The 53,336-nt window shown below is 60.7% G+C and carries 63 protein-coding genes (2 of these 63 only partly in view); 40 read left to right on the top strand and 23 right to left on the bottom strand.

What is annotated here, in order from left to right; translation table 11 throughout:
* The 3 genes in view from DSM14862_RS09355 to DSM14862_RS09345 are tightly spaced (at most 1 nt apart) and all read right to left on the bottom strand, a layout consistent with a single transcriptional unit that may run on beyond the window.
* A protein-coding gene (locus DSM14862_RS09355) for a metal ABC transporter permease (RefSeq protein WP_007120019.1) crosses the window boundary here: on the bottom strand, positions 1 to 727 show its 5' portion. 68 nt of this gene lie to the left of the window's left edge; the window shows 727 of its 795 coding nt (coding positions 1-727); the start codon lies at positions 725 to 727; the stop codon falls past the left edge of the window.
* A gap of 1 nt (position 728) precedes the next feature.
* Positions 729 to 1,490 (bottom strand): metal ABC transporter ATP-binding protein, encoded by a 762-nt coding sequence (locus DSM14862_RS09350; RefSeq protein ID WP_007120018.1) that lies wholly within the window; start codon positions 1,488 to 1,490, stop codon positions 729 to 731.
* A complete protein-coding gene (locus DSM14862_RS09345; RefSeq protein WP_007120017.1) occupies positions 1,487 to 1,966 on the bottom strand; it encodes a Fur family transcriptional regulator in 480 nt (159 codons plus the stop codon). The genes DSM14862_RS09350 and DSM14862_RS09345 overlap by 4 nt, the downstream gene beginning before the upstream one ends.
* An 84-nt stretch (positions 1,967 to 2,050) precedes the next feature.
* Between DSM14862_RS09345 and DSM14862_RS09340 the strand changes: the two genes are divergently transcribed.
* Positions 2,051 to 3,121, top strand: a complete 1,071-nt coding sequence (locus DSM14862_RS09340) for a zinc ABC transporter substrate-binding protein (protein WP_007120016.1) — start codon at positions 2,051 to 2,053, stop codon at positions 3,119 to 3,121.
* A gap of 257 nt (positions 3,122 to 3,378) precedes the next feature.
* Here DSM14862_RS09340 and DSM14862_RS09335 read toward each other — a convergent pair whose 3' ends face one another.
* The 3 genes from DSM14862_RS09335 to DSM14862_RS09325 are packed head-to-tail and all read right to left on the bottom strand — an operon-like array spanning position 3,379 to position 5,127.
* Complete coding sequence (locus tag DSM14862_RS09335) at positions 3,379 to 4,437, bottom strand: YeeE/YedE family protein (protein ID WP_007120015.1); 1,059 nt, start codon at positions 4,435 to 4,437, stop codon at positions 3,379 to 3,381.
* Positions 4,430 to 4,768: an ArsR/SmtB family transcription factor gene (locus DSM14862_RS09330; RefSeq protein ID WP_040701314.1), complete on the bottom strand. Its 339-nt coding sequence runs from the start codon at positions 4,766 to 4,768 to the stop codon at positions 4,430 to 4,432. The genes DSM14862_RS09335 and DSM14862_RS09330 overlap by 8 nt, the downstream gene beginning before the upstream one ends.
* Entirely contained in the window at positions 4,765 to 5,127 is a 363-nt protein-coding gene (locus tag DSM14862_RS09325) for a thioredoxin domain-containing protein (RefSeq protein ID WP_007120013.1), read from the bottom strand. The genes DSM14862_RS09330 and DSM14862_RS09325 overlap by 4 nt, the downstream gene beginning before the upstream one ends.
* 97 nt (positions 5,128 to 5,224) lie before the next feature.
* On the opposite strand from DSM14862_RS09325, the gene DSM14862_RS09320 reads away from it, so the two are divergent.
* From DSM14862_RS09320 to DSM14862_RS09265, 12 genes are all read left to right on the top strand, one after another.
* Positions 5,225 to 5,962 (top strand): cytochrome c biogenesis CcdA family protein, encoded by a 738-nt coding sequence (locus DSM14862_RS09320; protein ID WP_007120012.1) that lies wholly within the window; start codon positions 5,225 to 5,227, stop codon positions 5,960 to 5,962.
* Between the two features lie 22 nt (positions 5,963 to 5,984).
* Positions 5,985 to 6,569, top strand: coding sequence for a thioredoxin family protein (locus tag DSM14862_RS09315; protein WP_113075717.1), 585 nt, complete (start codon positions 5,985 to 5,987; stop codon positions 6,567 to 6,569).
* A 139-nt stretch (positions 6,570 to 6,708) separates the two neighbouring features.
* On the top strand, positions 6,709 to 7,179 hold the full coding sequence (gene soxX, locus DSM14862_RS09310; RefSeq protein ID WP_040701372.1) for a sulfur oxidation c-type cytochrome SoxX: 471 nt from the start codon (positions 6,709 to 6,711) through the stop codon (positions 7,177 to 7,179).
* Between the two features lie 112 nt (positions 7,180 to 7,291).
* A complete protein-coding gene (gene soxY, locus DSM14862_RS09305; protein ID WP_007120008.1) occupies positions 7,292 to 7,711 on the top strand; it encodes a thiosulfate oxidation carrier protein SoxY in 420 nt (139 codons plus the stop codon).
* 33 nt (positions 7,712 to 7,744) lie between these two features.
* On the top strand, positions 7,745 to 8,074 hold the full coding sequence (gene soxZ / locus DSM14862_RS09300) for a thiosulfate oxidation carrier complex protein SoxZ (RefSeq protein ID WP_007120007.1): 330 nt from the start codon (positions 7,745 to 7,747) through the stop codon (positions 8,072 to 8,074).
* A 43-nt stretch (positions 8,075 to 8,117) separates the two neighbouring features.
* Entirely contained in the window at positions 8,118 to 8,966 is an 849-nt protein-coding gene (soxA, locus tag DSM14862_RS09295; RefSeq protein ID WP_007120006.1) for a sulfur oxidation c-type cytochrome SoxA, read from the top strand.
* Between the two features lie 87 nt (positions 8,967 to 9,053).
* Positions 9,054 to 10,754, top strand: a complete 1,701-nt coding sequence (gene soxB, locus DSM14862_RS09290; protein WP_007120005.1) for a thiosulfohydrolase SoxB — start codon at positions 9,054 to 9,056, stop codon at positions 10,752 to 10,754.
* A 73-nt stretch (positions 10,755 to 10,827) separates the two neighbouring features.
* The gene (soxC, locus tag DSM14862_RS09285; RefSeq protein ID WP_007120004.1) at positions 10,828 to 12,087 is read left to right on the top strand and encodes a sulfite dehydrogenase; all 1,260 of its coding nucleotides are present in this window, start codon (positions 10,828 to 10,830) and stop codon (positions 12,085 to 12,087) included.
* The gene (locus tag DSM14862_RS09280) at positions 12,071 to 13,171 is read left to right on the top strand and encodes a c-type cytochrome (protein WP_007120003.1); all 1,101 of its coding nucleotides are present in this window, start codon (positions 12,071 to 12,073) and stop codon (positions 13,169 to 13,171) included. Before soxC ends, DSM14862_RS09280 begins: the two co-directional genes overlap by 17 nt.
* 121 nt (positions 13,172 to 13,292) lie before the next feature.
* On the top strand, positions 13,293 to 13,949 hold the full coding sequence (locus DSM14862_RS09275) for an ATP-dependent Clp protease proteolytic subunit (RefSeq protein WP_007120002.1): 657 nt from the start codon (positions 13,293 to 13,295) through the stop codon (positions 13,947 to 13,949).
* 124 nt (positions 13,950 to 14,073) lie between these two features.
* Positions 14,074 to 15,342 carry an ATP-dependent Clp protease ATP-binding subunit ClpX gene (gene clpX / locus DSM14862_RS09270; protein WP_007120001.1) on the top strand — a complete coding sequence of 423 codons (1,269 nt, stop codon included), beginning with the start codon at positions 14,074 to 14,076 and terminating at the stop codon, positions 15,340 to 15,342.
* Positions 15,343 to 15,411: 69 nt separating this feature from the next.
* Positions 15,412 to 15,780 carry a Rid family hydrolase gene (locus DSM14862_RS09265; RefSeq protein ID WP_007120000.1) on the top strand — a complete coding sequence of 123 codons (369 nt, stop codon included), beginning with the start codon at positions 15,412 to 15,414 and terminating at the stop codon, positions 15,778 to 15,780.
* Here the strand turns inward: DSM14862_RS09265 and DSM14862_RS09260 are convergent.
* Entirely contained in the window at positions 15,777 to 17,552 is a 1,776-nt protein-coding gene (locus tag DSM14862_RS09260) for an FkbM family methyltransferase (RefSeq protein WP_007119999.1), read from the bottom strand. The genes DSM14862_RS09265 and DSM14862_RS09260 overlap by 4 nt on opposite strands.
* Before the next feature lie 124 nt (positions 17,553 to 17,676).
* Here DSM14862_RS09260 and DSM14862_RS09255 point away from each other — a divergent pair, with 124 nt between their 5' ends.
* On the top strand, positions 17,677 to 18,060 hold the full coding sequence (locus tag DSM14862_RS09255) for an NADH:ubiquinone oxidoreductase subunit NDUFA12 (RefSeq protein ID WP_007119998.1): 384 nt from the start codon (positions 17,677 to 17,679) through the stop codon (positions 18,058 to 18,060).
* 55 nt (positions 18,061 to 18,115) lie between these two features.
* Positions 18,116 to 18,478, top strand: a complete 363-nt coding sequence (locus DSM14862_RS09250) for a DUF2155 domain-containing protein (protein ID WP_040701368.1) — start codon at positions 18,116 to 18,118, stop codon at positions 18,476 to 18,478.
* On the opposite strand, the gene aat is transcribed toward DSM14862_RS09250, so the two are convergent.
* The 8 genes from aat to DSM14862_RS09210 form a co-directional block, all read right to left on the bottom strand.
* Positions 18,442 to 19,077, bottom strand: a complete 636-nt coding sequence (gene aat / locus DSM14862_RS09245) for a leucyl/phenylalanyl-tRNA--protein transferase (RefSeq protein WP_007119996.1) — start codon at positions 19,075 to 19,077, stop codon at positions 18,442 to 18,444. The two genes, DSM14862_RS09250 and aat, sit on opposite strands and share 37 nt — an antisense overlap.
* Before the next feature lie 6 nt (positions 19,078 to 19,083).
* Positions 19,084 to 20,436: an acetyl-CoA carboxylase biotin carboxylase subunit gene (gene accC / locus DSM14862_RS09240; protein WP_007119995.1), complete on the bottom strand. Its 1,353-nt coding sequence runs from the start codon at positions 20,434 to 20,436 to the stop codon at positions 19,084 to 19,086.
* A 9-nt stretch (positions 20,437 to 20,445) separates the two neighbouring features.
* A complete protein-coding gene (gene accB, locus DSM14862_RS09235; RefSeq protein ID WP_007119994.1) occupies positions 20,446 to 20,949 on the bottom strand; it encodes an acetyl-CoA carboxylase biotin carboxyl carrier protein in 504 nt (167 codons plus the stop codon).
* Between the two features lie 197 nt (positions 20,950 to 21,146).
* Entirely contained in the window at positions 21,147 to 21,899 is a 753-nt protein-coding gene (locus DSM14862_RS09230; protein WP_007119993.1) for an ABC transporter ATP-binding protein, read from the bottom strand.
* Between the two features lie 33 nt (positions 21,900 to 21,932).
* Positions 21,933 to 22,697, bottom strand: a complete 765-nt coding sequence (locus DSM14862_RS09225; RefSeq protein WP_007119992.1) for an ABC transporter ATP-binding protein — start codon at positions 22,695 to 22,697, stop codon at positions 21,933 to 21,935.
* A 9-nt stretch (positions 22,698 to 22,706) separates the two neighbouring features.
* On the bottom strand, positions 22,707 to 23,912 hold the full coding sequence (locus tag DSM14862_RS09220; protein WP_007119991.1) for a branched-chain amino acid ABC transporter permease: 1,206 nt from the start codon (positions 23,910 to 23,912) through the stop codon (positions 22,707 to 22,709).
* Between the two features lie 3 nt (positions 23,913 to 23,915).
* Positions 23,916 to 24,944 carry a branched-chain amino acid ABC transporter permease gene (locus tag DSM14862_RS09215; RefSeq protein WP_007119990.1) on the bottom strand — a complete coding sequence of 343 codons (1,029 nt, stop codon included), beginning with the start codon at positions 24,942 to 24,944 and terminating at the stop codon, positions 23,916 to 23,918.
* 93 nt (positions 24,945 to 25,037) lie between these two features.
* Positions 25,038 to 26,384, bottom strand: a complete 1,347-nt coding sequence (locus tag DSM14862_RS09210; RefSeq protein ID WP_007119989.1) for a substrate-binding protein — start codon at positions 26,382 to 26,384, stop codon at positions 25,038 to 25,040.
* 236 nt (positions 26,385 to 26,620) lie between these two features.
* Here DSM14862_RS09210 and DSM14862_RS09205 point away from each other — a divergent pair, with 236 nt between their 5' ends.
* The 4 genes from DSM14862_RS09205 to DSM14862_RS09190 all read left to right on the top strand — a co-directional run bounded on the left by DSM14862_RS09205 (position 26,621) and on the right by DSM14862_RS09190 (position 31,408).
* Positions 26,621 to 27,913 carry a helix-turn-helix domain-containing protein gene (locus DSM14862_RS09205; RefSeq protein WP_007119988.1) on the top strand — a complete coding sequence of 431 codons (1,293 nt, stop codon included), beginning with the start codon at positions 26,621 to 26,623 and terminating at the stop codon, positions 27,911 to 27,913.
* 118 nt (positions 27,914 to 28,031) lie between these two features.
* Positions 28,032 to 28,400, top strand: coding sequence for a response regulator transcription factor (locus DSM14862_RS09200; RefSeq protein ID WP_007119987.1), 369 nt, complete (start codon positions 28,032 to 28,034; stop codon positions 28,398 to 28,400).
* Between the two features lie 6 nt (positions 28,401 to 28,406).
* Positions 28,407 to 28,709 (top strand): hypothetical protein, encoded by a 303-nt coding sequence (locus DSM14862_RS09195; RefSeq protein ID WP_007119986.1) that lies wholly within the window; start codon positions 28,407 to 28,409, stop codon positions 28,707 to 28,709.
* Positions 28,709 to 31,408 carry an ATP-binding protein gene (locus DSM14862_RS09190; RefSeq protein WP_007119985.1) on the top strand — a complete coding sequence of 900 codons (2,700 nt, stop codon included), beginning with the start codon at positions 28,709 to 28,711 and terminating at the stop codon, positions 31,406 to 31,408. Before DSM14862_RS09195 ends, DSM14862_RS09190 begins: the two co-directional genes overlap by 1 nt.
* Positions 31,409 to 31,444: 36 nt before the next feature.
* Here the strand turns inward: DSM14862_RS09190 and DSM14862_RS09185 are convergent, their stop codons facing one another.
* Together DSM14862_RS09185 and DSM14862_RS09180 are read right to left on the bottom strand one after the other, a co-directional pair.
* Positions 31,445 to 31,867, bottom strand: coding sequence for a TIGR01244 family sulfur transferase (locus DSM14862_RS09185; RefSeq protein WP_007119984.1), 423 nt, complete (start codon positions 31,865 to 31,867; stop codon positions 31,445 to 31,447).
* A gap of 67 nt (positions 31,868 to 31,934) precedes the next feature.
* Positions 31,935 to 32,174, bottom strand: coding sequence for a hypothetical protein (locus tag DSM14862_RS09180; protein WP_007119983.1), 240 nt, complete (start codon positions 32,172 to 32,174; stop codon positions 31,935 to 31,937).
* Positions 32,175 to 32,282: 108 nt separating this feature from the next.
* On the opposite strand from DSM14862_RS09180, the gene DSM14862_RS09175 reads away from it, so the two are divergent.
* From DSM14862_RS09175 to tig, 3 genes are all read left to right on the top strand, one after another.
* Positions 32,283 to 32,567, top strand: a complete 285-nt coding sequence (locus tag DSM14862_RS09175; RefSeq protein WP_007119982.1) for a DUF2312 domain-containing protein — start codon at positions 32,283 to 32,285, stop codon at positions 32,565 to 32,567.
* 127 nt (positions 32,568 to 32,694) lie between these two features.
* On the top strand, positions 32,695 to 33,618 hold the full coding sequence (locus DSM14862_RS09170; protein WP_007119981.1) for a calcium/sodium antiporter: 924 nt from the start codon (positions 32,695 to 32,697) through the stop codon (positions 33,616 to 33,618).
* A 153-nt stretch (positions 33,619 to 33,771) separates the two neighbouring features.
* The gene (gene tig / locus DSM14862_RS09165) at positions 33,772 to 35,103 is read left to right on the top strand and encodes a trigger factor (RefSeq protein WP_007119980.1); all 1,332 of its coding nucleotides are present in this window, start codon (positions 33,772 to 33,774) and stop codon (positions 35,101 to 35,103) included.
* Positions 35,104 to 35,478: 375 nt separating this feature from the next.
* Here tig and DSM14862_RS09160 read toward each other — a convergent pair whose 3' ends face one another.
* From DSM14862_RS09160 to rpsF, 6 genes are all read right to left on the bottom strand, one after another.
* Positions 35,479 to 37,437: a bifunctional 2',3'-cyclic-nucleotide 2'-phosphodiesterase/3'-nucleotidase gene (locus DSM14862_RS09160; RefSeq protein ID WP_007119979.1), complete on the bottom strand. Its 1,959-nt coding sequence runs from the start codon at positions 37,435 to 37,437 to the stop codon at positions 35,479 to 35,481.
* Positions 37,438 to 37,510: 73 nt separating this feature from the next.
* Entirely contained in the window at positions 37,511 to 37,996 is a 486-nt protein-coding gene (locus DSM14862_RS09155; protein WP_208855118.1) for a lytic transglycosylase domain-containing protein, read from the bottom strand.
* A gap of 127 nt (positions 37,997 to 38,123) precedes the next feature.
* The gene (locus DSM14862_RS09150; RefSeq protein WP_007119977.1) at positions 38,124 to 38,414 is read right to left on the bottom strand and encodes a hypothetical protein; all 291 of its coding nucleotides are present in this window, start codon (positions 38,412 to 38,414) and stop codon (positions 38,124 to 38,126) included.
* Positions 38,415 to 38,573: 159 nt separating this feature from the next.
* A complete protein-coding gene (gene rplI, locus DSM14862_RS09145; protein ID WP_007119976.1) occupies positions 38,574 to 39,200 on the bottom strand; it encodes a 50S ribosomal protein L9 in 627 nt (208 codons plus the stop codon).
* 11 nt (positions 39,201 to 39,211) lie between these two features.
* Complete coding sequence (rpsR, locus tag DSM14862_RS09140) at positions 39,212 to 39,439, bottom strand: 30S ribosomal protein S18 (RefSeq protein ID WP_005852865.1); 228 nt, start codon at positions 39,437 to 39,439, stop codon at positions 39,212 to 39,214.
* A 28-nt stretch (positions 39,440 to 39,467) separates the two neighbouring features.
* Positions 39,468 to 39,821: a 30S ribosomal protein S6 gene (rpsF, locus tag DSM14862_RS09135; protein WP_007119975.1), complete on the bottom strand. Its 354-nt coding sequence runs from the start codon at positions 39,819 to 39,821 to the stop codon at positions 39,468 to 39,470.
* 239 nt (positions 39,822 to 40,060) lie between these two features.
* Here rpsF and fabD point away from each other — a divergent pair, with 239 nt between their 5' ends.
* The 18 genes from fabD to DSM14862_RS09045 all read left to right on the top strand — a co-directional run.
* Positions 40,061 to 40,993, top strand: coding sequence for an ACP S-malonyltransferase (fabD, locus tag DSM14862_RS09130; RefSeq protein ID WP_007119974.1), 933 nt, complete (start codon positions 40,061 to 40,063; stop codon positions 40,991 to 40,993).
* Between the two features lie 16 nt (positions 40,994 to 41,009).
* Positions 41,010 to 41,414 (top strand): hypothetical protein, encoded by a 405-nt coding sequence (locus DSM14862_RS09125; protein ID WP_007119973.1) that lies wholly within the window; start codon positions 41,010 to 41,012, stop codon positions 41,412 to 41,414.
* Positions 41,411 to 41,980: a COG3904 family protein gene (locus DSM14862_RS09120; RefSeq protein ID WP_131541678.1), complete on the top strand. Its 570-nt coding sequence runs from the start codon at positions 41,411 to 41,413 to the stop codon at positions 41,978 to 41,980. Before DSM14862_RS09125 ends, DSM14862_RS09120 begins: the two co-directional genes overlap by 4 nt.
* A 23-nt stretch (positions 41,981 to 42,003) precedes the next feature.
* Positions 42,004 to 42,741 carry a 3-oxoacyl-[acyl-carrier-protein] reductase gene (gene fabG, locus DSM14862_RS09115; protein ID WP_007119971.1) on the top strand — a complete coding sequence of 246 codons (738 nt, stop codon included), beginning with the start codon at positions 42,004 to 42,006 and terminating at the stop codon, positions 42,739 to 42,741.
* A 204-nt stretch (positions 42,742 to 42,945) separates the two neighbouring features.
* Positions 42,946 to 43,179, top strand: a complete 234-nt coding sequence (locus tag DSM14862_RS09110; RefSeq protein WP_007119970.1) for an acyl carrier protein — start codon at positions 42,946 to 42,948, stop codon at positions 43,177 to 43,179.
* Positions 43,180 to 43,339: 160 nt separating this feature from the next.
* A complete protein-coding gene (locus DSM14862_RS09105; RefSeq protein WP_007119968.1) occupies positions 43,340 to 43,873 on the top strand; it encodes a GNAT family N-acetyltransferase in 534 nt (177 codons plus the stop codon).
* Between the two features lie 155 nt (positions 43,874 to 44,028).
* On the top strand, positions 44,029 to 45,288 hold the full coding sequence (gene fabF, locus DSM14862_RS09100) for a beta-ketoacyl-ACP synthase II (protein WP_007119967.1): 1,260 nt from the start codon (positions 44,029 to 44,031) through the stop codon (positions 45,286 to 45,288).
* Entirely contained in the window at positions 45,289 to 46,473 is a 1,185-nt protein-coding gene (gene mltG, locus DSM14862_RS09095) for an endolytic transglycosylase MltG (protein ID WP_007119966.1), read from the top strand. It abuts the gene before it with no gap.
* Positions 46,474 to 46,695: 222 nt separating this feature from the next.
* Positions 46,696 to 47,040 carry a hypothetical protein gene (locus DSM14862_RS09090; RefSeq protein WP_007119965.1) on the top strand — a complete coding sequence of 115 codons (345 nt, stop codon included), beginning with the start codon at positions 46,696 to 46,698 and terminating at the stop codon, positions 47,038 to 47,040.
* Positions 46,949 to 48,319: a DNA-packaging protein gene (locus tag DSM14862_RS09085; protein WP_083804565.1), complete on the top strand. Its 1,371-nt coding sequence runs from the start codon at positions 46,949 to 46,951 to the stop codon at positions 48,317 to 48,319. Before DSM14862_RS09090 ends, DSM14862_RS09085 begins: the two co-directional genes overlap by 92 nt.
* A 141-nt stretch (positions 48,320 to 48,460) precedes the next feature.
* Entirely contained in the window at positions 48,461 to 49,639 is a 1,179-nt protein-coding gene (locus DSM14862_RS09080; RefSeq protein WP_007119963.1) for a phage portal protein, read from the top strand.
* Positions 49,629 to 49,856, top strand: a complete 228-nt coding sequence (locus tag DSM14862_RS09075) for a GTA head formation protein, RCAP_rcc01685 family (protein ID WP_007119962.1) — start codon at positions 49,629 to 49,631, stop codon at positions 49,854 to 49,856. Before DSM14862_RS09080 ends, DSM14862_RS09075 begins: the two co-directional genes overlap by 11 nt.
* Before the next feature lie 35 nt (positions 49,857 to 49,891).
* Entirely contained in the window at positions 49,892 to 50,491 is a 600-nt protein-coding gene (locus DSM14862_RS09070; RefSeq protein ID WP_050770406.1) for an HK97 family phage prohead protease, read from the top strand.
* A gap of 43 nt (positions 50,492 to 50,534) precedes the next feature.
* Positions 50,535 to 51,713, top strand: coding sequence for a phage major capsid protein (locus DSM14862_RS09065; protein WP_007119960.1), 1,179 nt, complete (start codon positions 50,535 to 50,537; stop codon positions 51,711 to 51,713).
* Between the two features lie 166 nt (positions 51,714 to 51,879).
* Positions 51,880 to 52,479 (top strand): head-tail connector protein, encoded by a 600-nt coding sequence (locus tag DSM14862_RS09060; protein ID WP_007119959.1) that lies wholly within the window; start codon positions 51,880 to 51,882, stop codon positions 52,477 to 52,479.
* Positions 52,476 to 52,814: a head-tail adaptor protein gene (locus tag DSM14862_RS09055; RefSeq protein WP_007119958.1), complete on the top strand. Its 339-nt coding sequence runs from the start codon at positions 52,476 to 52,478 to the stop codon at positions 52,812 to 52,814. Before DSM14862_RS09060 ends, DSM14862_RS09055 begins: the two co-directional genes overlap by 4 nt.
* Positions 52,811 to 53,221, top strand: coding sequence for a DUF3168 domain-containing protein (locus DSM14862_RS09050; RefSeq protein ID WP_007119957.1), 411 nt, complete (start codon positions 52,811 to 52,813; stop codon positions 53,219 to 53,221). Before DSM14862_RS09055 ends, DSM14862_RS09050 begins: the two co-directional genes overlap by 4 nt.
* A 37-nt stretch (positions 53,222 to 53,258) precedes the next feature.
* On the top strand, positions 53,259 to 53,336 hold the beginning of the coding sequence (locus DSM14862_RS09045) for a phage major tail protein, TP901-1 family (protein ID WP_007119956.1). The gene runs 345 nt beyond the window's last position; 78 of the gene's 423 nt are visible here — the first part of the coding sequence; its start codon is at positions 53,259 to 53,261; its stop codon lies beyond the right edge, outside the window.

Genomic DNA, 53,336 nt, shown 5'->3' with positions numbered 1-53,336 from the left:
TGCTGGGCCCCGTCGGCGTGTCGAACTCCAGCGAGGCCATCAGCCCACCTAGGGCTGCCAAAGCGCCCAGTCCCATCGCCCAAATTGCCATAGTCTCAGGCGTGCGGGCAAAGGGGCGCGCGGTGGCGGCGGGGATGATCAGCATGGCGGCGATCAGCAGCGCCCCCACCACTTTGATCGCCACAGCCACCATGATCGCCAGCGCCAACGTCAGGATCAACTGCTCGCGTTTTGGGTTGCCGCCAGAGGCCTGCGCGAGGTCGGGGTTCAACGTGGCGGCGAGCAACGCCGACCAGCGCCATGCCAACAGCAACGCCACGGCCACGGCCCCGCCCCAGATCACGGCAAGATCAAAGCGGGTGACGGCAAGGATTTCCCCAAAAAGGTAAGACGACAGATCAACCCGCTGCCCCGGCAGCAGCGACACGGCCACCAAGCCAAGCGCCAGCGCAGAATGGGCCATAACCCCCAGTAGCGCATCGGCACTGACATTGCGGCCCGACAGCGTGCTGATCACCAGCGCCATCACCAAGGCGACCAACAGAACGCCTGCGGTGATCGGCAGATCGGTCGCCAACGCCAGCGCAACGCCCAAAAGGGCGGCGTGGCTTGTGGCATCGCCGAAATAGGCCATGCGCCGCCAGATCACGAAACAGCCCAGCGGTGCGGCAGCCAGCGCCACGCCTAGCCCGGCAAGTGCGGCGCGCAGAATAAAGTCGTCAAGCATTCTAGGTCTCTTCGTGCTGTCCATCACAGGCGTCGCCGTGGTGGTGCGTGTGATGGTGGTGATGGTGGTCGTGATCGTGACGGTAAAGCGCAAGCGCCCCTTGGGTGCCGCTGCCAAACAGCGCGCGGTATTCGGGCGCATCGGCCACGGCTTCTGGCGTGCCTTCGCAGCAGACATGACCATTGAGGCACAGCACCCGGTCACTGGCGGCCATCACCACATGCAAATCGTGGCTGACCATCAGCACGGCACAACCGAGGTCTTGGCGAACTGCTTCGATCTGGCGGTAAAACGCGGCAGAACCGGGCTGGTCGAGCCCTTGGGTCGCCTCATCAAGGATCAGCAGGTCAGGCTTCTCCAGCAGGGCGCGGGCCAGCAGCACGCGCTGGAACTGTCCGCCAGAGAGGTCGACCATCTGCCGCTCGGCCAATTCCGGCACTCCGGCAGTCGCAAGGGCATCGCGGATCGCTTCAGGCTTTTGACGGCGTGGCAGGTTGACGAAGCGGCGCACGGTCAGCGGTAGGGTGGCGTCGATCTGCAATTTCTGCGGCACATAGCCGATGCGCAGCCCCGGTTTGCGGGTGATTTTGCCTGAGGCTGGCTTCAGCGCCCCAATCAGCGCGCGCAGCAGGCTGGATTTACCCGATCCATTGGGGCCGACGATGGTGACGATCTCACCTGCTTCGATGTTGAAATTCACATCGCGCAACGCGACTTGCCCGTCGTGGCGCAGGGTCAGGTCATGGGTCTCAATCAGGCTCATGCGCCGGTCTCTTGGCAGGCGGGGCAAAGACCTTCGGCTTCGACGACGCTACGCTCGATGCGGAAACCTGCGGCGCGGGCGGCATCGCCAAGGCGGCTTTTGGTGGGCGAGGTTTCGGCCTCTGCCACGGAACGGCAGCTGCGGCAGATTAAGAAGGCCGGCGCGTGGTCTTCGCCCGGATGCACGCAGCCGACATAGGCGTTGAGCGCTTCGATCTTATGGGCCAGCCCGGCTTTCACCAAAAAATCCAGCGCGCGGTAGGCCACAGGGGGCTGGGCGCCCAACCCTTCGGCCGAGAGATGCGCCAAGAGGTCATAGGCGCCCAAGGCGCGGTGTTCGGCCAGCAGGATTTCCAACGCGCGGCGGCGCACGGGGGTCAGCCGCAGCCCGCGCGCCGTGCATTGCGCTTCGGCGGCTTGCATGGTGCTGCGCATACAGGCGGCATGGTCGTGATCGCGAAACTCGATGGCGCTCATGGGGGGACCTCAATTCGTTTGGGCATTGATATGTTATAACAACGATGCTAGCAAGGTGATACTATAACATTTTGAAGGTCTGCCATGTATCGTTCTTCTCTTTCCGCTGCTCTTATTGCCGGTATCTCATCGCCGCTTTGGGCTGATGTGCCTGCCGTCGCCACGGATATCGCGCCGGTTCATGCGCTGGTGTCTCAGGTGATGGAAGGTGTTGGCACGCCTGAGCTGATCGTGCCGCCGCGCAGCTCGCCCCATGGCTATGCAATGCGCCCCTCAGAGGCACGCGCGCTGAGCGGGGCTGATTTGGTTGTTTGGGTAGGGCCGTTGCTGACCCCGTGGTTGGCCGACCCGCTGAATTCGCTGGCAGGAAGCGCGAGCCATATTGCCTTGATGGAACAGCCCGGCACCCATGTCTTGCCCTTTCGCGAAGGCGCTATGTTTGAGGCACATGACCATAGGGATGAGGGGCAAGAAACGCACGGTGATCATGATCACGCGGAGCAGCACGATGATAACGACGTGCAGAAGCACGATGACAACGACGCGCATGAGAGCAAGGTACACGACGATCACGGCCATGATGAGGAGGTATTGAGCGATCACGCTGATGATGACGACGGGCACGGTCACGTTGATAGCGGCAAGGATCCGCATGTTTGGCTTGATCCGCGCAACGGTCAGCTTTGGCTGGGTCAAATCGCCGAAGCCCTGATCAAGCTAGACCCCGAAAATGCCGCGCAGTACCGCGAGAATGCCGAGGCCGCGCAGGCCGCGCTTGCCGCGTTGGAAGACGACATCGCAGAAACCCTCGCGCCGGTTAAAGATCGCCCCTTTATCGTCTTCCACGATGCTTACCATTACTTCGAAGCGCGTTTTGACATTGAGGCGCTTGGCGCCATCAGCGAGAATGACGCCCGTGCGCCGGGGGCGGCCCGTGTATCCGAACTGCGGGGCGTGGTGGCCGATAGCGGTGCGAAATGCGTTTTTGCCGAGCCGCAGTTCAATCCCGGCCTAATTGCCGCTGTGACCGAGGGGCAGGGCACCGGGACCGGAACGCTTGACCCGCTGGGCGCGGATCTGGTTCCGGGCGCCGCTCTCTATGCTGATCTGCTGCGGGGGATGGCGCAGAACATGGCCGATTGTCTGTCAGATTGATTGGGGAATGTCCCGACAAAGAAAAATGGTGCAGCCGGAAAGCTGCACCACATCCTATGTGCTAAAACTTTATCGAATGTCGATCAGACCGCAATCTTGCCGCCGCCCGTATTGGCGGGGAAGCCGTCTGTTTCGAAAGCTTGGGCTGTGTGACTGAACGGCAGGGACGATGAGAATGCCGCGCCGGGTCATCATGCCTCCTTTGGGGTCTTAGGTGCTCCGCATATGCATTAGAACTGTCACTGTTTTATGACGTGCTACACCGGATTGCTGCGAAATCCGACGATCAGCTGGCGCAGACCGATCGCTGCTCCGGCAATGATTGAGGCCAAGGTAATCGGCCCGCTGAAGGCCAAGACCGATATGGCCGAAAGACCTTGCCCAATGGTGCAGCCCATGGCGATCACCGCGCCTGCGCCCATGAGCCCGGCACCAAATATCTGACGCCGCAGCTCGCGCGGGTCTTCGCAGGCTTCCCAGCGGAAATGCCCCTGCCAGAGAGAGCCGAGGAAAGCGCCGACCCAAACGCCCGAGACGGAGCCGATACCAAAGCTCAGCGGGCGGACGGAGCCTTGCATGGCGTAAAGCAGTGTCTCTCCCACGGGGGCGGCATAGCTGTGAGACATGAGCGTCTGTGCGCCAAAGCCGGTTTGTGCCAGCCACGCCGTGCCCGCCCAGCCCGAGACGATGGCGAGGCCGGCGATCACGCTCCAAAAGACCATACGGAAGTCACGGCGAAAGGCGCGGGCGCTTAGCATGAAGGCACAGATCACCAACCCCAAAGCCACCCCAATCATCGCCACCGATCCGCCTGTGAGCGCAGAAAGCGCATGGGCGATGCCATCGGGCGGGCCCACGTTCATCTGCCGGGGGAAGAGAAACACGCGCGCCGGGGCGAGGGGGCCAGAGAGCACAGCAAAGGCCGCAAGCCCCATCACTAAGACGATCACAAAGGCCCGCAGATCACCGCCACCAAGCCGCGCGAGCGCGCCAAAGCCGCAGGTGCCCGCCAACGCCATGCCATAGCCAAAGATCAGCCCGCCAAAGATCGCAGGTGCCCAAGAGAAAGCGATGGTCAGGTGAAAGGCGCGGTCGATGTTGATTAGGCCAAACCCGCCAAGGGTGAAGCTGCCCACTATGGCAACGCCGATCGCCAAGCCCCACATGCGCATTCGGTGGCTGGAGCCGCCATAGAGCATGTCTTCGATCGCGCCCAAGGTGCAGAACCGCCCCAAACGTGCGGCAAGGCCCAGCAATACGCCGCCCAATCCGCCCAAGAGGGCGGCGGTCAGCGGCTGGCCCAGTAGCTCAATCATCCTTGCAGAACAATTCGTAGACCAGCTCCAGCATCTTGCGCGGGCGGTCATCGGCCAACCGGTAGTAAATCGTCTTACCATCGCGCCGGGGGGTCACCAGCCCTTCGAGCCTGAGCCGTGAGAGTTGCTGAGACACAGCGGCCTGTCGCGTGGCGAGCAGCGCTTCCAACTCGCTCACCGATTTCTCACCCGAAACGAGGTGACACAGGATCATCAACCGCCCCTCATGGCTGATGGCTTTGAGAAAATTCGACGCGGTCACGGCATTGGTCAGCATCCGGTCCATGTCCTCTTCAGACATGTCGTCGGTGATCACGGGTAGAGTTGTCATTCGGCAAGCTCTCCGAAGTCGGTTTTGTCGCGTAAAAGCATATCGAGCATAGGCCAGAAAAATTCCGCACCCGGGTAGCCTTCGAGGCGGCCCAGTTCATGATCGTCTTCAACCAATAGGAAGGTTGGGGTAAAGACCACCGCGCGCTCGGGGGTGACGCTGTCTTCAACCTCAGAGATATCGACGCGGCGCAGCGGGGCAAATTCCCCCTCGTCGGTCTTGGGGTAGGCGGGGGCGATCTCTTTGTTCCAGCGTTCGCAATAGATGCAGCCGGGTTGTTCGACCATGACCAATTCGACCGCCCAAACGGGCAGGGCGGTAAGGGCCGCGAGGCTCAAGGCGGTCAGTATGCGGATCATCGGCTTGCCTGATTGACGTTTGGATGACACTCAACGTAATTTGAATATGTGAATTGTTCAAGCGCAGCGGCTTTCGTCGGCGCGGGCAGGGGGTAACATGTTCGACATCACCTATGCAGGCGCGCTTCTGGCGGGACTGCTCAGCTTCTTCACGCCCTGTATTTTGCCAATGGTGCCTTTTTACCTTAGCTATATGGCAGGGCTCAGCGTGACCGAGTTGCGCGGCGATGGCGCGATTGCGCCGGGGGCGCAGCGGCGGCTGGTGCTGTCTTCGGTGCTCTTTGCGCTTGGGGTGTCGACGATCTTTGTGCTGCTGGGCATGGGGGCCACGGCCTTGGGGCAGGTGTTTACTCAATACCTTGAGCCGCTTAGCTGGGTGGCGGCGGCGATCCTGCTGGTCTTTGGTCTGCATTTTCTGGGCGTCATCAAAGTGCCGCTGCTCTACCGCGAAGCGCGGTTGGAGGGGGGCGGCAAGCCCACGTCGATCTGGGGCGCCTATGTGATGGGGCTGGCCTTTGGCTTTGGCTGGACCCCCTGCGTAGGCCCGGCGCTGGCGGCGATCTTGATGATTGCCTCGGGCATGGGCGATATTACGCGGGGAGGGCTGCTGTTGTTCGCCTATGGTGCCGGGATGACCGCGCCTTTCGTGGTGGCGGCACTCTTTGCCAAGCCGTTCCTCAACTGGGCGGCGCGGCATATGGCGCTGGTGCAAAAGGTCGAAAAGGCGATGGGGGTCATGCTGATCCTCTTTGCCGTGTTGATCGTGACGGGCGGGGTGCAAATGATCGCGGATGCAATGATCCGTTGGTTCCCCAGCTTCACGACGCTAGGATAGGCGCAACAGGGAGGACGCCAAAATGATTATCTCAAGGATAGGAGCTGCAGCCGCCGCAGTGCTGCTCGCCTGGCCATTGGCCGCAGCGGAACTGGGCGACGACGGTCTGCACAAGACGCCGTGGATGCGCGACACCTTCAAAGACCTGCGCGAGGATTTGGAGGAGGCCAACGCCGAGGACAAACGCCTGATGCTGATGTTTGAACAGCGCGGCTGTGTCTATTGCACCAAGATGCACGAAGAGGTTTATCCGGCCTCTGAGATCAGCGAGTACATCGAAGAGAATTACTTTGTCGTGCAGTTGAACCTGCATGGGGACATCGAAGTCACCGATTTCGATGGGGAGACCCTGTCGGAAAAGCAGATGGCGCGGAAATGGGGGATGCTCTTTACCCCGACGCTGATGTTCCTGCCCCAAGAGGTGGCCCAAGACGCAACAGCACCGCAGGCGGCAGTGGCGATGATGCCGGGGGCCTTTGGCAAAGGCACAACCTTGGATATGCTGACATGGGTCAACGAAGAACGCTACGCCCTTGAAGGCGTCGAGGATTTTCAGCGCTACCACGCGCGAATGATCCAAGAGCGCAACAACGGCAGCACGGATTAAGCCGTGAAAAACAGCGGCGCGGATGTAAAGCTATTCAAAAGTTTGAATTTGTTGTTGCGCCGCGCCGCATCCCTGCCTTAGGGTCAGGATAACCGGATCACACATCAACGTGATCGGCACTGGGAGGAAGATTTCGATGATGAAATGGATTGTCGCCGCAGTTGTGTCGGGCGTACCTGTTCTGGCCGCCGCCGAACCTGTGACGCCGACTGATGTCAGCTTTGACGATTATGGGTCGGTTGAGGAATCGCTGACTGGAACGCCGGGCGATGCTGCCAATGGCGCTGCCATCGTCGGCAATAAAAAGGCGGGCAACTGCGTGGCCTGTCATCAGGTCAGCGCATTGAGCGATGTGCCCTTCCAAGGCGAGATTGGCCCGATGCTAGACGGGGCAGGCGACCGTTGGAATGAGGCAGAGCTGCGCGGCATCGTCGCCAACAGCAAGATGACCTTTGAAGGGTCGATGATGCCCTCCTACTACAAAACCAGCGGCTATGTGCGCCCCGGCGACGGCTTCACCGGCAAGGCCGGGTCAGAGCCGCTGCCGCCCCTGCTGGATGCCCAGCAAATCGAAGATGTCGTCGCCTTCTTGGCGACGCTGAAAGAGTAATTCAACACCGCTGCCGCCGATGGCGGTGCGCGGTTTGACAGATCATCGCGGTCAACGCATCGCGGAAATGAATGACGGCGCAACGCGCCGCTGACGCATAAGGAGATGAGAGATGAACTTCTCAAGACGTGAAACTTTCGGCCTCGGCCTTGGTGCCGTGGCGCTGACCATGCTGCCCGTGGGTGCTTCTGCCGCCACGGTCGACGAGCTGATCGCGGAATTCACCGGCGGGGCCGATATGGCCGACACCGGCGTGACCCTGACAGCACCTGAGATTGCCGAAAACGGCAACACCGTGCCGATCTCGGTCGAAGCCCCCGGCGCATCCGCCATCATGGTGTTGGCCACCGGCAACCCGACACCGCCCGTGGGCACGTTCAACTTCGGCCCGCTGGCCGGTTCGCGTAGCGCATCGACCCGCATTCGTTTGGCCACGACCCAAGACGTCGTTGCCATCGCCAAGCTGGAAGACGGCACATTTGCCCGCGCCAGTGCAGAAATCAAAGTCACAATCGGCGGCTGCGGCGGTTAAGTCCGCGCGCCCCAAATACAGGAGTTCTAAAAAATGGCAGAAGGTGTAACCCCTCGCGTCAAAGTGCCGAAAAAAGCCGAGGCAGGTGAGGTCATCACGATCAAGACCCTGATCAGCCACCCGATGGAATCGGGCCAGCGCAAAGACGGCGACGGCAATGTCATCCCGCGTTCGATCATCAACCGCTTCACAGCTGAGTTTAACGGTGAGAGCGTGATCGACGTGAAGATGGAACCGGCAATGTCGACCAACCCCTATTTCGAGTTTGACGCCACCGTGCCCGAGGCCGGCGACTTCAAATTCACATGGTACGATGATGACGGTTCGGTCTACGAAGAAGTCAAATCCATCGCGATCGGCTGATCCGGCGTCAGCCGACACCGCGCGTGGAACAGGGAGGAAAGACATGAAATTTAAGGCAATGACCGCTGTTGCGGCGCTTTTGGTGGCCGCCCCCATGTTGGGGATGGCCGATGAGGAGGCCGAACTTGTCGTCAACGGCGAGATCGAGATGGTGACCAAAACCGATGCGCCTGCACATCTTGAGGGGGCTTTGCCGGAAATCATGTCTGGCTGGCGCTTCCGCTCGGACGAGACACAGCAAACGCAGATGGACGATTTCGACAACCCCGGCATGATCTTTGTCGACCAAGCCCAAGCGGCTTGGGACACGGCAGAGGGCAGCGAGGGCAAATCCTGTGCGTCTTGTCACAATGACGTGGAATCGATGGAAGGCGTCCGCGCCGTCTATCCCAAATGGAACGAAGAGGCGGGCGAAGTTCGCACGCTGGCGATGCAGATCAACGACTGCCGCGAAAACCAGATGGGTGCCGAGCCCTACAAATACACTGGCAATGAGATGACCGCGATGGAAGCGCTGATCTCGGTCCAGTCGCGCGGCATGCCTGTCAACGTCGCCATCGACGGCCCCGCCCAAAGCACGTGGGAGCAGGGCAAGGAGATGTACTACACCCGTTACGGTCAGCTTGAGCTGAGCTGTGCCAATTGTCACGAAGACAATTACGGGAACATGATCCGGGCCGACCACCTGAGCCAAGGCCAGATCAACGGCTTCCCGGTGTACCGTCTGAAAAACACCAAGCTCAACGGCAGCCACGCGCGTTTCAAGGGCTGCATCCGCGACACGCGGGCCGAGACTTTCAGCCCTGGCAGCCCCGAGTTTGTGGCGCTGGAGCTTTATGTCGCCAGCCGTGGCAACGGTCTGTCGGTCGAAGCGCCTTCGGTGCGCAACTAAACACATTGCCGGGCTTTTTAGCCTGACCTGATCCCGCCCCTCAAAAGGGGCGGGGCCTTTCCTTGTTTCTAATAGACGGAGCCTGACATGCTGTCTCGCCGTGATTTTCTGCAAATGTCCATGGCCGCGGCCTCCATCTATGGTGGGTCGGGCTTTGGGAGCTGGGCGCGGCTGGCCGCGCAGGACAAATTTGACCAAGACACACTGCTGGAGTTCGAGAAGTTCGGCAATGTCACCTTGATGCATGTCACCGACATCCATGCGCAGCTGAAACCGATCTATTTCCGCGAACCTTCGGTCAACATCGGTGTCGGCGAGAACCGCGGCAAGGTGCCCCATATCACCGGTGAAGATTTCCGCCGCGCCTATGGCATCGGCGGCGGCACGCCGCTGGATTACGCGCTGACCTATGATGATTTCGTTGCTCAGGCGCAGGCTTACGGCAAAGTCGGCGGGCTGGACCGTGTGGCCACCGTGCTGAACGCCATCCGCGCCGATCGCCCCGATGCGCTGCTCCTGGACGGCGGCGACACTTGGCATGGCTCCATGACCTGTCTCAAGACTGAAGGTCAGGACATGGTCAACGTGATGAACGCGCTGAAGCCTGATGCGATGACCTTCCACTGGGAGTTCACGCTGGGCTCTGAGCGGGTGCAGGAGATCGTGCAGGGGTTGCCCTTCGCGGCCCTTGGCCAAAACATCTTTGACGCGGAGTGGGATGAGCCTGCAGAGCTGTTCAAACCCTACGAATTCTTTGAACGCGGCGGCGTGAAGATCGCTGTGATCGGTCAGGCTTTCCCCTACATGCCGATTGCCAACCCCGGTTGGATGTTCCCGGAATACTCCTTCGGTATCCGCGACGAGCATATGCAAGAGATGGTCGATGAGGTCCGCGCCAAAGGGGCCGAACTGGTCGTCTGCCTGAGCCATAATGGTTTTGACGTCGACAAAAAGATGGCCGGGATCGTCAAAGGGATCGACGTGATCCTGTCGGGTCACACCCATGACGCGCTGCCCGAGCCGGTGCTGATCGGCGAGACCCATATCATCGCCTCTGGCTCCAACGGGAAATTCGTTTCCCGCGTCGATCTGGATGTGCGCGATGGCAAAATGATGGGCATCCGTCACAAATTGATCCCAATTTTCTCGGATCTGATCACGCCCGATGCTGAGATCACCAAGCTGATCGACGCACAGCGCGCGCCTTATCTGGATGATTTGACCCATGTGGTCGGCAAGTCCGACGCGCTGCTCTACCGTCGCGGCAATTTCAACGGCACATGGGACGACCTGATCTGCGACGCGCTGCTGAGTGAGCGCGACGCCGAGATCGCGCTGAGCCCCGGTGTACGTTGGGGGCCGTCGATCCTGCCGGGCCAAGACATCACGCGCGAGGATATCTTTAACGTCACCTCCATGACCTATCCCAATGCCTACCGCACTGAAATGACAGGCGAATTCCTGAAAGTCGTGCTGGAAGACGTGGGCGATAACCTCTTCAACCCCGATCCATACTATCAGCAAGGCGGTGACATGGTGCGCGTCGGCGGCATGGGCTTCAAAATGGACATCGCCAAACCGCAGGGCGAGCGGATCAGCGACATGACCCTGCTCAGTTCCGGTGAGCCGATTGATCCGTCGCGGAACTATGTGGTCGCCGGATGGGCCTCGGTCAACGAGGGCACCGAGGGGCCGCCGATTTGGGATGTGGTGGAAAGCCATATCTCGAAACTGGGAACGGTTTCCGATGGTGCGCGCACGCCGGTGGAAATCGTTCTGCCGGACTGAGAAAAAGCAGAATAGGGGTTCTCACGCGCAAACAAATTCAATAAAATGAATTTGAATATGTGAGGGCCACGACATGACTGACGACAACCACAATGGGCCATCGCGCCGTGCCTTTCTGACAGGGGCAGGGGCGGTGGCCGCAGGGACGCTGGCGGGACGCGCTGGCGCTGAAACAGACCCTGCGATTGCGATCAAACCTTGGATGCAGGAGCTGGGGGACGGCGTTGATGTTGCGCCCTACGGCATGCCATCGCCCTATGAGGCCGATGTAAAGCGCCGTACCGTGGAATGGCTGACCGCCGATCCGGTGAGCTCGATCAACTTCACCCCGATCCACGCGCTTGACGGGACAATCACCCCCAACGGTGTGTGTTTCGAGCGGCACCACTCGGGCGTGGCCAAAGTTGATCCGGCGGAACATCGTTTAATGATCAACGGCTTGGTTGATCGCGAGCTGGTCTTCACCATGGAAGACCTGATGCGTTTCCCGCGCGAAAACCACGTCTACTTCCTTGAGTGTGCGGCGAATTCCGGGATGGAATGGCGCGGTTCGCAGTTGAACGGCGTACAGTTCACCCACGGTATGATCCACAACGTCCAATACACCGGCATCCCGCTGCGGCTGCTGTTAGAAGAAGCTGGCATCAAGGCGGAAGGCAAATGGCTGCTGGCCGAGGGCGCCGATGCCGCCGCGATGAGCCGCTCGATCCCGATGGAAAAGGCGCTGGACGACTGTCTGATCGCCTTCAAAATGAACGGCGAAGCACTGCGGCCCGAGCAGGGCTATCCCGTGCGTCTGGTTGTGCCGGGTTGGGAAGGCAACATGTGGGTCAAATGGCTGCGGCGGCTCGAAGTCGGCGACCAGCCTTGGCACCACCGCGAAGAGACAAGCAAATACACTGACCTTCTGGCCGATGGCGTGGCGCGGCGCTTTACCTGGGAGATGGACGCGAAATCGGTCATCACCAGCCCCAGCCCACAGGCGCCAATCACCCACGGCGCAGGGCCGACTGTTCTGACGGGTCTGGCTTGGTCAGGTCGCGGCACCATTCCGCGCGTGGATGTGACCCTTGATGGCGGCATCACATGGCATGAGGCGCGGATGGACGGGCCAAGCACGCCCAAGGCGCTGCACCGCTTTTACTATGATTTCGAATGGGACGGTAAACCGCTGCTGTTGCAAAGCCGCGCGCATGACAGCACCGGCTATGTCCAGCCCACCAAAAACGCCCTGCGCGCGATCCGGGGCGAGAATTCGATCTACCACAACAATGGCATCCAGACTTGGGCTGTTGACGCTGACGGAAAGGCCGAAAATGTCGAGATTTCTTAAACTTGCGCTCCTGGCCAGCACCATGGCCAGCCCCCTTGCCGCCGAGCCTTTGGGCCTTGGCCGAACCGCCACGCCCGAAGAGGTCTCTGTTTGGGACATCGACGTGCGCCCCGACGGTTTGGGCCTGCCAGAGGGCAGCGGCGATGTGATGACGGGTGACGGCATCTACACCGAAAAATGCTCGGCCTGTCATGGTGTCTTTGGCGAAGGCACGGGCCGCTGGCCGGTGCTGGCAGGCGGGCAGGGCAGCCTGTCCAATGCTCGACCCGTAAAGACGATCGGCAGCTATTGGCCCTACCTTTCAACGGTTTACGACTACATAAACCGCGCTATGCCCTTTGGTGATGCGCAGTCGCTGACCGATGATGAGGTCTATGCGATTACGGCCTATCTGCTCTATCTCAATAACGAGGTGGATGAGGATTTTGTGCTCTCGTCAGATAATTTTAACGAAGCGCGTCTGCCAAACGAAGACGGCTTTAAGCCCGATGACCGCGAAGAGGTGGAGTTCGCGGCTTTCAAAGAAGAGCCCTGTATGACCGACTGTAAGCCGTCGGTCGAAATCACCATGCGCGCCGCCGTTTTGGACGTAACGCCCGAAGAAACCGCCGCCAAGGAAGCAGCCGCAAAGGCCGAGGCAGAGACCGCAGCACCCGCGACTGAAGAGGCTGCGTCTGAGACAACGACACCCGAAGAAGCGCCCGCCCCTGAGGCAGCTCCAGAAGCTGCGCCTGTTGAAGTCGCCGAAGCGCCCGCAGCTGATCCCGCCCTCATCAAAGCGGGGGAGAAAGCGTTTCGCAAATGCAAATCCTGCCACCAGATCGGCGCCAAGGCGAAAAACCGCGTCGGCCCCGTGTTGAACGGTATCGTTGACGGGCCGGCAGGCGCGGTCGAAGGGTTCCGCTATTCCAAAGCGATGGAAGCGGCAGCCGAAGATGGTCTGGTCTGGTCGCACGACGCATTGACCAGCTTTCTGGGCGACCCCAAAGGCTACATGAAGGGCACAAAAATGTCCTTCCCCGGGGTGCGCAAGGAAGAAGACATCGAAGCGCTGATCGCCTACTTGCGTGACGCGTCGGAGTGATTGAGGCGATTAGAGAAAACTGACGTGCCTGCCCCCCTTGAACCCCCATACCGGGGGGACTAATCTCTGGGTAACAGTTTTGCGGGTATGGTCCCGCGAACAGGAACTGAGGCAGGCACGCATGAACGACCCGATCAACACCTATATGAATACGCTTGTCCCGATGGTGGTTGAGCAAACCAGCCGGGGCGAGCGGTCCTACGACATTTTCTCGCGTCTGCTGAAAGAGCGGATTATTTTCGTCAACGGCCCGATCCACAGCGGGATGAGCCATCTGGTCGTCGCCCAGCTGCTGCACCTTGAAGCGGAAAACCCGACCAAAGAAATCAGCATGTACATCAACTCGCCCGGTGGCGAGGTTACGGCGGGCCTGTCGATCTACGACACCATGCAATACATCAAACCCAAGGTCTCCACTCTGATCTGCGGCATGGCGGCCTCGATGGGGTCGGTCATCGCGATTGGCGGCGAAAAGGGCATGCGTTTCGCGCTGCCCAATGCCGAAGTGATGATCCACCAGCCGTCGGGCGGCTCGCAAGGTATGGCCGAAGACATCCTTATCTCGGCCCGCCATATCGAGCGGACCCGTGAGCGGATGTACCAGCTTTATGTCAAACACTCCGGCCAGCCGCTGGATGTCGTGCAAAAGGCGCTCGACCGTGACCTCTGGATGACACCCGAGGAAGCCAAAGAGTGGGGCCATCTGGACGAGATCGTCGAGAGCCGTGGCAAGGCGGAAGACGCCGCAGCCACCGCCAAGGGCAAGAAAGACAAGTAATAGAAGGAGCCCGGCGCTGCATATTTTGCGATTGTAGCGCCGGGATCACTGGCCTAAGCTTGAGGCCAAATATCGCAGCCCCAAGTTCGGGGCGGACATACACGACAGACCTGAAAGGTTTGAGATGGCGAATAATTCCGGCAACGACAGCAAAAACACGCTCTACTGTAGCTTCTGCGGCAAAAGCCAGCACGAGGTGCGCAAGCTGATTGCGGGGCCGACCGTGTTCATCTGTGACGAATGCGTCGAGCTGTGCATGGATATCATCCGAGAAGAGACCAAAGCCTCGGGCCTCAAGGCGACCGACGGCGTGCCAACACCCCGCGACATCTGCGGCGTGCTGGACGATTACGTGATCGGTCAGGCGATGGCCAAGCGCGTGCTCTCGGTTGCGGTCCACAACCACTACAAACGTTTGAATCACGCCCAAAAGGGCGGCGATATCGAGCTGGCGAAATCCAACATCCTGCTGATCGGCCCCACCGGTTGCGGCAAGACGCTGCTGGCTCAGACGCTGGCGCGCATTCTGGATGTGCCCTTCACCATGGCCGATGCGACCACGCTGACCGAAGCCGGTTACGTGGGTGAGGATGTTGAGAACATCATCCTCAAGCTGCTGCAATCGTCCGAGTACAACGTGGAACGCGCGCAGCGCGGGATCGTCTATATTGACGAAGTTGATAAGATCACGCGCAAGTCCGAAAACCCCAGCATCACCCGTGATGTGAGCGGTGAGGGCGTGCAGCAGGCGCTGCTGAAGCTGATGGAAGGCACCGTGGCCTCTGTGCCCCCGCAGGGCGGGCGCAAGCATCCGCAGCAGGAATTCCTGCAAGTGGACACGACCAACATCCTCTTTATCTGCGGCGGTGCCTTTGCGGGCCTCGACAAGATCATCGCGGCGCGGGGCAAAGGCTCGGCCATGGGCTTTGGCGCTGATGTGCGTGACAACGACGCGCGCGGCATCGGTGAGATTTTCACTGACCTCGAGCCCGAAGACCTGTTGAAGTTCGGTCTGATCCCGGAATTCGTCGGCCGCCTGCCAGTTCTGGCGACCCTCGAAGATCTGGACGAAGATGCGCTGGTCACCATTCTGACAGAGCCGAAGAACGCTTTGGTGAAACAGTATCAGCGTCTGTTCGAACTTGAGGACACGCAGCTGACCTTCACCGATGATGCGCTGACCGCGATCGCCAAACGCGCGATTGAACGGAAAACCGGCGCGCGGGGCCTGCGCTCCATCCTCGAAGACATCCTGCTCGACACGATGTTCGAACTGCCGGGGCTGGACACGGTGACGGAGGTTGTCGTCAACGAAGAGGCCGTGATGTCGGAGGCGAAGCCCCTGATGATCCACGCCGACAGCGAAAGCAAAGAACCAGCAAGCGCGGGCTAAGACCCGACGCGAGGCAAAGAGATAGAGGGCGGGCCAATGGGTCCGCCCTTTTGCATGAAAGGAACGGTCATGAAGCGTATTTCATCGGGCGGTGCCTATGAGGAAAAGATCGGCTACAGCCGTGCAGTGGTCGCGGGCGGCATGGTCTATGTCTCGGGCTGCGTAGGCGAAGGGGTTGAGGTGACAGCACAATGCGCCGCGGCACTGGTGACGATTGAGCGGGCACTGGCGGAGGCGGGCAGTGATTTCGCCCATGTGGTTCGTGTCACCTACATGCTGCCCGACGCGGCTGAGTTCGAGGGCTGTTGGCCGCTGCTGCGCGCGGCCTTTGGCACGCATCCCCCCGCGGCGACGATGATCGAATGTGGGCTGATTGATCCCAAGTGCCGCATTGAGATCGAAGTCACCGCGATGTTGCGCGAGGATGCTGGGGGCTAGTCTTTCTCTGGCGCGATTTCAAATTGATCGCCCAGCCGTGCGTGAACATCGGCAGAACTTAGATTTGCCCATCGCGGTCCACTGCCATCGATAAAACCCGTCGCTTGCAGACTGTCTTGCAAGGCGGACATGTCGAGTTCTCCCATCCAGAGCCGGGACTTGGCCTTTCCGAGAGGTTTCCATGAGCGGGTGAGATGGCACAGGGTGACAGCAGTGATCCCCGCGAAACTTTGCAAATGCTGCTCTAACCCACGCGTGGCGGAGGATGGGCGTCGCACAACAATGGCAACTTGCTGCTCCGGGCGGGCGACCATGGCCAGCAGGTGCAGGGCCGAGCCTTCGGCGGCAATGATCTGTTTCGCGGCTTTGTAGACCTCAATCTGTGCGCGAAGCCCGTGTTTTTCGGGGTGGAATATGGTGTATCCTTGGGCGGCAAGCTGCGTTTCCAGTGCCTCTTCGCCTAACAGGTTACCATGCCCGGCGGACAGTTTGCTTCTGCTGATATAGAGCTTTTCCGGCCCTTTGGGCGCGATATCTTTTGCGAAACGACGGGCGATTGTCGCGCGGTAAGGTGCGGTGCCTGTGATGAGACTGCCCAGCCCAAAACCTTGGCCCGGCACAATCAACCGCTCAACCTGCACAGGCGCATCGATACAAATCAGCGGCTTGCCACAGCCCAAAAGATCGAGAAACTCCCGATGGTATCCCGATACCTGTCCGCTATGGCGGGCGCGTTTTGGAGTAAAAAGGATGCCGTCGATTTCGTCGTCAAGATGGTCCAACGCCCAAAGGCGCGAGGTGCTTTCAACCAAGAAATGCCCAAAGTGCAACCACAGGACGCCCCCCCAAAGCCAGTTCCCCTCAAGTTTGGTGACCGGGCCTTTTGGCATCTGCGGCGGTGTGGTCAGCGCGCGCCCGTTGCGCCAGAGTGCGGCCTGCGGGCAGGGGCGGCCATCGCCCTGCAATACACCGCCCGGCTGGACAAGGCCGTCACTTTCGGGAAGCTGGACAAGCGCATTGTCTAACGTCGTAATCTCAGTCGACCAGCCACCATCGGGCATGGGCGGGCGTTCTGCCGGATCAAACGTACAGGTCCAGACCAGCCGGGTGCTAATATCGGGCGTTTTGCGAAAACCGGCACGTTCCAGGATCCTCTTACATTCGCGCATGCCTTCGCGGCCATAGGCCTCGGGGTGAAACTCAATCACCACTGCGCGCAAACCGTCAAGCGACGCATGACGCAGAAACTCTAACTCGCCGCCTTCGATATCGATCAACAGAATATCGGGTCTGAAGGTGCGGCAAACCTCCGAATAGCTGGTGGTTGGCACGCCTACTTCGGTCGTCTCGCGGGTGTCGCTGTCGGTCAGCGATGAGCCAAGAAAAGAGTTGCGCAGGTGGAAAGACAGCTGCTCTGGCCGATCTGAGGCGCTGATAACCAACTGATTTCGAACGGTGATCTTGTCCTTTAGTCCGTTCAAATCGTATAGCGCGCGGATATGGGGGATCAAGTTTGGGTTCGCCTCGAATGACAGCACCGCTTCGGGCCCGGCTTTGCGTGCCGCGATTGCGCCCACCAGCCCCAGCCCCGCGCCCATTTCGAGTACCCTGTCACCGGGGCGGATCACGGCCAGGGCACCGGCGATCTCTTGCCCTTCATAGCGGCCCGCGTTGATCCGCTGAATGCGCGTGTCGTTCAAGAAAGGCGATTGCGGCACCCGAACGCCGTGGCACTCTGCCGCCACTGGCGGGGTCTTATTCGCCTCGATCATCACTGCCCTCGTTTGTTTTCCAAACCTTAGCCACAGGCCGCGCACAGGCCAAGCACCTTTGCGGCGAGGCTGGACGCCAATGCCTCCATGGTGCATATAACGAACAACAGGAACGGAGACCTCGATGGGCATTCTCAATTCACTTCTGCGAAGCGTCACATGGTGGAACGGCCAGACGTTGAACACCCAGCTTTTCACTTGGCGCAAGGGCAGCAAGGTGGGCGAAGACGCGCAGGGCAATATCTATTACCGCAACGCCGATGACAGCAAACGCTGGGTCATCTTCAATGGTGAGGCCGAGGCGAGCCGCGTGAGCCCCGATTGGCACGGCTGGTTGCACCGCACATGGGACGAGCCGCCGACCGACAAGCCGCTGATCCACAAACCGTGGGAAAAGGCGCATGTCGAGAATCGCACCGGCACGGCAATGGCCTATGCGCCCGCAGGGTCGCTGCGCCGGGCTGAGCCGCTTGAGCGCAAAGACTATGAGGCCTGGCAGCCTGAATGATCGGACGGCCGCGCCTGTCGCGCGGCCCCAAATTTCACGCAATCCGGGTGGGTTCATGAGAAAACTTCTGATCGCCGCGCTTCTGCTGGCAGCGCCACTTCATGCTCAAGAGGGTCCTCAGGTCGCCAGTGCAACGGGCGGCGTCTTGCGGGTGTTGGATAAGATTTCCGGCGATACGATTGATTTAGAGATCACCAAGGGTGACAACCAATCACTTGGGAATTTGCAGATCACTATGGTTGATTGCCGCTATCCGGTGGGCGATCCGGCGGCCAATGCCTACGCGGCGCTTGAGATTACCGAGAGCGGCGATTCCGGGACGCTTTTCTCGGGCTGGATGATCGCCGCTGCCCCGGCGCTGCACGCGCTCGAGCACTTTCGCTATGACATCTGGGTGCTGCGCTGTAGCACATCGTGAAAACTGTCTAAGGCCGGCGCGCTGAACGCAGCGCGCCCGCGTTTGGCCACATCAAGCTGCGCATGATAATCGGCGCGGCTGATCTCTTGTGCTCCGAGGGAGGCGAGGTGATCGGTCAGAAATTGCGTATCAAACAGGATAAAGTTCGCACGGCGGAGGCGGTCCACCAAGGCCGCCAGTGCCATCTTTGAGGCGTTGGTCCGGCGCGAGAACATGCTTTCACCAAAGAACGCGCGGCCCAGCGTGACGCCGTAGACGCCGCCAACCAGTGCCTCTGCATCCCAAACTTCAAGCGAATGGGCATGGCCTGCGCGGTGCAGCGCGCCGTATAGGGCGGCGATTTCTGCGCTGATCCACGTGTCTTCACGGTCTGCGCAGCCAGCGACGACACCATCGAAATCACGGTTGATCGTATGGTGAAACGAACTGCGCCGCATGGTGCGGGCCAATGAGCGTGAGATGTGAAAGCCGTTGAGCGGCATCACCCCACGCCGCCGCGGATCGACCCAGAAAATCTCTGGGTCGTCGCGGTGTTCGGCCATGGGGAAGATCCCGATGGAATAGCCGTGCAGCAGTATCTCGGGCGTAAGCTCCGACATCAGGCGTCAGGCGTTGCCGAGGTTGGTTTCCAGCCAATGCTCAAGCCAGTGGATGTTGTAGCCGCCCGACTGGACGTCTTCCTCGGCTAAAAGCGCGTGGAACAGCGGCACAGTGGTGTCGACACCATCGACGATCAGCTCGCCCAAAGCCCGACCCAGACGCGCCAGCGCCTCAGGGCGGTCACGACCATGCACGATCAGCTTGCCGATCAGGCTGTCGTAATAGGGCGGGATCGAATAGCCGTCGTAAAGCGCGCTGTCCATGCGGACCCCAAGGCCACCCGGCGCGTGATACTGCGTGATCCGGCCCGGGCAGGGCGCGAAGTTTGGCAGTTTCTCGGCATTGATGCGGACCTCAATGGCGTGGCCGTTGATGGTCAGATCGTCCTGGGTGAAGGACATCGGCAGCCCTTCGGCCACGCGGATCTGTTCGCGCACCAGGTCGACGCCAAAGATCGCTTCGGTCACCGGGTGTTCCACCTGAAGGCGGGTGTTCATCTCGATGAAATAGAACTCGCCGTTCTCGTAGAGAAACTCGATCGTGCCGGCACCAATGTAGTTGATGTTCGCCACGGCGTCGGCACAGACCTTACCGATGCGCGCGCGCTCTTCTTCGGTGATCGAGGGGCCAGGAGCCTCTTCGAAAACCTTCTGGTGGCGGCGCTGCAGCGAGCAGTCGCGTTCGCCCAGATGCACGGCGTTGCCCTTGCCATCGCCAAAGACCTGAATCTCGATGTGGCGTGGGGTGGTGAGGTATTTCTCAATATAGACTTCGTCATTGCCGAAGTTCGATTTGCCCTCGGCGCGCGCGGTTTGGAAGGCTTTTTCCATGTCCTTGGCGGTCTGGGCGACTTTCATGCCCTTGCCGCCACCGCCTGCCGTAGCCTTGATGATGACCGGATAGCCAATCTCTTCGCCCAAGCGCTTGGCTTCTTCGAGCGAGGCCACACCACCTTCGGATCCCGGCACACAAGGCACGCCGAGCTTCTTCATCGTGTCTTTGGCGGTGATCTTGTCACCCATAACACGAATATGCTCGGCAGTCGGGCCGATGAAGGTCAGGCCGTGGTCTTCGATGACCTGCACAAAGCCTGCATTTTCCGACAGGAAGCCATAACCGGGGTGAATCGCTTCGGCCCCGGTGATTTCACAAGCGGCGATGATTGCCGGGATCGACAGGTAGGATTGCTGGCTGGAGGGCGGGCCGATGCAGACGGATTCGTCAGCCATGCGCACGTGCATCGCGTCACTGTCGGCGGTGGAATGCACCGCGACCGTCTTGATGCCCATTTCGCGGGCCGCGCGGATGACGCGCAGGGCGATCTCTCCACGGTTGGCGACTAGGATTTTGCTGAACATGATCTGCCCTTATTCCAAGATCACCAGCGGGGCGCCGAATTCAACGGCATCGCCGTCACCGACGAGGATGCGCTTGACGGTGCCAGCGCGGGGGGCGGGAATGTGGTTCATCGTCTTCATCGCTTCGACGATCAGCAGCGTGTCGCCTTCAGAGACCGAAGCACCGACCGAGATGAACGCAGGCGCGCCCGGTTCACCTTGAAGATAAACTGTGCCGACCATGGGCGAAGTTACCGCGCCGGGGTGATCCGCTGGATCGGAATCGGCAGCAGCTGGGGCGCTCGCGGTCGCGCCGGCAGGGGCCGCCGCGGGGGCTGCGGCAGGGGCGGCCTGATACTGCTGCTGCGGGGCGGCCATGATCTGCTGAGGCGGCTTGCGGCTGACGCGCACGTTCAGGCTGTCGTCCTCGGCGTAGTCGCGTTTTACCTGAAGCTCGGTCAGGTCGTTTTCGTTCAGCAGCTCGGCGAGGGCCTTGATGAAGGCCACGTCACTGTCATGGGTATTTTTTGTCATTGGATCCTCGAAGATTTCGACAGGCCGGCAGCCCGTCGCTGCGCGATTGATTGTGCTCGCTTATAGGGCATGGGCAAAGCCATGAAAAGCCAACTGTTGTCTAGGGGGTAGGATCGGTTTTTTGACGCGCAGATGCGGCCCGGCGGAGATAAAGTGGTATCAGCTTGGCTCCGCGCCGGGCTGGGGTGGTAAAGTGGTCAGATCGCGAGGTACTCGGCGCGCAATTCAGCGTTATCAAGGACTTCTGCGGCCGTGCCGTCAAAAACGATGCCGCCGGTGTCGAGGATCACCGCACGGTCGGCTAGTTTCAGCGCGCGCACAGCGTTTTGTTCGACCAAAATTGTCGTGATACCCTGAGACTTAATCAGTGCCAGTGTTTTCTCGATCTCATCGACGATCACCGGGGCCAGCCCTTCGTAGGGTTCATCCAAAAGCAGCACCTTGATGTCCCGCGCTAAGGCCCGCGCAATGGCAAGCATCTGCTGTTCGCCGCCCGAGAGGGTGGTGCCCTCTTGGTTCTTGCGCTCGCCCAGACGGGGGAAAAGGTCATAGAGCCGGTCCAGCGACCAGCCGATGGGCGGGGCGATCTGGGCAAGTTTGAGGTTTTCCTCGACAGTGAGCCCCGCGATGATGCGGCGATCTTCCGGCACCAGCGCCAGTCCCGCCGCCGACGCCTGATGGCTGGCCATATTGTGCAGCGGTTGATGGTCGAGCCAAATCTCGCCGCGTTTCAACTCTGGGTCACTGACCCGCGCAATGGCCCGCAGTGTTGAGGTTTTGCCCGCGCCGTTGCGGCCCAGCAGCGCAAGGATTTCGCCCTCATGGACGTTAAAGCTGACCCCCTGCACGATATAGCTCTCGCCGTAATAGGCGTGAATGTCCCAGACCGAGAGGAAGGCCGGGGCGGTTTGGGCGTGGTTGGCGTTTTTGTCTAGCGTGTCGGTGCTCATCGGGGTGTCCTTGGGGTTCGGCAACAGGATAGATCAGGCGGCGTCTTGGCTCTCGCCCAGATAGGCTTCGCGCACCTTGGGGTGGCCTTTGATCCGGTCTGGCGTGTCTTCGACCAGCGGCGTGCCTTGGGCCAGCACGGTGATGCGTTCGGCGAGCGAAAAGACCACATGCATGTCGTGCTCGATGATGGCGATGGTGATGTCGCGCTCGTCCTTGATCTGTTTCAGCAGGTCGATGGTGTTGTTGGTATCGGCCCGCGCCATCCCGGCGGTCGGTTCATCCAGCAGCAGCAGGCGCGGGTCTTGGGCGAGGCACATGGCGATCTCAAGCCGCCGTTTATCGCCGCGTGACATGGAGGCCGCGTGCATGTGGCGTTTGTCGATCATGTTCATGTCGCGCAGCATTTCTTCGGCCTTGTCGATCATGTCACGTTGGCCCACGACCCGCGACCAACCGTTGAGCTGGAACGCCCCATCGCGTTTGGCAAGGCAGGGGATCAGCATATTCTCCATCACCGTAAGATCACCAAAGATTTCAGGCGTTTGGAACACGCGACTGATGCCCATCTGGTTGATCTCATAAGGCTTGCGCCCCAGCACCGATTGCCCGTCGAACATGACCGATCCGGTATCCGGGATCAGCTTGCCCACCAGACAGTTAAGCAGCGTGGATTTGCCTGCCCCGTTGGGGCCGATGATCGCATGGACGGAGTTTTCCGCCACGCTTAGGTTCACATCGCTCAGCGCCTGCAACCCGCCGAAGCGCTTGCCGACATTTTTGACTTCGAGAATGGCCATCAGTCTCTCCTATTCAGCAGCTTCGTTGCGTTGTTGTGCGGCATCGGCCTCGACCGAGCCCGCGTTTTTGTCCTTGCGGCGGAAGACACGGCCCAGACGTTGCCCTCCTTCGACCAGCCCACCGGGCAGGAAGATCACAACCAGCATGAACAACAGGCCCAGTGTCAGGTGCCAGCCTTTGCCGACGAAAGGGTGAATGATCGCGACCATCGCATCTTCGATCCCGTCGGGCATGAAGGCAAACCAGCCGTGCAGTACATTGTCGTTGATTTTGGCAAAGATGTTTTCAAAGTATTTGATGAAGCCCGCGCCCAGCACCGGCCCGATCAGCGTGCCTGCGCCACCGAGGATCGTCATCAGAACAACCTCGCCCGATGCCGTCCACTGCATCCGCTCGGCCCCGGCCAGCGGGTCCATCGCGGCAAGCAGGCCGCCGGCCAAACCGGCATACATGCCCGAAATGACAAAGGCCGCCAGCGTGTAGGGCCGTGTATTCAGACCGGTGTAGTTCATCCGCTGCTGGTTCGACTTCACCGCGCGCAGCATCATTCCGAAAGGCGAGCGGAAGATGCGGATGGCGAGGTAGAAGGCAAGGATCAGGAAAATCGCGCAGAAGTAGTAGCCGACCGAGAAAGTGAAGGTCCAACCGCCGAAGAACAGCGTGGTCGAGCTATTCATCGCCGCGCCGAAGAGGTTCGGGAAGGACGGTGCGTCGACGGACTGGAGATATTGTGGGTCAGAGTTGTAAATCTGCAAACCCGTCTCACCGTTGGTGATCGGCGTCAGCACCGAATAGGCGAGGTTGAACGACATCTGTGCAAAGGCCAGCGTCAGGATCGAGAAGTAGATGCCTGAGCGCCGCAGGCTGATAAAGCCGATGAGCGCCGAGAACAGCCCCGCCATGATCACGGCCAGCACCAGCGCAGGCACGACGTTGTAGCTGAGCAGTTTGAACATCCAGACGGCGGAGTAGGAACCGACCCCCAGAAAGGCCGCATGGCCAAAGGAGAGGTAGCCGGTCAGCCCAAAGAGGATATTAAACCCGATGGCGAAGATGCCAAAGATAACAAAGCGCTGCATCAGGTCGGGGTAGCCCGCATTGAACTGCGCCAAGGCGGAGTTCGCTGGGAAAGGGTTAAGGAGGAAGGGGGCGAAGAGCGTCAGTACGACGACGACCCCCAGAAGAAGCGTATCGCGTTTTTCCAGTCCGAACATGTCTTATTCCTCCATCACGCCGCGGCGACCCATCAGACCGCGCGGGCGGACCAGCAGGATCACGATGGCAACGACGTAGATGATGATCTGGTCGATACCGTAGATGATGCTTTTGATTTCATTCATGGAGGCGAGGCTTTCCAGGATGCCCAACAGGAACCCAGCCAGCACCGCGCCGGGCAGAGAGCCCATGCCGCCGACAACAACGACGACGAAGCTCAGCACCAAAAAGTCCATGCCCATGTGATAATTGGGTGAGTTGATTGGCGCATACATGACGCCCGCAAGCCCCGCCACGGCGGCGGCGATGCCGAACATGATGGTAAAGCGGCGGTCAATGTCGATGCCCAAAAGGCCCACGGTCTCACGGTCCGCCATGCCAGCGCGGACAACCATGCCGAAGGTGGTGAATTGCAAGAAGGCAAAGACCGCAGCGATGATGACTGTGGAGAAGCCGAAATAGACCAGACGCCAGTAGGGGTAGGCGAGCGAGGTGTCCAAACCCAAGAGCGGCGCAAAGTCAAAGCTGCCTTTGAAGACTTCAGGCGCGGGCGTGGGGATCGGGTTGGCACCGTAGAAATACTTGACCACTTCCTGCAGCACGATGGCGAGGCCGAAGGTCACGAGTATCTGGTCCGCATGGGGGCGCTTGTAGAAATGCTTGATCAGCCCGCGTTCCATGATGAAGCCGATCAGCAGCATCACCGGGATCGCAAAGAGGATCGCCAGCGGCACCGACCAGTCAATTATGGCCTGTCCCGTCTCCGTGCCAAACCAATTCTCGACATAGGGTGTTTTGACCTTGAGTGGGTTGCCCAGAAAATCCTTCTGGGTCTCGCTGACCGTCTCAACACTCAACGTGAGCAGGCGTTGCAGCGTGACCGAGCAGAAAGCCCCAATCATGAACAGCGCCCCATGGGCGAAGTTGACCACGCCAAGCGTGCCAAAGATCAATGTAAGCCCAAGCGCGATCAGCGCATAGGCCGAGCCCTTGTCGAGCCCGTTAAGTATTTGCAGAAGAACAGCGTCCATGGACCCCACCTGTTAGGGATGCGTTCACATGAGGGCGGGCCCCATGTGGTGAAAGGGGCGCGCCAGGTCGGCGCGCCCGCGAGGCTTAGGAGATCAAGCGCCCGGGTTGCACTCGCCCAGCTCACCACCGGCGAACATCGGGTGGTCGGGGGCATATTCGACCTGCGCACGTGGCGTGACTTCGACGATTTCCAGCGTATCAAACTCGTTGGTCGGGTTATCCTTGCCCTTCATAACCAACACGTCTTTGAAACACTGGTGATCGTCGCCACGGTAGAGCACCGGACCATTGCCCAGACCGTCGAACTCAAAGTCTTCGAGCGCTTCGACCACACCGCAGGGGTTGAAGGTGCCCGCGCGCTCAACCGCATCCGCATAGAGCAGCGTCTGCACATAGCAGGTGTGCGCGGAGTTGGAGGGCGGTCGGCCATATTTCTCGCCAAAGGATTTCACGAAGGCTTTGGAGCCTTCATCCTGTAGCTGCCAGTTCCAGTTCATCGAACCAATAACGCCTTGCACGTTGGCGCCGGCACCCGCGGCCATGAGCTCGGAATAGAGCGGCACGACGATCTCGAACTTCTTGCCGTTCACTTCTTTATCCAGCAGGCCGAACTGCACCGCGTTGGTCAGCGAGTTCACCATGTTTCCGCCGTAGTGGTTCAGCACCAGCACGTCAGCACCGGAGTTCAGCACCGGCGCGATGTAGGAGCTAAAGTCGGTCGAGGCGAGCGGCGTCAGCACGTTGTTAACGGTTTCCCAACCCATCGCCTCGGTCGCGGCGGCGATGGATTCCTGCTGGGTCCAGCCCCATGTGTAATCCGCCGTTAGGTGGTAGGCGCGGCGGTCTTCGCCATAGGCGTTTTTCAACACCGGGGCGAGGGCGGCGGCAGACATATAGCCGTTAAAGAAGTGGCGGAAGCCATTGGCTTTCTTGTCTTTCCCGGTCGTGTCGTTGGAGTGGGTCAGACCGGCCATGAAGATCACGCCCGCTTCTTGGCACAGACCTTGAACAGCCACAGCCACGCCCGAAGACGAGCCGCCGTTGATCATAATCGCGCCGTCTTTTTCGATCATTGCCTTGGCGGATGCGCGGGCGGCGTCGGATTTGGTCTGGGTGTCGCCGGTGACATATTCGACCTTCTTTCCCAGAATGCCGTTCCCTTTCAGCGCCTTGGAGCTGAAAGTGTTCATCATGCCGCCGTCGCCCTCACCGTTGAGGTGCTGAACCGCGAGTTCCTGCGCGCGCAGCTCATCCAGACCTTCTTCGGCATAGGGGCCGGTCTGGGGTACGTTGAAGCCCAGCGTGACGGTGCTGCCCGTGGGGGCGTTGGTAAAGCCGGCGTGCGCCTCGGCGCGCAGATAGGTCGGTAGCGCCAACCCTGCACCGGCAACCGCGCCGGTCTGGATCAGCCCGCGGCGTGTCAGTTTCGTAAACGACATGAAGTCCTCCCATGTTTTTATGAGCCGTGGCAGCGGAACCTCCCCCCGATGCCACGGCGCGCAAGAATGCAAAGAAACTATGGCGCGGAAACTGAAAACCGATCAATAACCTGCTTGATCAAAACGATATTTCTGTAAAGATATTCGCAATGGCTTCGCGAGGTTTGTAAATAACATGATGTTGCGCCGCAGAAAGACCTTGAAACAACGGGCGAAAACACGCGCGGGGCGACCCCATGCGTGAGGGGCTGACCGGCAGCCGCATCCGTGAGCGGCGCGTGATGGCCGGGTTAAAGCAGGCCGAGCTGGCGCAGCAGAGTGGGATCTCGGCCAGCTATCTCAACCTGATCGAACACAACCGGCGCAGAATCGGCGGTAAGCTTTTGCTCAATATCGCCCAAGCGCTCGGGGTGGAGCCGCAGGCGCTGACCGAAGGGGCTGAGGCGGCCTTGATCGCGGCATTGCGCGAGGCGGCCGAAGATGCGGGGCTGGCGGGGCCTGAGAGCGACCGGGCTGACGAATTCGCAGGGCGTTTCCCGGGCTGGGCCAAAGTGCTCGCCACCAGCCAGCGCCGAATCGATGCGTTAGAGCAAACGGTGGAGGCATTGTCAGACCGGTTGGCCCATGACCCGCAGCTCGCCACGTCGATGCATGAACTGCTCAGCACCGCTGCGGCAATCCGTTCGACCGCTGCGATTTTGGCTGAAACGGACAGTCTGCAGCCGGAATGGCGGGACCGGTTTCATGCGAATATCCACGAAGACAGCCGACGGCTCTCGGACAGCGCGCAGGCCTTGGTGACCTATTTCGACAATGCCGCCGAGACCCGTGAGGTGGCCCATTCCCCGCAGGCGGAGGTAGAGGCATTTCTCGCGGCACATGACTACCGCTTTGAACCGCTGGAGCAGGCCCGGGCGCCGGAAATTGCGATTGCCGAATTGGTGGAACAGGCCGAGGCGCTGAAAACCAAGGCTGCGCGGCATATTGCAACTGGGGTGTTGCAACAGATTGCGCGGGACGCGGCGGCGCTGCCGTTGGACCGGTTGGAGAGCGCGGTGGCGGAGCGGGGCCATGATCCGGCCCTACTTGCGCAGACGCTGGAACAACCGGTGGGCCGGGTGCTGCGGCGTCTGGCGTCGCTGCCCGATCTGGGCGCGGGGCTGGTGGTCTGTGACCGCTCGGGCAGTGTGACTTTCGCCAAATCGATTGATGGCTTCACCGTGCCGCGTTTTGGCGCTTGCTGCCCGCTTTGGCCACTGTTCGCGGTGCAGGGCCAGCCGGGGCTGGTGGTGAAATCACGCGTCATGCAAATGGGGCGCGGGCAGGCGGAGTTTGAGGCGATTGCGACTTGTGAGGTTCAAGCCGCCGCCGCCTATAACACGCCACCCTTAAGCCAATCCGTTATGCTGCTGTTGCCGGTCCCTTCGGGTGCGGCTCCGGCCCAGCCTGTGGGGGCCACCTGCCGGATCTGTCCGGTGGAAGGATGCCGCGCGCGGCGTGAGCCTTCGATCCTGCGGGACGGGATCTGAGAGCGGCGCTTCAGGCAGTTTTTGACAGGGCTGCCAAACCGATGCATGCTCGCCCCGGTGCGCGCGACCCCGCTACAAGACGGGAGGGCCGCACACCGAGGGGGGAGATTTTTTGCCGATGAGCAAACTCGTAGTTCTGGTGGAGGACGAGGTGAATATCGCCGAGGCCATCCGCTTTTTGTTGAGCCAAGAGGGCTGGCGGGTGGAGACGCTCGCCAATGGATCGGGCGCTGTGGATGTGATCCGCAAGGCGTCGCCCGATCTGGTGATGCTCGACGTAATGCTGCCGGGCAAGAGCGGGTTCGAGATACTCGATGAGTTGCGCGGCGATCCGGCCATGGGCGACCTGCCGGTGCTGATGCTGACCGCGCGCGGCCAAAGCCGGGACCGCGCCATGGCCGAGAAGGCCGGGGTCAGCCGTTTTATGACAAAGCCATTTTCAAATTCTGAGATGCTGGACGCGGTGCGCGACCTAATCGCCAGTTAACCCGCTATGGCCCGGACTCCGATCTTTCTGGAAAAGCGCGGCTATCGTCGGCGGCGCATGATGGACGCGGTGCGGCTGCTGCCGTTTTTGGGGTTGATGCTGTGGATGGTGCCGCTGCTCTGGCCCGTCCCCGAGATCCTGCCTGACGCCACCTCGGAAACCCCTGAGCCAGCAATCGCGATGAGCGTGGCACTGCGCTATCTTTTCGGGGTTTGGGCGTTGCTGATCTTAGCGACATGGGCGCTGTGGCGGCGCACGCGGGACGTCGCGTCGGGAGATGGTACCGAGAACACGGACGGGCAGCACTGATGGTCTCGCTCAACCAGCTGGTCGCGGTCTGCCTGATGTATGTGGCGGGGCTGTTCATCGTGGCCTTCGCCGCCGAGCGCGCGGCGTTGCGCGGGCAGGGCGGCTGGCTGCTCCGCTCGCCGTTGATCTATACGCTATCCCTGTCGATCTATTGCACGGCTTGGACCTTCTACGGCGCGGTGGGATACGCCGCGCGGTCAGGTTTGGAATATGTGACAATCTACCTCGGCCCCTCGCTGGTGATGATCGGCTGGTGGTGGGGCTTGCGACGGCTGGTGCGCATCGGGCGGAGCCACCGCGTGACCTCAATCGCTGACCTGATTTCGTCGCGCTACGGCAAATCCAACACGCTGGCGATCGTGGTGACGATCATGGCCGTGATCGGCGTGACACCCTATATCGCGCTGCAATTGCAATCGGTTATCCTGTCCCTGTCGATTTTCGCCGCCCCCGATGTGCCGCTGGCTGAGGCGGGGGGCGATGTGATCAACCGCGGGCAAGCCGCCCTTTGGGTGGCGGCGGGGCTGACGCTGTTCACGGTGCTGTTCGGCACCCGGAACCTGAATGTGAATGAGCGACACCACGGCGTTGTCATCGCCATCGCGGTCGAGGCAGTGGTGAAGCTGCTCGCGCTGGTGGCGGTAGGGGTCTACGTCATTTGGGGGCTCGCCGGGGGTTTGGGCGAAACGCTGGCGCGCATTGATGCGTCGGACATCGGCCAATGGGAGGTGCAGGGCAGCCGCTGGGCCGCGCTGACGGTGCTTTCGGGGGCTGCGCTTTTGTGTCTGCCACGCATGTTTCAGGTGATGGTCGTTGAGAATGACGACGAGCGGCAGTTGCAGATCGCGAGTTGGGCCTTCCCGCTTTACCTGATGTTGATGAGCCTTTTTGTCGTGCCGATCGCGGTGGTGGGGCTTGATCTGATGCCCGAAGGGTCGAACCCCGATCTGTTTGTTCTCAGTCTGCCGCTTAGCCAAGGTCAGAACGGTCTGGCGATGCTCTCTTTCCTCGGGGGGTTTTCGTCAGCCACTTCGATGGTGATTGTCGCCACGCTGGCGCTGTCGACCATGGTCAGTAACCATATCGTTATGCCGATCTGGCTGGCGCTGCGGCGCGATGGGGCGACGCAATCGGGTGACGTGCGCAATATCGTGATCCTTGCGCGGCGGCTGTCGATCTTTTGTGTGGTTGGGCTGGGCTACCTCTACTACCGCGCCTCGGGAGGCAGCGGGGCGCTGGCGGCGATTGGCACGATTTCATTCGGCGGGGTGGCGCAGTTTTTGCCCGCGATGCTGGGCGGCGTCCTGTGGCGTGGGGCCACGCGGGCAGGAGCGCTTTGCGGGCTGGGCACGGGCTTTGTGCTGTGGGTTTTTACCATGCTGCTGCCAAGCTTTGGCGCGGATGTGGCCCTTTCGAGTGCAACCTTGGAGCGCGGCCTTTGGGGGCTGGCGTGGCTGCGGCCTGAGGCGCTGTTCGGCATCGCCGGGATCGACCCGACAGTGCATGCGGTGGTCTGGAGCCTCGCGCTCAATACGCTGGTTTTTGTGGTCGTCTCGCTCTTCAGTTTCCCCGCGCCGTTGGAGCGGCTTCAGGGGGCGCAATTTGTGAATGTCTTTGACCATTCCGGTCCGGCACGGGGGTGGACGGCCTCGGTCGCGGGCAGCGAAGACCTGATGATTATGGCGCAGCGTATCTTGGGCGCACGGGAGGCGCAGGCGTTCTTTGCGCGCGAGGCCGAGCGACAAGGGCAGGGCCAACGCCTGCCGGAACCCACGCCGCGATTCGTGCAGGCGTTGGAGCGGGAATTGGCAGCCTCGGTCGGGGCGGCCACGGCCCATGCGATGGTGGCGCAGATTGTCGGCGGGGCGTCTGTCTCGGTGCAGGACCTGCTCGCCGTGGCCGACGAATCCGCGCAGATGTTGGAGTATTCCAGCCAGCTAGAGACGAAATCGCGCGAGTTGACGGAAACGGCGGCGCAACTGCGGGCGGCGAATGAGAAACTCACGCAATTGTCGCTGCAAAAGGACAGTTTTCTCAGCCAGATCAGCCATGAGTTGCGCACGCCGATGACTTCGATCCGGTCGTTTTCGGAGATCCTGCGCGATGCGCCGGGCTTGTCGGACGCGGACAAGAACCGCTACGCCACGATCATCCACAGTGAAACGATCCGTCTGACGCGGCTTTTGGACGATCTGCTGGATCTGTCGGTGCTTGAGCATGGGCAAGTGACGCTGAATCAGCGGGAGGGAAATCTGCGGGATCTGCTTGATCTGGCGGTGACCACGGCGCAGGCCGGGTCTGCGCGCCCGCTGGATGTGCTGCGCGACCCGGAGGCCGAAGACATCAAGCTGACCAGTGATCTTGACCGATTGGTGCAGGTCTTTATCAACCTCGTCACCAATGCCCGCAAATACTGCGCTGCTGAGACCCCGCAACTGGTGATCTCGCCGCAGGTTACCGCGAGAGGGCTGGTGATAGATTTCGTCGACAACGGTCACGGGATCGACGCGGGATCAGAAGCGCTGATCTTTGAGAAATTCTCACGGATCACGGGGGAGGGTGACGGCGCGGGGCTTGGCCTCGCCATTTGCCGCGAGATCATGAGCCGTTTGGGGGGCGAGATCAGCTTTCTGAGCGATGTGCCTGGCACGGCATTCCGGGTGCAATTGCCCGCGGCGGCGTTGTCTTCGCCGGAATAGGAGACCGGCCTCCGTATTTAGAGGCCGGCAAAGCCCTTAGCTGTAGCTTTGGCCCAGCATCGGGCGCATGTTTTCAAGGTCATAGCCACCCTGACGTGCAGCTTCGATGATCGCGTCACTGTCCATCTCACCAGCTTGACCCAAAGCCCAGGCGATGGTCGAACGGGTGCCTGAGGCGCAATAGGCCAGCACGGTGTCGTCCGTCTCGACCCCAAGCGCGCGGTTGTTGGCGATGACATCGGGGGTCATGGTCTGATGGGTCAACGGCTGTTCGGCAAAGGCGATGCCAGCGGCCTCGGCCGCCTCGCGCATGGCAGCAGCTTGGTGGCTGGGCGGCACTTCCGCATCGGGGCGGTTGCACAGGATGCGGGTGATGCCTTGGGCGCGCAGGCTTTCCATGTCACCGGGCTCAATCTGCGGGGCGACGAAATAGCGGGGGGTGATTTGGCGAATATCCATGTGCTGATTTAAGCAGATGCAGCGGCCCTGTCCAGCACCGCTGAGACATAGCACTGCTAGGCGCGGCTTAGCCCAGCGAGATGCCCAAAATCACCATCATCAAACCGAGGACCGACAATAACAGCGCACCCATGTTCAACGGCACAACTTTGCGCAACACAACACGCATCGCCTCATCGTCAAGCTGCGCGCGTTTGGCACGGCTGACTTTGATGATGCACCAGCCAAGACCAAGCAATCCCAGAAGGGACAAGCCTGCGCCGCCCCAGACCATGAGATCGAAAATAGATGTGTTTCCGCTTTCCATGGCGGCAGAGCTACGCCAAACCGCCAAGGGGGGCAAGACCCGCTTGCGGGCGCAGCATCCTACCTGTAGTCAAACCCGCCAGAGCCAGCCATTCCGTGAGGACTTTCCATGAGCGATACCAGCACCAACCCCCCCGTCGTCGAATCCGAGGGCGACGCCACCTACCGTGTGACCGCCAACGAGCTGCGCCAGTTCGTGGAACGGATCGAGCGTTTGGACGCCGAAAAGAAAGACCTCGCCGAGCAGCAAAAAGAGGTAATGTCCGAAGCCAAATCGCGCGGTTACGACACCAAGGTGCTGCGTAAGGTGATTGCCCTTCGCAAACGCGATAAGGACGACATCGCCGAAGAAGAAGCAGTGCTGGACATGTACAAAGAAGCCTTGGGTATGTGAGCGCCGGGCCGCAGCGGAAATGAATTTTTCGCGCGGCCTTGAACGCCCCCGGTCCGTGCCCATTTGCATCAGGCGTCTGCGCGGTCTCCGCGACGCCTGATGATCTGAGACCGGTGAGACTTTTCTCGTGAACATTCTGTTTGTCCTCGGTGGTTTGCTGGGGCTCGTGCTCGGCGGCGACTATCTTGTGCGCGGTGCCGTGGCATTGTCGCAGCGGATTGGGCTGTCGCCGCTCGTCATCGGCCTGACCATCGTGGGCTTTGGCACCTCGACCCCGGAACTGGTCACCTCGGTGCAGGCCGCCATGCTTGGCGCGCCAGACATCGCGCTTGGCAATGTGGTCGGCTCGAACATCGCAAATATCCTGCTGATTCTCGGCGTCGCTGCGGTGATCGCGCCTTTTGCCATCAACCGGCGGAGCTTTGCCCGTGACGGGTCGGTGATGTTGGCGGCCAGTCTGCTCTGTCTGGGGGCGGTGCTTTTGGGGCGTGTTGACCGTGTGGCCGGGGCCATCTGTATCGCGGGGCTGGCAGCCTATCTGATCTACACGTTCCGAAGTGATCGCAATAGTGCGGCAGAGGTTGCAGAACCCTTGCCCGATCAGGTGCAGGTTTGGCTGGCGCCTGTGTGGTTGCTGGGCGGTCTGGCGCTAACCATCTTCTCCGCGCGTTTCCTAGTGATAGGCGCCGTGGCGCTGGCGCAGGCAGTGGGGCTGTCGGAGGCTGTAATCGGCCTGACCATCGTTGCGGTTGGCACGTCCATGCCAGAACTGGTCACCTCTGTTATCGCGGCGCGGCGCGGGCAGAGTGACGTGGCATTGGGCAACGTGGTCGGCTCCAATATATTCAATATCCTCGGCGTTTTGGGTGTTACGGCGGTGATCCAGCCTGTGAGAGTTGCGGCGCAGATTGCCACGCTCGACATCTGGATCATGCTGGCGGCGACAGGGGCGCTGATCGCCTGCGGCGCGTTTGGGGGGCGGGTGACGCGCGGGCAGGGGGCGGTGTTTATCTTGGCCTATGTAGCTTACATCGGTGTGCTTTTGGCCTGAAGCTGGGGGCAGGCCTTAAACGGGGTTGGGGCCGATTCCTGCGGATGTGGAGCGATGGCCGCGGACCCCCTTGCGCAGGCGGTTCAACACCCATAGAAGGGCACAAATTTTCGCCCGCGCCCCGGCTGCGCGGCCTTACCCTATGGAGCACACATGCAGGTCAACGAGACGCTGAACGAAGGTCTGAAACGCGGTTACAACATCACTGTGACTGCCGCCGAACTCGAAGCTAAGGTCAGCGAAAAGCTGAAAGAAGCGCAGCCCGAAGTCGAAATGAAGGGCTTCCGCAAAGGCAAGGTTCCTATGGCGCTGCTGAAAAAGCAGTTCGGTCAGAAAATCATGGGCGAAGCGATGCAGGAAAGCATTGATGGCGCCATGGCCGAGCATTTCGAGACGTCTGGCGACCGCCCTGCGATGCAGCCCGATGTCAAAATGACCAACGAAGACTGGAAAGAAGGCGACGACGTCGAAGTTTCCATGGCTTACGAAAAGCTGCCCGAAATTCCTGAGGTCGATCTGAGCAAGATCGAACTGGAAAAGATGGTTGTGAAGGCCGACGACGCCGCTGTTGACGAAGCGCTGGCAAGCCTTGCCGAAACTGCGCAAGACTTCAAAGCGCGCAAGAAAGGCTCGAAAGCTCAAGACGGCGATCAGGTTGTGATCGACTTCAAAGGCTCCGTTGACGGCGAAGAATTCGAAGGTGGCGCTGCCGAAGATTACCCGCTGGTGCTGGGCTCAAACTCCTTCATCCCCGGCTTCGAAGAGCAGTTGGTCGGCGTGAAGGAAGGCGAGGAGAAATCTGTCGTCGTGAATTTCCCCGAAGAGTATCAGGCTGAGCATCTGGCCGGTAAAGAAGCGACATTCGCTTGCACCGTCAAAGAAGTGAAAGAGCCTGTTGCTGCTGAGGTCAACGACGAGATGGCCAAGAAATTCGGTGCCGAGGATCTCGAAGCGCTGAAGGGTCAGATCGCTGAGCGTCTGGAAGCGGAATATGCCGGTGCTTCGCGCGCTGTGATGAAGCGCAACCTGCTGGACGCGCTGGACAAAGAGGTCAGCTTTGACCTGCCGCCGTCGCTGGTTGACGCCGAAGCCAAGCAGATCGCGCACCAGCTGTGGCACGAGGAAAACCCTGACGTTCAGGGCCATGATCACCCTGAAGTCGAGCCGACAGACGAGCATAAAACACTGGCGGAGCGCCGCGTGCGTTTGGGCCTGCTGTTGGCTGAGCTGGGTCAGAAGGCCGAAATTCAGGTGACAGACGCCGAGATGACCCAAGCGATCATGAACCAGGCGCGTCAGTACCCGGGTCAAGAGCGTCAGTTCTTTGAATTCGTTCAGCAAAACCAGCAGATGCAGCAGCAGATGCGCGCGCCGATCTTCGAAGACAAGGTTGTCGATCACGTGGTTGAGCAAGCCAAAGTGACCGAGAAAGAAATCTCCAAAGACGAGCTTCAGAAAGCCGTTGAGGAACTGGAAGACGAATAAGTCTTTTCGTAGATTCAGATTGGGGCAGGGGCGACGGTTTACCGTTGCCCCTGTTTCGTTTTGGCGACGCTTTTAGTGAACTACCGCGGGGCGCGCTGGCGCTACGCTTGAGTGCTTTCAAGCCCCGTCGTCTGAGCGGCATCGGAGGGATGGCAAAGGCTGCGGCCTTCCCATTCGGGGAAGCCACCGGCATCGCGTGCCTTTCCGCCGACAGCGGTTGCGCATGGTTGGTTTGAGATAAGGCTTTCCTAACCAGCTGCTGCGTAATGCGCGCTTGGATCACCGCTCAGGGAAGGCGGTTACCGAAGTTCAGGAGCTGCTAGGAGGCTGGGAGATCGGCCATCATGGGGGCGGCCGACCTCCTCTTTCTTAAGTCTAAAGCGCAATTCGGAACTGTGCGAAACCAGCCTCGGTATCGCCGACCTGTTCCATCTCCACCCCTGTCACCTCATCCACGTAATCCGCAGCTTTAGGGCCGGTTTCGAACAGCACGCTGGTGCCCTCCATCGGCGCAAAGCGCCAGTTGGCGTCCGCGCGGGGGCTGATGGTGCCTTTTTCGACGATGTAGCGCACGATCACATCGCGGTTGGTGTCCGGGCCTTCGAAGACAATGGTGTCACCCAAAGCGCCGGGGAATTCGCCGCCGCCACTGGCGCGGTAGTTGTTGGTGGCGATGATGAACTCGGCCTTGGGATCGAGGGGCTTACCGTCGAACTGAAGATTGGTAATCCGGCTCGCCTTCGGGTTCTGTACCTCACCCTTTGATCCGAACTTGGAGGGTTGGCTAAGATCGATCTGATAGCTCACCCCGTCGATCACGTCGAAGTTGTAGCTGGGGAAACTGTCGCTGAGCAGCGGCTGGTCCTGCTGGCCCGGGGTGATCTGGTTGAACATGCCGGCAGACCGCTCTAGCCAGTCTTTCACCTGCGCCCCGGTCACTCGCACGGCGCGGGCGGTGTTGGGGTAGAGGTAGAGGTCTGCGACGTTCTTGATCGCCACATCGCCTTTGGGCACGTCGGTATAATACTCTGGTCCGCCCCGGCCCCCGGCTTTGAAAGGCGCGGCGGCTGACAGGATCGGCAGACCCTCATGCTCGGTCCCCTTGAGCATTTGTTCAATGTACCAGGTCTGCGCGTTTGAGACGATCTGAACCGAAGGATCATCGGCAACCAGCGCGAAATAGCTGTGCAGATTGGCGTCGGACTTGCCCACGGCGCGGCGCACATAGGCAAGGGTTTCGTCGTGGTCTTGCTGAGCGGAGGCAAGGATTTCAGGATCGCTCTCTACCAGTGCCATGACTGAGCGGTCTTCGTTGCGTTGCGAAATGGCGCGGGCCTCGGCGCTGTGGCTGGCAATGCGCCAACTGCCGCCGTCCCGTTCAAGCATCAGGTCGATCAGGCCAAGGTGGCTGCCCCAGAAGCCGCCCATGGTGGCGGGCTTGCCGTGGATCGTGCCCTTGCTCACGTCCACGCCGGGATAATCGGCATAGGTGCCTGAGGGGAAGACGAGGTGACTGTGGCCGGTCATGATCGCGTCGATCCCTTCAACGGCGGCCAGCGGGACGGATGCGTTCTCCATCAGGTCTTCTTCTTTCGCCGCGCCGATGCCGGAGTGCGACAGGGCGATGATGATATCGGCGCCGGCCTCTTTCATCTGCGGCACCCAGGACCGGGCGGCATCTAGGATATCGCGTGCCTGCACCTTGCCTTCGAGATGGCGACGGTCCCAGTTCATGATCTGCGGCGGAACAAAACCGATGATGCCGATCTTGATGTCATGTTGCTCACCCGCGCCGTCGGTCAGTTTGCGGTCGAGCAGCACATAGGGTTTCACGAGCGTTTCATCGTCGCTGGGCTTGGCGCCGACTTTCTTGACGACATTGGCGCTCACCACCGGGAAGTCTGCACCCGCGAGGGACTTCATCAGGAAATCGAGCCCGTAGTTGAACTCGTGATTGCCCAAAGTTGAGGCGTCGAACCCCAGCGTGTTCATCGCTTGGATCACCGGGTGCATGTCACCCTCTTTCATACCGCGCTCATAGGCGATGTAATCGCCCATCGGGTTGCCTTGCAGGAAATCCCCGTTGTCGAGCATCAGGGTGTTCGTCGCCTCTGCGCGGATCGATTTGACGATGCTGGCGGTGCGGGCAAGGCCAACGGTGTCGACCTCTTTGTCGGCGTAATAGTCGTAAGGAAAGACGTGCACATGCAGGTCAGTCGTCTCCATCAGGCGCAGGTGCGCTTGATTGGCCGCGGCCCGGAGCGAAAAGGGGTGAAGGGCCAGCAGCCCGGCAGAACCGGCTAGAAAATGGCGGCGGTTAAGGCGGAGGGTCATGCGCGGTGTTCCTTATAGGTAAGTTATCCCTACCTGCGACAATCCGGCGCATCGCTGCAAGCCAGAAGTTGAATCACCCGTCCCGCAGGCCGGTTTCCACCAACATGCCACGTTTTTTTGCTTCGTAATAATAGCCGCGGGCGTACCATTTGATCGCTGTCCCTTGATCACCATCAGCCAACAGCCACGCGCCGCGCAGGTATTTTAGCGAATATTTCAGATTGGTGTCGGCATCCAAAAGATCGGACGCGCTGCCTTGAAAACCCATCGAGCGGGCCGTGGCAGGCAGGATTTGCATCAGCCCATAGTAGGGGCCGTTGCGGGCGCGAGGGTTATGGGTGCTTTCGCGGATTGCCAAACGATGAACCAAAGGGCGCGGCAGATCGTAGAAATCGGCCCAATGGTTGATCTTGCGCCTCAGGTCGGGCGTTTCGTTCGGGTGGAGCGGCAGAGCAGGGCGCTCGGGGGGCACATGCGACACCACCGGGGCTGCGTTGCAGGCGGTGAGAGCGGTCGCGGCGATGAAAGTTAGAAACATGCGGCGTGTGGTCTGAGGCATGGTGCACCGTGGCTTGTTATATCGGTGCGAAGATCGCCTCAAGGGGGCCGTCAGGCAAGCATGTTGGCAAAACATACGCGGCCCCTTGCCCAGCGGTTGGGGCGCAAAGCGCGGCTTTCCGCCACGCTTAGACGTCGGCTGCGATTTCGCCTTTCATTTCACCGGTCATGCGGGTTTGATCTTCGCGCTTGACCAAGCGGCGCACCTCGTCAATTTTAAGTTCGGCGGCGTCGCGGGTGGCCTTGTCGGGCCATTCGGTGATCACAGCACTGGTCCGCTCAGAGGTGCGCACGACCGTGATGCGACTGGCGCCGAAGCCTTTGAGCGCGGGCAGGCGCTTTTCTTTGATCGTGCGCAGGGTCACGTCATAATCCGCCCCGTCGGCGTTTTCCCAAGTGGTGATGGTGATGTAACGCATGTGTCATCCTCCATACTGCATGGGGGTATCATAGCATAATTTTGCTGATTTTGCAGGGTCTTTCGCGTTGTGCAGGGCCGGGCCCGTGCCTGCGTATCGCACAACAAAAAACGCCACGCGGAGAACCGCGCGGCGTTTGATTTTGGGTCGCTTGACGGATCAGCTGTTGCTGTCGTCCTGTGCGTCGCCCTCAGGGGTGCGCACAATGTCCGAGTCGCCGTCTTCGTCAGCGGCAGAGCCGATGTCGTCAAACAGTTCGGAGATCTCGAATTCAGCAGCGGCTTCCTCTTCGGCGGCCATTTCCTGAATCGATTTGCCGGACGCCTGAAGCTCGGCCTCTTCGGGCGAACGTGCAACGTTCAGCTCGATTGTGGCGGTCACTTCGGGGTGCAGAACAACCTGAACTTCGTGGACACCCAGATCTTTGATGGGCTGGCCCAGAACAACCTGCTTGCGGTCAACCGAGAAACCTTCGGCTGTAGCAGCTTCGGCGGCGTCACGTGTGGTGACAGAGCCATAAAGCGCGCCAGCGTCGGAAGCAGAGCGAATCACGACGAATTGCTGACCGTTCAGCTTTTCCGACATGGCTTCGGCTTCTTTTTTGGTCTCGAGGTTTTGCGCCTCAAGCTGGGCTTTCTGACCTTCGAAGGCTTCGACGTTGGCCTTGGAGGCCGACAGCGCCTTGCCCTGGGGCAGAAGGTAGTTGCGAGCGTAGCCCGACTTCACGTCGACGACTTCGCCCATCTGGCCCAGTTTGGCCACACGTTCCAGAAGGATAACTTGCATGTGCTCTCTCCTTACTTAACGGCGTAGGGCAGCAGGGCGAGGAAACGAGCGCGTTTGATGGCACGGGCCAGTTCGCGTTGCTTCTTGGCCGATACGGCGGTGATACGGGAAGGAACGATCTTGCCACGCTCAGAGATGTAGCGTTGCAGCAGACGTGTGTCCTTGTAGTCAATCGCAGGTGCGTTGTCGCCCGAGAAAGGGCACACTTTACGACGACGGAAAAATGGTTTTGCAGCCATGATTTAAGTCCTTTTGTTCAAGCGTTGATCAACGGCGTTCGCGGCGGTCGGGCCGCTCGTCACGCTTTTGCATCTGTACGGACGGAAGCTCTTTGTGCTCATCGACCTTGATGGTCAGAACACGCATCACATCGTCATGCAGGCGCATCAGGCGTTCCATTTCCTGCACGGCGGTCGCAGGTGCGTCCGAACGCAGGAAGGCATAGTGGCCCTTGCGGTTTTTGTTGATCTTGTAGGCCATCGTTTTGACGCCCCAGTACTCGCTGTCGACGAGCTTGCCGTCGTTGTCCGCGAGGACGGTGCCAAAGTGTTCGATGAGGCCTTCTGCTTGCGTGTTGGACAAGTCCTGACGCGCAATCATAACATGCTCATATAGCGGCATGTGCACTCCTATATTTATATCAAGGCGCATTTCATAGGCGGGGCAAAATCCTTGCGACCCCACCACGAGAGTCTGCGCGGTTCATATGCTTTGCAAGGAAGGGCCGATATACACGGTTTCTCGCGCACGGCAACCCTTCATGGGCGGGGTCGCGCGGGGGGCAAGAAATGGCCTTAGGCTTGTTCGGCTGGACTGCGCGGGTTACATCGGGGAAAATTCGCGCAAGAGAGGCCGCAACCATGAGCATTGCATTCGTTTTCCCGGGCCAGGGTGCCCAGACCATCGGCATGGGCCGCGATCTGGCTGACGCTTATCCAGAAGCACGCGCCGTCTTTGATGAGGTCGATGCAGCTTTGGGCGAGAAGTTGTCGGAGCTGATCTGGGAGGGCGACATCGAGACGCTGACCCTGACGCAGAACGCACAGCCGGCGCTGATGGCCACGTCGATGGCGGCGATGGCGGCGTTGAAGGCGGAAGGGATTACCGTCGATAAGGCCGCCTATGTCGCAGGCCATAGTCTTGGTGAATACTCCGCGCTTTGTGCTGCCGGATCACTGTCATTGTCGGATACCGCGCGGTTGCTGCGCATTCGTGGCAAGGCCATGCAGGCCGCCGTTCCCGTGGGTGAGGGCGCGATGGCCGCGATCCTTGGGCTTGGTATTGAAGAGACTGAAAAGCTGGCCGAGGCGGCTGCCGAAGGTGAAGTCTGCCAGGTCGCCAATGAAAACGACCCGAGCCAGAACGTTTTGTCGGGCCATAAGGCCGCCGTGGAGCGGGCTGTGGCGATGGCCAAGGACGCTGGCGCCAAGCGCGCGTTGTTGCTGCCGGTTTCTGCGCCTTTCCATTGCCCGCTGATGGGGCCAGCCGCCGAAGAGATGGCGAAGGCTTTGGGAGAAGTTACTTTCAATGATCCCACCGTGCCGCTGGTGGCTAATGTCACCGCCGAAGCGGTGAGTGACGCGCAGAAGATAAGCGATCTGCTGGTTGAGCAGGTCACGGGCCGCGTGCGCTGGCGGTCTTCCGTCGAGTGGATGGCCGCGCAGGGCGTGACCGAAGTGTGGGAGATCGGCGCAGGCAAAGCGTTGACGGGCATGATCCGCCGGATCGACAAATCCCTCGTGACCCGCAACATCGGCACGCCGGATGAGGTCAAAGCCGCAAAAGCGGCATAAGCCCCGGAGGGCCGAGATGACGATGCAAGAAACCTTGACGCTGCTGCCAGATTGGTTGGTTTGGTGGTTCAACTGGTTGGTTTTTGCTGTGGCCGTCTTGCCGCTTGCGCTGCTGATCTGGCCGCAAAGCCGCAGGGTCGGGGTGATTGCCGTTTTGGCGAGCATCCTGACCGGCGCTGCGGTCTACGGGATGTTTCGGCAGATGGGATACGTCAAATTGCTTGGCCTGCCGCATCTGCTGATCTGGGTGCCACTGTCGGTCTATCTGTTTCGCAAGCAGGCCAAAGACGCGATGCCGATCGCGGCGCGGTGGATCATCCGGGTGATCTTGGTCACCTTGCTGGTCTCGCTGGCTTTCGATGTGGTGGACGTGCTGCGCTATATTTTGGGCGAGCGGACGCCGTTGGGTGCCGGGGCGTGATGCGGCTTTTTGCGGCACTTGCGATGGTCGTATCGCTGGTGGCCTGTGGCACGATCGAAAACGCCAGTGATGGCACTCGGATGCAGGTTCAGGGGCCGTATTTATTAATGTCGGGCACAATCACCAGCCGTACGCCTGCGACTTTCGCGCGCCATCTGGCCGAGAATCGGCGAATTGATACGGTGGTACTGGGGCAGATCGACGGCTCAATTGACGCAGCAGCGACCCACCGGATGGGGCGGCAGATTCGCGCAGCGGGGCTGGCAACCGAGCTGCGGGCGAACAGTGTGGTTGATTCTGGGGGTGTTGAGTTGTTCATCGCCGGGGCCAAACGGCGTATGGCACCGGGGGCGGTATTGCGGGTGCATAGCTGGCGCAATGGGTACCGCGAAGGCAGCAGCTATCCCCGGCAATCGCCGAAACATCAGATGACACGGCGCTATATGGCTGAGATGCTGGGCAATGACGGCTTTTACTGGTTTACCTTGCAGGCAGCGCCATCTGACAGGATACACAAGATGACAGCAGATGAAATTCGCCGCTACGGGCTGCTGACGCGGCCCTGACTGATAGAATAAAAGGAAGAGACATGTTCGATCTTACAGGTAAGAATGCCCTGATCACCGGCGCTTCGGGCGGCATCGGCGCGGATATCGCCCGCAAATTGCACGCTCAGGGCGCGACCGTTGGCCTATCGGGCACGCGGACCGAACCGTTGGAGGCGCTGAAGGCCGAACTGGGCGAGCGCGCGCATGTGCTGCCGTGCAACCTGAGTGACATGGAGGCCGTTGATGCGCTGCCGAAACAGGCGGCTGAGGCGATGGGCTCGGTCGATATTCTGGTGAACAACGCAGGCATCACCCGCGACAACCTGTTCATGCGCATGTCGGATGATGAGTGGAATTCGGTTCTGAACGTGAACCTGACCGCGACCTTTAAGCTGTGCAAAGGTGTGATGCGCGGAATGATGAAGGCGCGTTGGGGCCGGATCATCAATATCTCCAGCGTCGTGGGCGCGACGGGCAACCCCGGTCAGGCGAACTATGCGGCCTCTAAGGCGGGTGTTGTGGGCATGTCAAAGTCGCTGGCATATGAGGTGGCGAGCCGTGGTATTACGGTGAATGCCGTGGCACCGGGCTTTATCACCACCGCCATGACAGACAAGCTGACGGACGAGCAAAAGTCTGGAATCATGGGGCAAATTCCTGCCGGTCGTATGGGCGACCCGGATGAGATTGCCGCCGCTGTGGTCTATCTTTCCAGTGCTGAGGCTGCTTATGTGACAGGGACCACCTTGCATGTGAACGGCGGTATGGCCATGTTGTGACCCTGCGCCGCAATAGCGTTTGCCAAGCCTTCGGCATGTGCTAAAGGGGGCGCAGAATCGAAACAAAGGGTGCTTGATTGCCCCCTACGCCTTGTGCGAACAAGGTAAATAGCCGCCCCCTTTTGGGGCATCCTCCAAACGCCGATCATCGGCGGGCGGAAACCAAAAGGGGCCTTTAATGGCCCGAAGACATGAGGACTTATTATGAGCGACGTCGCAGACCGCGTGAAAAAGATCGTTGTGGAACACCTGAGCGTGGAAGAGGAAAAAGTGACTGAGAATGCGTCGTTCATCGACGATCTCGGCGCAGACAGCCTCGACACCGTGGAACTGGTGATGGCGTTCGAAGAAGAGTTCGGCATCGAGATTCCCGATGACGCCGCTGAGAACATTCAGACCGTTGGCGATGCGGTCAAGTTCATCAAAGAAGCCTCCTAAGGGCTTTGCCGGGCAACCGGCAGAACTGAAATTTGAAAGCGGCGTTGTTCCTAGCGGAATGACGCCGTTTTTATTTGCCGAGTTGGGCTGGGCTTGTCCCTTTGGCGTGCAAGCCGCATGTCTGCGCTAAGAAGTTTCAAGCGTGAAGGCAATTCACCCCATGTCCCGAACGATCCCCACCATCAACACAGCCAGACTGACCCTGCGTGCCATGCGTGCCGAGGATTTTGAGCGTTACGCTGAGATCTGGGCGATGCCGGATGTGGCGGATCGCATACTTGATCGGCCCCGGGCGAAAGCGCAGTCGTGGGACGCGTTTTTGCGCAATGCAGGCCATTGGCAGATCACGGGATTCGGACAATGGGCTGTGCAGCTTCATCGGCAGAGAGAGATGCTGGGGCAGACTGGCTTCGTCTTTGGTTCAAGGAATTTCGGTGAGGATTTCGATACTTACCCCGAAGCACGGATGGTCTTGGCCCCGCAGGCGCAGGATCAGCGTTTGGGGAGTGAGGCGGCGCGGGCGGCGCATGAGTGGTTTGATCGGGTGATCACCGGGCGGACGGTTTGCATGATCTCTGCGGGTAACGAGGCGGCGTTGCGCATCGCGGGCGCGCTTGGGTATCAGGCGCTGCGTGAGGCAAAGACGGCTGGTGGCCCGGTGCATCTGATGACCCGACGCGGACCGCCGGTCTAAGGGTGCCGTAAGACGCTCAACTGGTGTGATAGCCGCCGATTTTCGAAGATCGGCGTTTTTGTGCTAGGCCTGCGGGCCGCCGCCGATATGCTTGTGTCTACAGGCTTTTGCAGGGTAAGAGGTTCGCCGAGAGATTATCGGCAAGGGGCACTAAGATGCGCAGAGTTGTAGTAACGGGTTTGGGTTTGGTTACCCCGCTCGCGGACGGTGTGGAAGAAAGCTGGACACGGATCCTTGATGGGCAATCCGGGGCCGGGCCGATCACCGGGTTTGATCCCAGCAAGTTGGTCACCCAATACGCCTGCGAAGTGCCGTTGGGTGACGGCAGCAATGGCACCTTTGACGCCAATAAATACATGGAGCCGAAAGAGCAGCGGAAGGTCGATACCTTCATTCTGTTCGGCATGGCCGCCGCCCAGCAGGCGGTTGAGGATTCGGGTTGGTTGCCAACCGAGAAAGAAGATCAGGAGCGCACTGGCGTATTGATCGGCTCTGGCATCGGCGGGTTGAACTCTATCGCCAATACCGCCGTGATGATGGCCGAGAAGGGGCCGCGCCGTGTGAGCCCGTTCTTCGTGCCGGGCGCGCTGATCAACCTGATCTCGGGTCAGGTGTCGATCCGTTACGGTTTTAAAGGGCCGAACCATTCGGTGGTGACTGCCTGTTCGACCGGGGCACATGCCATCGGCGATGCGGCGCGTCTGATCAAATACGGCGATGCGGATGTGATGATTGCAGGCGGCGCTGAGGCGGCGATTTGTGAGATCGGCATGGCGGGTTTCAACGCTTGTAAGGCGCTGTCGACCAAACGCGGCGACGACCCCAAGAAGGCCAGCCGCCCCTATGACATAGACCGTGACGGTTTCGTCATGGGCGAGGGCGCGGGCATCGTGGTGCTGGAAGAGTATGAGCACGCCAAGGCGCGCGGTGCGAAGATCTATGCCGAAGTGCTGGGCTATGGCCTGTCGGGCGATGCGCATCACATCACCGCGCCGTCTGAGGATGGCGAAGGCGGCGAACGCTCCATGCGGGCAGCGCTCAAGAATGCTGGTCTGGAGCCGAAGGACGTCGATTACATCAACGCGCATGGCACCTCGACCATGGCTGATACCATCGAATTGGGTGCGGTTGAGCGTTTGATGGGCGATGCGGCGGACAAGGTAACCATGTCGTCGACCAAATCCGCCACGGGGCACCTTTTGGGGGCTGCGGGCGCGATTGAGGCGATCTTCTGCATGCTCGCGATCCGCGATCAGGTGGCGCCGCCGACGATCAACCTTGATAACCCGGCGGTTGAGACACCGATTGATCTGGCCCCCAACAAAAAGGTCGAGCGTAAGATCGACATCGCGCTGAGCAATTCGTTTGGTTTCGGCGGGACGAACGCATCGGTGCTGTTCGGGAAAGTCCGCTAAATGTGGCGTCATATCGCCTCTAACGCCGTGACGTTTCTGTTGGTCGGTCTGTTTCTGCTCGGAGGTATCGTCCTGTGGGGCAAGTCGGAGTATGTCTCTGAAGGGCCGTTGGATCAGGCAATTTGTGTGCAGGTTGAGCGCGGCTCAAACATGCGGCAGGTAAGCCAGAGCCTTGAAGAACAGGGCGCGGTTTCTTCGCCTGCGATCTTTCGCATGGGTGCGGACTATGAGGAGAAGTCGGGCAGCCTGAAGGCGGGCAGCTTCCTTGTGCAGCCCCGCACGTCTATGCAGGGGATTGTTGATGTCGTGACCCAAGGCGGTGCCAGCACTTGCGGCACTGAGGTGGTTTACCGGGTCGGCGTGAACCGTGTGAGCGTGCAGGTTCGTGAGTTGGACCCCGTGACCAGCCGCTTTATTGAGCGGGCGGAATTCACGCCGGGTGAGGAAGAAGCGCCAGAGGCCTATTCCGAAATCTCCGGCAAGAACGACACGCGGTTTCGCGTGGCTTTGGCCGAAGGCGTGACAAGCTGGCAGGTGGTTGAGGCACTGAAGCAAGTGGATCAACTGACCGGTGAGGTTGAGGAACTGCCCGCTGAGGGGAGCCTTGCACCAGACAGTTATGAAGTGCGCCCGGGCGATGATCGCGCTGCGGTGGTCGCGCGGATGGCGGCGGCGCAAGAGGTGCTCTTGGCGGAAGCTTTTGCGGCGCGCGACGCTGATCTGCCGATCGAAACGCCTGAGGAATTGCTGATCCTTGCGTCGATCATTGAAAAGGAAACCGGCGTGGCAGCAGAGCGGGAGCAGGTGGCGAGCGTTTTCGTGAACCGTCTGAACCAAGGCATGCGTCTGCAAACGGACCCGACGGTGATCTATGGTGTGACCGAGGGTAAGGGCGTGTTGGGCCGCGGTTTGCGCCGCTCTGAGCTGCGGGCAGAGACGCCGTGGAACACCTATGTGATCAACGGTCTGCCACCGACCCCAATCGCCAATCCGGGCCGTGCGAGCCTGATGGCGGCAGCGCAACCGGCGGAGACGGATTTTGTCTTCTTCGTCGCGGATGGCACCGGTGGGCACGCTTTTGCTGAGACCTTGGACGAGCATAACGCCAATGTTGCGAAGTGGCGCAAGATCGAAGCAGAGCGCGGCGCGGAAGCGGCCGGGAATGCCTCAACGGGTGGTAACTGAGAATACGGAAACCCCGCTGGAAACGGCGGGGTTTTTTGCTTGCCGGGCGTGCTGATCGCGCGGCGGCGTAAGGTCTTGTTAACACAGTTTTTCTTGACTTTGCGTACGGTCTGACGTAGGACTTATGGCACGCTAGAAGACATGGGCGAACGGCCCCGGGGTGACCCGGTGGTCGTTTTTTTGTGCCTGCTCGGTTGGGGAAAACCAACGAGAGGTAAAGCGATGACGATAATTACCCCGGAGCAAGAGACGCAAGACAGCGCAGACATCCTGCGCGGTCTTCAAGAAGCAATCGGCGCGCTGCGTCGGGAAATCGAAGGTCTGACTGAACAGACCCGGTCCGGGGGGGAACTCAAGGAAACTGCGGTGTCTGGCAACACGTCCAAAGTGGCGGGTTTGCTGGCGCATTGCCTGAAAGCGGAGAACACGCTGAATGACTGTCGAAACCGACAAGCTGGAATCGCGCGGGGGGGCTATGCCCTCGACATGGACAAGGCGCGGGCTGACATCGGGTGCAAGCTGGATCGCCTGCGCCGATGCTCAGACCCAGGCGCAGTTTCTGAATGACCTAGGTGAGGGAGAGCTTCTGGCTCTCCCTTTTTTGTTCGAGTTCTGGGCGTTAAATCATCAACTGCCGCCTGAGGGCGATTGGCGGACATGGGTCATCATGGGCGGGCGCGGTGCGGGAAAGACGCGCGCCGGGGCGGAATGGGTGCGCAGCAAGGTTGAGGGGAGTAGGCCGCTCGATCCCGGTGAGTGCAGTCGCGTGGCGCTGGTGGGCGAGACCATTGAGCAGGTGCGCGAGGTGATGATCTTTGGCGACAGTGGGATCTTGGCCTGTAGCCCGCCGGACCGGAGGCCCGATTGGGAGGCGACGCGCAAGCGGCTGGTTTGGCCGAATGGGGCAATCGCCACGGTGCATACGGCGCATGACCCCGAAGGGCTGCGCGGGCCGCAGTTTGATGCGGCTTGGGTGGATGAACTGGCGAAATGGAAGCGCGGGCAGGAGGCTTGGGACCAGTTGCAGTTTGCCTTGCGTTTGGGCGAGCGGCCTCAGGTCTGTGTGACGACGACGCCGCGCAATGTGGATGTGTTGAAGGCGCTGCTGCAATCGCCCTCGACGGTCACGACCCATGCGCCAACAGAGGCGAATGCGGCCAATCTGGCGGGGTCGTTCCTTGAGGAGGTGCGGGCGCGGTATCGCGGCACGCGGTTGGGGCGGCAGGAGTTGGATGGGGTTCTGCTGGCGGATGCAGAGGGGGCGCTGTGGACCTCGGCTTTGCTAGAGGCGGGGCGGGTACAAGTGGCGCCTGAGTTGGATCGGATCGTGGTGGGCTTGGACCCGGCGACGACCAGTGGGGCGGGCTCGGATGAATGTGGGATTGTCGTTGTGGGGGCGCAAACCCAAGGACCGCCGCAGGAGTGGCGGGCGGTGGTGCTGGCTGATTGCACGGTGCAGGGGGCCACGCCCAACGGTTGGGCGCAGGCGGCGATTGCGGCGATGACGCGCTATGGCGCGGATCGGCTGGTGGCCGAGGTGAACCAAGGGGGGCAGTTGGTTTCAGAGGTGCTGCGGCAGGTTGATCCGCTGGTCTCGCTCAAAACGGTGCATGCGGCGCGGGGCAAGGTTGCGCGGGCGGAGCCAGTGGCCGCGCTTTATGAACAAGGGCGCGTGAGCCATCTGCCGGGGCTGGATGCGCTGGAGGACCAGATGTGTCTGATGACGGCGCGGGGGTACGAGGGCAAAGGCAGTCCAGACCGTGTCGATGCGCTGGTCTGGGCGCTGCATGAGCTGATGATCGAGCCTGCATCGCAGTGGCGTAGTCCGGGGGTGCGGAGCCTGTAGGGCGGGCGTTTCGAGCTGTTGCGCGGGGGAGCGTTCGGTGGCTTTCGGCATCATTAAAGGTTTTTTGGGAAAGTCTAACAACGCCGGGCAGCAAGGACCAAGTCACCGCCGCCGGGGCCGACCAGAACGAGGAGCGACGATATGGTATTCGATTTTCTACGGCGCGGCGCGGCAGTGGAGACAGAGGAGCACAAAGCCTCGGCCACCGGGCCTGTCGTGGCCTATCAGACCTCGGGTCGTGTCGCGTGGAGCCCACGGGACAGCGTGAGCCTTACCCGGACTGGTTTTTGTGGCAACCCAGTGGGGTTTCGGTCGGTCAAGTTGATTGCCGAGGCGGCGGCAGCGCTGCCGTTGGTCGTGCAGGACGCGGCGCGGCGGTATGATGAGCATCCGCTGATGGAGCTCATGCGCCGTCCGAATGCGGGTCAGGGCCGGGCTGAATTGCTGGAGGCGCTTTACGGGCAGATGCTGCTCAGTGGGGACGGCTATGTTGAGGCCGTGGGCGGCGAGGGTGGTCTTCCGGTTGAGTTGCATGTGTTGCGCTCGGATCGGATGAGTGTGGTGCCGGGGGCGGATGGCTGGCCGGTGGCTTATGAATATGCGGTGGGCGGGCGCAAGCATCGCTTTGATGCAAGTGGGGCGGTGCCGCCGGTCTGTCATATCCGCAATTTCCACCCGCAGGACGATCACTATGGGTTCAGCCCCATGCAGGCGGCGGCGATGGCGATGGATGTGCATAACGCGGCGAGCCGCTGGTCAAAGGCGCTCTTGGACAATGCAGCGCGGCCTTCGGGGGCGATTGTGTATCGCGGGGCTGAGGGGCAGGGCAAGCTGAGTGAGGATCAGTATGACCGCCTGGTGAGCGAGATGGAAAGTCATCATCAGGGGGCGCGCAATGCCGGGCGGCCGATGCTTTTGGAGGGCGGTTTGGACTGGAAGCCTATGGGATTCTCGCCCTCGGATATGGAGTTTCAGAAGACCAAGGAGAGTGCGGCGCGGGAGATTGCGCTCGCCTTTGGGGTGCCGCCGATGCTGATCGGGGTGCAGGGGGATGCGACTTACGCGAATTATCAGGAGGCGAATCGGGCGTTCTATCGCCTGACGGTGCTGCCGCTGGCGACACGGGTGACGGCGGCGCTGGCGGAGTGGCTGAGCGGGTATCTGGGTGAGGCGGTGACGTTGAAGCCGGACCTCGATCAAGTGCCGGCGCTGTCGGCGGAGCGGGACGCGCAATGGGCGCGGGTGTCAGCGGCGGCATTCTTGAGTGATGCGGAAAAGCGCAGCTTGCTGGGGCTACCGGTGGTGGCGGATGATGGCTGAATTTCGGGAAATTGAGCGGTTTGAATGTGCGCCGGGACTGCGTTTGCAGGCGCATGAGACGCTCAGCGCTGTGCACCGTGAGAACATGCAAAGCCGGCTCGATCGGATTGAGCAGATGATGGAGCGGTTGGAGCGGCGCTTGTGGCTGACGGTTTACGGCGTGGTGGCGGTGATCCTGGCGCAGGCAGTGCAATCTTTTCTGGTGGTGGCGCCGTAGCGGGCCGAACAAGAGGAAATACAATGGGTTATCAGATGATTGACCCCGGTGCTTGGCCGGGGAACGGGGAAGCTCTGTCTTCCGGGGCGGCGGGGCTGGAGCATAAGTTTGCCCGGTTTGGCGCAGTGACTGAGGTAGAGGGCGGGCTGGAAATCAGCGGTTATGCGAGCCTGTTTGGCGCGGTCGATCAGGGCGGCGACGTGGTGGAGGCGGGGGCCTATGCCGCAAGCCTTGCTGAGGTCGCGAAGGCCGGGCGTAGCGTCAAAATGCTCTGGCAGCATGACCCGGCCCAGCCCATCGGGGTTTGGGATGAGGTGCATGAGGATGGCCGGGGGCTTTGGGTTAAGGGGCGCATCTTGAGCAGTGTCGCCAAGGGGCGGGAGGCGGCGGCGCTGATTGAGGCGGGGGCGATCGATGGGCTCAGCATCGGCTACCGTACGGTAAAGGCGGGCAAAAACACCAAAGGACAGCGGCTTTTGTCTGAGTTGGAGCTTTGGGAGGTGTCGCTGGTGACCTTCCCGATGCTGCCTTCGGCGCGGGTCGGGTCCAAGGGCGATTTCAAAGCGGTGGGCGATGTCCTGCGGGAGATGGCAGCGGCATTTGACGCGGCGCGGAGCGAGATGGCGCGTGGCTAAGCCGCGGGCCGATTTTGGCACAGCAAGATCAGAGGAAACTGTGATGACCAAGAATGAGATGAACACAAAGGCGGGCGCAGACCTGTCCCCGGCGGAGGAAGTGCGGCAGGCCGTGAGCGGTTTTGTCAGCGACTTCAAGGGCTTTCGGGCCGAGATCAACAGTAAACTTCAACAATCGGAAGAGCGAATTGCCATGATGGACCGCAAGATGACCCTGCCTGCCCGCAGCCCTTTGGGGGGCGCGATTGACCATGATGCGCCGCATAAAAAGGCGTTCGACGCCTATCTGCGCAACGGGGATGACGATGGGCTGCGTGGGCTGGAACTGGACAGCAAATCGATGTCGACAGCGGTGAATTCGGACGGCGGCTACCTCGTCGATCCGCAGACTTCGGAGCGGGTGCAGTCGGTACTGAATTCCGGGGCGTCGATCCGGGCGATTGCGTCGGTGGTGCAGGTTGAGGCCACGTCTTATGACGTGCTGGTCGATCATGCCGATGTGGGGGCCGGTTGGGCGACCGAAAGTGGCGCGCAGGCCGAGACGGACACGCCGCAGATCGACCGGATTACCGTACCTCTGCATGAGTTGAGCGCGCTGCCCAAGGCGAGCCAGCGGCTTCTAGATGACAGTGCCTTTGACATCGAAGGTTGGCTTGCGGGGCGTATTGCCGACAAGTTCGCCCGGGCTGAGGCGGCGGCCTTTGTCAACGGTGACGGGATCGACAAGCCGACCGGCTTTTTGAACCATCCGATTGTCGATGACGCGGCATGGGCTTGGGGCAATCTGGGCTATGTCGCCAGCGGCACGAACGCCAATCCCGAGGCGGATGCGATTGTCGAGTTGGTGTACGCGCTTGGCGCGGCCTACCGCAAGAACGCGGTTTTCGTGATGAATTCCAAGACCACGGCGAAGGTCCGCAAGCTCAAAGACACCGATGGGCGGTTCCTGTGGTCAGACGGCTTAGCGGCGGGTGAGCCTGCGCGGTTAATGGGCTATCCAGTACTGGTGGCCGAAGACATGCCTGATCCGGTGGCAGATTCCATGTCTATCGCCTTTGGAGATTTCTCGGCGGGCTACACGGTCGCCGAACGCCCCGACCTGCGCATTCTGCGCGATCCTTTCAGTGCCAAACCGCATGTGTTGTTTTACGCAACCAAGCGCGTCGGCGGCGATGTAAGTGATTTTGCAGCGATCAAGCTGATGAAATTCGGCCTGGCGTAAGCCAGTGCCGAAGCCGGGGCCGGGGCAACTTGGCCCCGGTCCGGACGTGCGCCAGCGTGGTTGTGTTGTCTAGCTGCTCCCCTCCAACCGAGCAATGCAACCGGTGCGCGTCCGGGACTGAGCGAGTGGCCCCGAGGGGCGAGGGGCCAAATTTTGGAGACGTTCGATGATGTTGATCGAAGAAACAAATGTTCCGGATGCGGTATTGCCGGTGGCGGCTTTCAGAACGCATCTGCGCCTTGGGAGCGGGTTTGGGCAGGATGGTCTTCAAGACCCGGTGCTGCGCAGTTTTCTGCGCGCTGCAATGGCGGCGGTAGAGGCGCGCACGGGTAAGGTTCTGATCACGCGGCGGTTCGCGTTTTCGTTGACTTTTTGGCGCGATGCAGCGGCGCAGGTTTTGCCCGTGGCACCCGTGCAAGAGATCGCACGGGTGGCACTGGTGGCGCGGGATGGGACGGAAACGCTGGTCGATCCCGAACGGTATTGGCTGGAACGCGACGCCCAAGCGCCGAAGTTGCGCAGTGGTACAGCAGCGCTTCCGCGCATCCCGAGTGCGGGGGCGGCGTTAATAAACTTTGACGCGGGGATGGGCGCGGATTGGGACAGCCTACCAGATGATCTGGCCCAAGCGGTGATGTTGCTGGCGGCCCATTATTATGAATACCGCGATGACACCGCGCTCGGCGAAGGCTGTATGCCTTTTGGCGTGAGCAGCTTGATAGAGCGGTATCGTCGGGTTCGGGTCGGCTTTGGCGGTGCGGCATGAGCCGTCCGCATCTGAACCGCCCATTGGTCTTAGAAGCGCCGCAGCGTGTGAACGATGGGGCGGGTGGCTATACCGAACAGTGGCAGCCACTGGGAACACTTTGGGCGCAGGTCAGGGCGCGTACCGGTCGTGAGGCCGTCCAAGGTGGCGTGGCCGTTAGTCGCATGGGATGCAAAATTACCGTCCGCGCGGCCCCGCAAGGCTCCCCAGAGCGGCCCGGTCCTGAACAGCGGTTTCGCGAGGGTACTCGGGTGTTCGTGATCCGCGCCGTGACCGAAAGCGATGCGGACGGGCGGTATTTGATCTGCTTTGCCGATGAGGAGGTGGCGGTATGAGTTACGCGCTTTCAGGGGCATTTCAGACAGCGATATACGAGCGTTTGCACAATGATCCGGGGCTGACAGGATTGATCGGCGATGCCGTCTTTGACGCGGTGCCCGAGGGGAGCCTGCCGGAGACTTACGTGCTGCTTGGCACAGAGACGGCGAAGGACGCTTCAGACGCGACTGGCGCGGGAGCGGAGCTTCGGTTTGTCGTGTCGGTGGTCACGCGCGCGCCGGGGTTCGTGACGGCCAAGAGCGTCGCTTCGATGATCTGCGACCTGCTGCATGGGATGACGCCTGCGCTCAGCCGGGGGCACGTGGTTGATATGGCTTTCCTAAAAGCCAACGCGCGACGGATCGATGGCGCTGCAGGGCGACAAATTGATCTGCAGTTTCGGGCCCGATTGGCCGAGGCATAAAACTTCACAGATTCAAGTTAGTTGCGAGGAGATAGAGATGGCAGTTCAAGCAGGCAAAGACCTTTTGGTCAAAGTGGACATGACCAGCGACGGTCAGTTCGAGACGATTGCGGGG

The organism is Sulfitobacter indolifex, assembly GCF_022788655.1.
Classification (GTDB): domain Bacteria; phylum Pseudomonadota; class Alphaproteobacteria; order Rhodobacterales; family Rhodobacteraceae; genus Sulfitobacter; species Sulfitobacter indolifex.
The sequence above is the reverse complement of the archived record's forward strand: the minus strand, read 5'-3'. Positions and strand labels throughout refer to the sequence as shown.

Excerpts from the sequence above, each read along its gene's own strand:
- DSM14862_RS09350 (WP_007120018.1), bottom strand. The coding sequence starts at position 1,490 with ATGAGCCTGATTGAGACCCATGACCTGACCCTGCGCCACGACGGGCAA.
- DSM14862_RS09345 (WP_007120017.1), bottom strand. The coding sequence starts at position 1,966 with ATGAGCGCCATCGAGTTTCGCGATCACGACCATGCCGCCTGTATGCGC.
- DSM14862_RS09340 (WP_007120016.1), top strand. The coding sequence starts at position 2,051 with ATGTATCGTTCTTCTCTTTCCGCTGCTCTTATTGCCGGTATCTCATCG.
- DSM14862_RS09335 (WP_007120015.1), bottom strand. The coding sequence starts at position 4,437 with ATGATTGAGCTACTGGGCCAGCCGCTGACCGCCGCCCTCTTGGGCGGA.
- DSM14862_RS09330 (WP_040701314.1), bottom strand. The coding sequence starts at position 4,768 with ATGACAACTCTACCCGTGATCACCGACGACATGTCTGAAGAGGACATG.
- DSM14862_RS09325 (WP_007120013.1), bottom strand. The coding sequence starts at position 5,127 with ATGATCCGCATACTGACCGCCTTGAGCCTCGCGGCCCTTACCGCCCTG.
- DSM14862_RS09320 (WP_007120012.1), top strand. The coding sequence starts at position 5,225 with ATGTTCGACATCACCTATGCAGGCGCGCTTCTGGCGGGACTGCTCAGC.
- DSM14862_RS09315 (WP_113075717.1), top strand. The coding sequence starts at position 5,985 with ATGATTATCTCAAGGATAGGAGCTGCAGCCGCCGCAGTGCTGCTCGCC.
- soxX (WP_040701372.1), top strand. The coding sequence starts at position 6,709 with ATGAAATGGATTGTCGCCGCAGTTGTGTCGGGCGTACCTGTTCTGGCC.
- soxY (WP_007120008.1), top strand. The coding sequence starts at position 7,292 with ATGAACTTCTCAAGACGTGAAACTTTCGGCCTCGGCCTTGGTGCCGTG.
- soxZ (WP_007120007.1), top strand. The coding sequence starts at position 7,745 with ATGGCAGAAGGTGTAACCCCTCGCGTCAAAGTGCCGAAAAAAGCCGAG.
- soxA (WP_007120006.1), top strand. The coding sequence starts at position 8,118 with ATGAAATTTAAGGCAATGACCGCTGTTGCGGCGCTTTTGGTGGCCGCC.
- soxB (WP_007120005.1), top strand. The coding sequence starts at position 9,054 with ATGCTGTCTCGCCGTGATTTTCTGCAAATGTCCATGGCCGCGGCCTCC.
- soxC (WP_007120004.1), top strand. The coding sequence starts at position 10,828 with ATGACTGACGACAACCACAATGGGCCATCGCGCCGTGCCTTTCTGACA.
- DSM14862_RS09280 (WP_007120003.1), top strand. The coding sequence starts at position 12,071 with ATGTCGAGATTTCTTAAACTTGCGCTCCTGGCCAGCACCATGGCCAGC.
- DSM14862_RS09275 (WP_007120002.1), top strand. The coding sequence starts at position 13,293 with ATGAACGACCCGATCAACACCTATATGAATACGCTTGTCCCGATGGTG.
- clpX (WP_007120001.1), top strand. The coding sequence starts at position 14,074 with ATGGCGAATAATTCCGGCAACGACAGCAAAAACACGCTCTACTGTAGC.
- DSM14862_RS09265 (WP_007120000.1), top strand. The coding sequence starts at position 15,412 with ATGAAGCGTATTTCATCGGGCGGTGCCTATGAGGAAAAGATCGGCTAC.
- DSM14862_RS09260 (WP_007119999.1), bottom strand. The coding sequence starts at position 17,552 with ATGATCGAGGCGAATAAGACCCCGCCAGTGGCGGCAGAGTGCCACGGC.
- DSM14862_RS09255 (WP_007119998.1), top strand. The coding sequence starts at position 17,677 with ATGGGCATTCTCAATTCACTTCTGCGAAGCGTCACATGGTGGAACGGC.
- DSM14862_RS09250 (WP_040701368.1), top strand. The coding sequence starts at position 18,116 with ATGAGAAAACTTCTGATCGCCGCGCTTCTGCTGGCAGCGCCACTTCAT.
- aat (WP_007119996.1), bottom strand. The coding sequence starts at position 19,077 with ATGTCGGAGCTTACGCCCGAGATACTGCTGCACGGCTATTCCATCGGG.
- accC (WP_007119995.1), bottom strand. The coding sequence starts at position 20,436 with ATGTTCAGCAAAATCCTAGTCGCCAACCGTGGAGAGATCGCCCTGCGC.
- accB (WP_007119994.1), bottom strand. The coding sequence starts at position 20,949 with ATGACAAAAAATACCCATGACAGTGACGTGGCCTTCATCAAGGCCCTC.
- DSM14862_RS09230 (WP_007119993.1), bottom strand. The coding sequence starts at position 21,899 with ATGAGCACCGACACGCTAGACAAAAACGCCAACCACGCCCAAACCGCC.
- DSM14862_RS09225 (WP_007119992.1), bottom strand. The coding sequence starts at position 22,697 with ATGGCCATTCTCGAAGTCAAAAATGTCGGCAAGCGCTTCGGCGGGTTG.
- DSM14862_RS09220 (WP_007119991.1), bottom strand. The coding sequence starts at position 23,912 with ATGTTCGGACTGGAAAAACGCGATACGCTTCTTCTGGGGGTCGTCGTC.
- DSM14862_RS09215 (WP_007119990.1), bottom strand. The coding sequence starts at position 24,944 with ATGGACGCTGTTCTTCTGCAAATACTTAACGGGCTCGACAAGGGCTCG.
- DSM14862_RS09210 (WP_007119989.1), bottom strand. The coding sequence starts at position 26,384 with ATGTCGTTTACGAAACTGACACGCCGCGGGCTGATCCAGACCGGCGCG.
- DSM14862_RS09205 (WP_007119988.1), top strand. The coding sequence starts at position 26,621 with ATGCGTGAGGGGCTGACCGGCAGCCGCATCCGTGAGCGGCGCGTGATG.
- DSM14862_RS09200 (WP_007119987.1), top strand. The coding sequence starts at position 28,032 with ATGAGCAAACTCGTAGTTCTGGTGGAGGACGAGGTGAATATCGCCGAG.
- DSM14862_RS09195 (WP_007119986.1), top strand. The coding sequence starts at position 28,407 with ATGGCCCGGACTCCGATCTTTCTGGAAAAGCGCGGCTATCGTCGGCGG.
- DSM14862_RS09190 (WP_007119985.1), top strand. The coding sequence starts at position 28,709 with ATGGTCTCGCTCAACCAGCTGGTCGCGGTCTGCCTGATGTATGTGGCG.
- DSM14862_RS09185 (WP_007119984.1), bottom strand. The coding sequence starts at position 31,867 with ATGGATATTCGCCAAATCACCCCCCGCTATTTCGTCGCCCCGCAGATT.
- DSM14862_RS09180 (WP_007119983.1), bottom strand. The coding sequence starts at position 32,174 with ATGGAAAGCGGAAACACATCTATTTTCGATCTCATGGTCTGGGGCGGC.
- DSM14862_RS09175 (WP_007119982.1), top strand. The coding sequence starts at position 32,283 with ATGAGCGATACCAGCACCAACCCCCCCGTCGTCGAATCCGAGGGCGAC.
- tig (WP_007119980.1), top strand. The coding sequence starts at position 33,772 with ATGCAGGTCAACGAGACGCTGAACGAAGGTCTGAAACGCGGTTACAAC.
- DSM14862_RS09160 (WP_007119979.1), bottom strand. The coding sequence starts at position 37,437 with ATGACCCTCCGCCTTAACCGCCGCCATTTTCTAGCCGGTTCTGCCGGG.
- DSM14862_RS09155 (WP_208855118.1), bottom strand. The coding sequence starts at position 37,996 with ATGCCTCAGACCACACGCCGCATGTTTCTAACTTTCATCGCCGCGACC.
- DSM14862_RS09150 (WP_007119977.1), bottom strand. The coding sequence starts at position 38,414 with ATGCGTTACATCACCATCACCACTTGGGAAAACGCCGACGGGGCGGAT.
- rplI (WP_007119976.1), bottom strand. The coding sequence starts at position 39,200 with ATGCAAGTTATCCTTCTGGAACGTGTGGCCAAACTGGGCCAGATGGGC.
- rpsR (WP_005852865.1), bottom strand. The coding sequence starts at position 39,439 with ATGGCTGCAAAACCATTTTTCCGTCGTCGTAAAGTGTGCCCTTTCTCG.
- rpsF (WP_007119975.1), bottom strand. The coding sequence starts at position 39,821 with ATGCCGCTATATGAGCATGTTATGATTGCGCGTCAGGACTTGTCCAAC.
- fabD (WP_007119974.1), top strand. The coding sequence starts at position 40,061 with ATGAGCATTGCATTCGTTTTCCCGGGCCAGGGTGCCCAGACCATCGGC.
- DSM14862_RS09125 (WP_007119973.1), top strand. The coding sequence starts at position 41,010 with ATGACGATGCAAGAAACCTTGACGCTGCTGCCAGATTGGTTGGTTTGG.
- fabG (WP_007119971.1), top strand. The coding sequence starts at position 42,004 with ATGTTCGATCTTACAGGTAAGAATGCCCTGATCACCGGCGCTTCGGGC.
- DSM14862_RS09110 (WP_007119970.1), top strand. The coding sequence starts at position 42,946 with ATGAGCGACGTCGCAGACCGCGTGAAAAAGATCGTTGTGGAACACCTG.
- DSM14862_RS09105 (WP_007119968.1), top strand. The coding sequence starts at position 43,340 with ATGTCCCGAACGATCCCCACCATCAACACAGCCAGACTGACCCTGCGT.
- fabF (WP_007119967.1), top strand. The coding sequence starts at position 44,029 with ATGCGCAGAGTTGTAGTAACGGGTTTGGGTTTGGTTACCCCGCTCGCG.
- mltG (WP_007119966.1), top strand. The coding sequence starts at position 45,289 with ATGTGGCGTCATATCGCCTCTAACGCCGTGACGTTTCTGTTGGTCGGT.
- DSM14862_RS09090 (WP_007119965.1), top strand. The coding sequence starts at position 46,696 with ATGACGATAATTACCCCGGAGCAAGAGACGCAAGACAGCGCAGACATC.
- DSM14862_RS09085 (WP_083804565.1), top strand. The coding sequence starts at position 46,949 with ATGCCCTCGACATGGACAAGGCGCGGGCTGACATCGGGTGCAAGCTGG.
- DSM14862_RS09080 (WP_007119963.1), top strand. The coding sequence starts at position 48,461 with ATGGTATTCGATTTTCTACGGCGCGGCGCGGCAGTGGAGACAGAGGAG.
- DSM14862_RS09075 (WP_007119962.1), top strand. The coding sequence starts at position 49,629 with ATGATGGCTGAATTTCGGGAAATTGAGCGGTTTGAATGTGCGCCGGGA.
- DSM14862_RS09070 (WP_050770406.1), top strand. The coding sequence starts at position 49,892 with ATGATTGACCCCGGTGCTTGGCCGGGGAACGGGGAAGCTCTGTCTTCC.
- DSM14862_RS09065 (WP_007119960.1), top strand. The coding sequence starts at position 50,535 with ATGACCAAGAATGAGATGAACACAAAGGCGGGCGCAGACCTGTCCCCG.
- DSM14862_RS09060 (WP_007119959.1), top strand. The coding sequence starts at position 51,880 with ATGATGTTGATCGAAGAAACAAATGTTCCGGATGCGGTATTGCCGGTG.
- DSM14862_RS09055 (WP_007119958.1), top strand. The coding sequence starts at position 52,476 with ATGAGCCGTCCGCATCTGAACCGCCCATTGGTCTTAGAAGCGCCGCAG.
- DSM14862_RS09050 (WP_007119957.1), top strand. The coding sequence starts at position 52,811 with ATGAGTTACGCGCTTTCAGGGGCATTTCAGACAGCGATATACGAGCGT.